Origin of the sequence: Aedoeadaptatus ivorii (assembly GCF_900638585.1) — a bacterium.
Taxonomy (GTDB): Bacteria; Bacillota; Clostridia; order Tissierellales; family Peptoniphilaceae; genus Aedoeadaptatus; species Aedoeadaptatus ivorii.
The window spans coordinates 1,494,755-1,551,535 of the sequence record NZ_LR134523.1; the positions used below are offsets into that span (position 1 = coordinate 1,494,755).

At 52.7% G+C, this 56,781-nt stretch carries 57 protein-coding genes, 1 tRNA gene and 1 CRISPR repeat array (2 of these 59 only partly in view); of the genes, 21 read left to right on the forward strand and 37 right to left on the reverse strand.

Annotated elements, in window-relative coordinates; translation table 11 throughout:
- Positions 1-906 carry the 5' portion of a S1C family serine protease gene (locus tag EL294_RS07390; RefSeq protein WP_126466193.1) on the reverse strand. Its footprint begins 330 nt before the window's first position, so only the first 906 of its 1,236 coding nucleotides appear in the window; its start codon is at positions 904-906; the stop codon falls past the left edge of the window.
- 110 nt (positions 907-1,016) lie between these two features.
- Between EL294_RS07390 and EL294_RS07395 the strand changes: the two genes are divergently transcribed.
- Together EL294_RS07395 and EL294_RS07400 are read left to right on the forward strand one after the other, a co-directional pair.
- The gene (locus EL294_RS07395; RefSeq protein WP_164715264.1) at positions 1,017-1,691 is read left to right on the forward strand and encodes an MBL fold metallo-hydrolase; all 675 of its coding nucleotides are present in this window, start codon (positions 1,017-1,019) and stop codon (positions 1,689-1,691) included.
- A gap of 10 nt (positions 1,692-1,701) precedes the next feature.
- The gene (locus tag EL294_RS07400) at positions 1,702-2,226 is read left to right on the forward strand and encodes a nitroreductase family protein (protein ID WP_126466195.1); all 525 of its coding nucleotides are present in this window, start codon (positions 1,702-1,704) and stop codon (positions 2,224-2,226) included.
- Positions 2,227-2,340: 114 nt separating this feature from the next.
- Here EL294_RS07400 and EL294_RS07405 read toward each other — a convergent pair whose 3' ends face one another.
- From EL294_RS07405 to EL294_RS07420, 4 genes are all read right to left on the reverse strand, one after another.
- Entirely contained in the window at positions 2,341-3,189 is an 849-nt protein-coding gene (locus EL294_RS07405; RefSeq protein ID WP_126466196.1) for a 3-hydroxybutyryl-CoA dehydrogenase, read from the reverse strand.
- Positions 3,190-3,219: 30 nt separating this feature from the next.
- Positions 3,220-3,999, reverse strand: coding sequence for an enoyl-CoA hydratase-related protein (locus EL294_RS07410; protein ID WP_126466197.1), 780 nt, complete (start codon positions 3,997-3,999; stop codon positions 3,220-3,222).
- A gap of 27 nt (positions 4,000-4,026) precedes the next feature.
- Complete coding sequence (locus tag EL294_RS07415; RefSeq protein WP_126466330.1) at positions 4,027-5,208, reverse strand: acetyl-CoA C-acetyltransferase; 1,182 nt, start codon at positions 5,206-5,208, stop codon at positions 4,027-4,029.
- Positions 5,209-5,540: 332 nt separating this feature from the next.
- On the reverse strand, positions 5,541-6,113 hold the full coding sequence (locus tag EL294_RS07420) for an HD domain-containing protein (protein ID WP_232006473.1): 573 nt from the start codon (positions 6,111-6,113) through the stop codon (positions 5,541-5,543).
- A gap of 59 nt (positions 6,114-6,172) precedes the next feature.
- Between EL294_RS07420 and EL294_RS07425 the strand changes: the two genes are divergently transcribed.
- Positions 6,173-6,246: transfer RNA gene (locus tag EL294_RS07425), tRNA-Gly, on the forward strand.
- 24 nt (positions 6,247-6,270) lie between these two features.
- Here the strand turns inward: EL294_RS07425 and EL294_RS07430 are convergent.
- The gene (locus EL294_RS07430) at positions 6,271-6,780 is read right to left on the reverse strand and encodes an adenine phosphoribosyltransferase (RefSeq protein ID WP_126466198.1); all 510 of its coding nucleotides are present in this window, start codon (positions 6,778-6,780) and stop codon (positions 6,271-6,273) included.
- A 79-nt stretch (positions 6,781-6,859) separates the two neighbouring features.
- On the opposite strand from EL294_RS07430, the gene EL294_RS07435 reads away from it, so the two are divergent.
- Complete coding sequence (locus tag EL294_RS07435; protein WP_164715265.1) at positions 6,860-8,809, forward strand: fructose-1,6-bisphosphatase; 1,950 nt, start codon at positions 6,860-6,862, stop codon at positions 8,807-8,809.
- Between the two features lie 53 nt (positions 8,810-8,862).
- On the opposite strand, the gene EL294_RS07440 is transcribed toward EL294_RS07435, so the two are convergent.
- The 9 genes from EL294_RS07440 to EL294_RS07480 are packed head-to-tail and all read right to left on the reverse strand — an operon-like array spanning position 8,863 to position 15,736.
- Entirely contained in the window at positions 8,863-9,345 is a 483-nt protein-coding gene (locus EL294_RS07440; protein WP_126466200.1) for a ferritin, read from the reverse strand.
- Between the two features lie 31 nt (positions 9,346-9,376).
- Entirely contained in the window at positions 9,377-9,640 is a 264-nt protein-coding gene (locus EL294_RS07445; protein ID WP_126466201.1) for a hypothetical protein, read from the reverse strand.
- A gap of 53 nt (positions 9,641-9,693) precedes the next feature.
- On the reverse strand, positions 9,694-11,649 hold the full coding sequence (locus EL294_RS07450; RefSeq protein ID WP_126466202.1) for an alpha/beta hydrolase: 1,956 nt from the start codon (positions 11,647-11,649) through the stop codon (positions 9,694-9,696).
- Positions 11,639-12,493 carry a PSP1 domain-containing protein gene (locus tag EL294_RS07455; RefSeq protein ID WP_126466203.1) on the reverse strand — a complete coding sequence of 285 codons (855 nt, stop codon included), beginning with the start codon at positions 12,491-12,493 and terminating at the stop codon, positions 11,639-11,641. The genes EL294_RS07450 and EL294_RS07455 overlap by 11 nt, the downstream gene beginning before the upstream one ends.
- A gap of 1 nt (position 12,494) precedes the next feature.
- Complete coding sequence (locus EL294_RS07460; RefSeq protein ID WP_126466204.1) at positions 12,495-13,331, reverse strand: DNA polymerase III subunit; 837 nt, start codon at positions 13,329-13,331, stop codon at positions 12,495-12,497.
- The gene (locus EL294_RS07465) at positions 13,331-13,606 is read right to left on the reverse strand and encodes a cyclic-di-AMP receptor (protein WP_164715266.1); all 276 of its coding nucleotides are present in this window, start codon (positions 13,604-13,606) and stop codon (positions 13,331-13,333) included. The genes EL294_RS07460 and EL294_RS07465 overlap by 1 nt, the downstream gene beginning before the upstream one ends.
- A gap of 10 nt (positions 13,607-13,616) precedes the next feature.
- Complete coding sequence (locus EL294_RS07470; protein ID WP_126466206.1) at positions 13,617-13,943, reverse strand: cyclic-di-AMP receptor; 327 nt, start codon at positions 13,941-13,943, stop codon at positions 13,617-13,619.
- Positions 13,940-14,560, reverse strand: a complete 621-nt coding sequence (tmk, locus tag EL294_RS07475; protein WP_126466207.1) for a dTMP kinase — start codon at positions 14,558-14,560, stop codon at positions 13,940-13,942. The genes EL294_RS07470 and tmk overlap by 4 nt, the downstream gene beginning before the upstream one ends.
- Before the next feature lie 51 nt (positions 14,561-14,611).
- Positions 14,612-15,736 (reverse strand): pyridoxal-phosphate-dependent aminotransferase family protein, encoded by a 1,125-nt coding sequence (locus tag EL294_RS07480; protein WP_126466208.1) that lies wholly within the window; start codon positions 15,734-15,736, stop codon positions 14,612-14,614.
- 126 nt (positions 15,737-15,862) lie between these two features.
- Between EL294_RS07480 and rbr the strand changes: the two genes are divergently transcribed.
- The gene (gene rbr / locus EL294_RS07485; protein ID WP_126466209.1) at positions 15,863-16,444 is read left to right on the forward strand and encodes a rubrerythrin; all 582 of its coding nucleotides are present in this window, start codon (positions 15,863-15,865) and stop codon (positions 16,442-16,444) included.
- Positions 16,445-16,512: 68 nt separating this feature from the next.
- Positions 16,513-17,508, forward strand: coding sequence for a YeiH family protein (locus tag EL294_RS07490; protein ID WP_126466210.1), 996 nt, complete (start codon positions 16,513-16,515; stop codon positions 17,506-17,508).
- 52 nt (positions 17,509-17,560) lie between these two features.
- Here EL294_RS07490 and EL294_RS07495 read toward each other — a convergent pair whose 3' ends face one another.
- The 3 genes from EL294_RS07495 to EL294_RS07505 all read right to left on the reverse strand — a co-directional run bounded on the left by EL294_RS07495 (position 17,561) and on the right by EL294_RS07505 (position 19,699).
- Positions 17,561-18,010: a redoxin domain-containing protein gene (locus EL294_RS07495; protein WP_126466211.1), complete on the reverse strand. Its 450-nt coding sequence runs from the start codon at positions 18,008-18,010 to the stop codon at positions 17,561-17,563.
- Positions 18,011-18,029: 19 nt separating this feature from the next.
- Positions 18,030-18,305, reverse strand: a complete 276-nt coding sequence (locus EL294_RS07500; protein WP_126466212.1) for a GNAT family N-acetyltransferase — start codon at positions 18,303-18,305, stop codon at positions 18,030-18,032.
- Between the two features lie 143 nt (positions 18,306-18,448).
- Complete coding sequence (locus EL294_RS07505; protein WP_126466213.1) at positions 18,449-19,699, reverse strand: dicarboxylate/amino acid:cation symporter; 1,251 nt, start codon at positions 19,697-19,699, stop codon at positions 18,449-18,451.
- Between the two features lie 189 nt (positions 19,700-19,888).
- Between EL294_RS07505 and EL294_RS07510 the strand changes: the two genes are divergently transcribed.
- From EL294_RS07510 to EL294_RS07530, 5 genes are all read left to right on the forward strand, one after another.
- Positions 19,889-20,827: a magnesium transporter CorA family protein gene (locus EL294_RS07510; RefSeq protein ID WP_126466214.1), complete on the forward strand. Its 939-nt coding sequence runs from the start codon at positions 19,889-19,891 to the stop codon at positions 20,825-20,827.
- A 124-nt stretch (positions 20,828-20,951) separates the two neighbouring features.
- Complete coding sequence (locus tag EL294_RS07515) at positions 20,952-22,133, forward strand: YkvI family membrane protein (RefSeq protein WP_126466215.1); 1,182 nt, start codon at positions 20,952-20,954, stop codon at positions 22,131-22,133.
- Between the two features lie 166 nt (positions 22,134-22,299).
- Positions 22,300-23,994 (forward strand): acyltransferase family protein, encoded by a 1,695-nt coding sequence (locus tag EL294_RS07520; protein ID WP_126466216.1) that lies wholly within the window; start codon positions 22,300-22,302, stop codon positions 23,992-23,994.
- A 164-nt stretch (positions 23,995-24,158) separates the two neighbouring features.
- A complete protein-coding gene (locus EL294_RS07525) occupies positions 24,159-25,232 on the forward strand; it encodes an iron-containing alcohol dehydrogenase family protein (protein ID WP_126466217.1) in 1,074 nt (357 codons plus the stop codon).
- Positions 25,233-25,352: 120 nt separating this feature from the next.
- Positions 25,353-26,477, forward strand: a complete 1,125-nt coding sequence (locus EL294_RS07530; RefSeq protein ID WP_164715267.1) for a copper amine oxidase N-terminal domain-containing protein — start codon at positions 25,353-25,355, stop codon at positions 26,475-26,477.
- 64 nt (positions 26,478-26,541) lie between these two features.
- On the opposite strand, the gene EL294_RS07535 is transcribed toward EL294_RS07530, so the two are convergent.
- From EL294_RS07535 to EL294_RS07555, 5 genes are all read right to left on the reverse strand, one after another.
- Positions 26,542-27,990: a carbon starvation CstA family protein gene (locus tag EL294_RS07535; protein WP_126466219.1), complete on the reverse strand. Its 1,449-nt coding sequence runs from the start codon at positions 27,988-27,990 to the stop codon at positions 26,542-26,544.
- 201 nt (positions 27,991-28,191) lie between these two features.
- The gene (gene epsC / locus EL294_RS07540; protein WP_126466220.1) at positions 28,192-28,710 is read right to left on the reverse strand and encodes a serine O-acetyltransferase EpsC; all 519 of its coding nucleotides are present in this window, start codon (positions 28,708-28,710) and stop codon (positions 28,192-28,194) included.
- A 2-nt stretch (positions 28,711-28,712) separates the two neighbouring features.
- Entirely contained in the window at positions 28,713-29,591 is an 879-nt protein-coding gene (gene cysK, locus EL294_RS07545) for a cysteine synthase A (protein ID WP_126466221.1), read from the reverse strand.
- Positions 29,592-29,784: 193 nt separating this feature from the next.
- Positions 29,785-30,780: an ornithine cyclodeaminase family protein gene (locus EL294_RS07550; RefSeq protein WP_126466222.1), complete on the reverse strand. Its 996-nt coding sequence runs from the start codon at positions 30,778-30,780 to the stop codon at positions 29,785-29,787.
- A 121-nt stretch (positions 30,781-30,901) separates the two neighbouring features.
- Positions 30,902-31,342, reverse strand: coding sequence for a universal stress protein (locus EL294_RS07555; RefSeq protein ID WP_164715268.1), 441 nt, complete (start codon positions 31,340-31,342; stop codon positions 30,902-30,904).
- A 150-nt stretch (positions 31,343-31,492) separates the two neighbouring features.
- Here EL294_RS07555 and EL294_RS07560 point away from each other — a divergent pair, with 150 nt between their 5' ends.
- The gene (locus EL294_RS07560; RefSeq protein ID WP_126466224.1) at positions 31,493-32,344 is read left to right on the forward strand and encodes a pirin family protein; all 852 of its coding nucleotides are present in this window, start codon (positions 31,493-31,495) and stop codon (positions 32,342-32,344) included.
- A 64-nt stretch (positions 32,345-32,408) separates the two neighbouring features.
- Here the strand turns inward: EL294_RS07560 and EL294_RS07565 are convergent, their stop codons facing one another.
- A complete protein-coding gene (locus EL294_RS07565; protein ID WP_126466225.1) occupies positions 32,409-32,630 on the reverse strand; it encodes a type II toxin-antitoxin system RelB/DinJ family antitoxin in 222 nt (73 codons plus the stop codon).
- Positions 32,631-32,747: 117 nt separating this feature from the next.
- On the opposite strand from EL294_RS07565, the gene EL294_RS07905 reads away from it, so the two are divergent.
- Positions 32,748-32,897 carry a hypothetical protein gene (locus EL294_RS07905; RefSeq protein ID WP_164715269.1) on the forward strand — a complete coding sequence of 50 codons (150 nt, stop codon included), beginning with the start codon at positions 32,748-32,750 and terminating at the stop codon, positions 32,895-32,897.
- Positions 32,898-32,982: 85 nt separating this feature from the next.
- On the opposite strand, the gene EL294_RS07570 is transcribed toward EL294_RS07905, so the two are convergent.
- Positions 32,983-33,234, reverse strand: a complete 252-nt coding sequence (locus EL294_RS07570) for a hypothetical protein (RefSeq protein WP_126466226.1) — start codon at positions 33,232-33,234, stop codon at positions 32,983-32,985.
- 509 nt (positions 33,235-33,743) lie between these two features.
- Between EL294_RS07570 and EL294_RS07910 the strand changes: the two genes are divergently transcribed.
- From EL294_RS07910 to EL294_RS07575, 3 genes are all read left to right on the forward strand, one after another.
- The gene (locus EL294_RS07910) at positions 33,744-33,899 is read left to right on the forward strand and encodes a hypothetical protein (RefSeq protein ID WP_164715270.1); all 156 of its coding nucleotides are present in this window, start codon (positions 33,744-33,746) and stop codon (positions 33,897-33,899) included.
- A 68-nt stretch (positions 33,900-33,967) separates the two neighbouring features.
- A complete protein-coding gene (locus EL294_RS07915; RefSeq protein WP_164715271.1) occupies positions 33,968-34,120 on the forward strand; it encodes a hypothetical protein in 153 nt (50 codons plus the stop codon).
- Positions 34,121-34,968: 848 nt separating this feature from the next.
- Positions 34,969-35,148: a hypothetical protein gene (locus tag EL294_RS07575; protein WP_126466227.1), complete on the forward strand. Its 180-nt coding sequence runs from the start codon at positions 34,969-34,971 to the stop codon at positions 35,146-35,148.
- 25 nt (positions 35,149-35,173) lie between these two features.
- A CRISPR array of direct repeats spans positions 35,174-38,308; the repeat unit is 33 nt; unit sequence ATTTCAATCCACGCACCCCACACGGGGTGCGAC.
- Between the two features lie 156 nt (positions 38,309-38,464).
- Here EL294_RS07575 and cas2 read toward each other — a convergent pair.
- The 8 genes from cas2 to EL294_RS07615 all read right to left on the reverse strand — a co-directional run bounded on the left by cas2 (position 38,465) and on the right by EL294_RS07615 (position 47,639).
- A complete protein-coding gene (cas2, locus tag EL294_RS07580) occupies positions 38,465-38,755 on the reverse strand; it encodes a CRISPR-associated endonuclease Cas2 (protein ID WP_126466228.1) in 291 nt (96 codons plus the stop codon).
- A gap of 8 nt (positions 38,756-38,763) precedes the next feature.
- Complete coding sequence (gene cas1c, locus EL294_RS07585) at positions 38,764-39,795, reverse strand: type I-C CRISPR-associated endonuclease Cas1c (protein ID WP_126466229.1); 1,032 nt, start codon at positions 39,793-39,795, stop codon at positions 38,764-38,766.
- Complete coding sequence (gene cas4, locus EL294_RS07590) at positions 39,792-40,442, reverse strand: CRISPR-associated protein Cas4 (protein WP_126466230.1); 651 nt, start codon at positions 40,440-40,442, stop codon at positions 39,792-39,794. The genes cas1c and cas4 overlap by 4 nt, the downstream gene beginning before the upstream one ends.
- Before the next feature lies 1 nt (position 40,443).
- Positions 40,444-41,307, reverse strand: a complete 864-nt coding sequence (gene cas7c / locus EL294_RS07595) for a type I-C CRISPR-associated protein Cas7/Csd2 (RefSeq protein WP_126466231.1) — start codon at positions 41,305-41,307, stop codon at positions 40,444-40,446.
- On the reverse strand, positions 41,307-43,448 hold the full coding sequence (cas8c, locus tag EL294_RS07600) for a type I-C CRISPR-associated protein Cas8c/Csd1 (protein ID WP_126466232.1): 2,142 nt from the start codon (positions 43,446-43,448) through the stop codon (positions 41,307-41,309). The genes cas7c and cas8c overlap by 1 nt, the downstream gene beginning before the upstream one ends.
- A gap of 3 nt (positions 43,449-43,451) precedes the next feature.
- Entirely contained in the window at positions 43,452-44,204 is a 753-nt protein-coding gene (cas5c, locus tag EL294_RS07605; protein WP_164715272.1) for a type I-C CRISPR-associated protein Cas5c, read from the reverse strand.
- A gap of 8 nt (positions 44,205-44,212) precedes the next feature.
- On the reverse strand, positions 44,213-46,861 hold the full coding sequence (locus EL294_RS07610) for a CRISPR-associated endonuclease Cas3'' (RefSeq protein WP_126466234.1): 2,649 nt from the start codon (positions 46,859-46,861) through the stop codon (positions 44,213-44,215).
- 259 nt (positions 46,862-47,120) lie between these two features.
- A complete protein-coding gene (locus EL294_RS07615) occupies positions 47,121-47,639 on the reverse strand; it encodes a macro domain-containing protein (protein WP_126466235.1) in 519 nt (172 codons plus the stop codon).
- Between the two features lie 216 nt (positions 47,640-47,855).
- Here EL294_RS07615 and EL294_RS07620 point away from each other — a divergent pair, with 216 nt between their 5' ends.
- From EL294_RS07620 to EL294_RS07640, 5 genes are all read left to right on the forward strand, one after another.
- Positions 47,856-48,047, forward strand: a complete 192-nt coding sequence (locus tag EL294_RS07620) for a hypothetical protein (protein ID WP_126466236.1) — start codon at positions 47,856-47,858, stop codon at positions 48,045-48,047.
- Positions 48,048-48,231: 184 nt separating this feature from the next.
- The gene (gene kdpA / locus EL294_RS07625; protein WP_126466237.1) at positions 48,232-50,043 is read left to right on the forward strand and encodes a potassium-transporting ATPase subunit KdpA; all 1,812 of its coding nucleotides are present in this window, start codon (positions 48,232-48,234) and stop codon (positions 50,041-50,043) included.
- 12 nt (positions 50,044-50,055) lie between these two features.
- The gene (locus EL294_RS07630) at positions 50,056-50,883 is read left to right on the forward strand and encodes a P-type ATPase actuator domain-containing protein (protein WP_197721091.1); all 828 of its coding nucleotides are present in this window, start codon (positions 50,056-50,058) and stop codon (positions 50,881-50,883) included.
- A 54-nt stretch (positions 50,884-50,937) separates the two neighbouring features.
- The gene (locus tag EL294_RS07635) at positions 50,938-51,237 is read left to right on the forward strand and encodes a transposase (RefSeq protein WP_126464664.1); all 300 of its coding nucleotides are present in this window, start codon (positions 50,938-50,940) and stop codon (positions 51,235-51,237) included.
- Positions 51,207-52,073: an IS3 family transposase gene (locus EL294_RS07640; RefSeq protein ID WP_232006510.1), complete on the forward strand. Its 867-nt coding sequence runs from the start codon at positions 51,207-51,209 to the stop codon at positions 52,071-52,073. The genes EL294_RS07635 and EL294_RS07640 overlap by 31 nt, the downstream gene beginning before the upstream one ends.
- Positions 52,074-52,631: 558 nt before the next feature.
- Here EL294_RS07640 and EL294_RS07645 read toward each other — a convergent pair.
- The 4 genes in view from EL294_RS07645 to EL294_RS07660 are tightly spaced (at most 12 nt apart) and all read right to left on the reverse strand, a layout consistent with a single transcriptional unit that may run on beyond the window.
- Entirely contained in the window at positions 52,632-53,765 is a 1,134-nt protein-coding gene (locus tag EL294_RS07645; RefSeq protein WP_126466238.1) for a toxic anion resistance protein, read from the reverse strand.
- Positions 53,766-53,775: 10 nt separating this feature from the next.
- On the reverse strand, positions 53,776-54,831 hold the full coding sequence (locus EL294_RS07650; RefSeq protein WP_126466239.1) for a hypothetical protein: 1,056 nt from the start codon (positions 54,829-54,831) through the stop codon (positions 53,776-53,778).
- Positions 54,828-55,436: a 5-bromo-4-chloroindolyl phosphate hydrolysis family protein gene (locus EL294_RS07655; protein ID WP_126466240.1), complete on the reverse strand. Its 609-nt coding sequence runs from the start codon at positions 55,434-55,436 to the stop codon at positions 54,828-54,830. Before EL294_RS07655 ends, EL294_RS07650 begins: the two co-directional genes overlap by 4 nt.
- Positions 55,437-55,448: 12 nt before the next feature.
- Positions 55,449-56,781, reverse strand: partial view of a substrate-binding and vWA domain-containing protein gene (locus EL294_RS07660; RefSeq protein ID WP_232006474.1) — the 3' portion only. The gene runs 278 nt beyond the window's last position; only the last 1,333 of its 1,611 coding nucleotides appear in the window; the start codon falls outside the window, past its right edge; its stop codon occupies positions 55,449-55,451.

Genomic DNA, 56,781 nt, shown 5'->3' on the forward strand with positions numbered 1-56,781 from the left:
ATAGCCGCCGATCCCCACGGAGACGGAGCGGAAGTCGCCGGTCTTGATGACCTGCTCGATAATGGGCTTGGCGGTGTTTACGGGAATGGAAAAGCCCAATCCCTCTGCCGTGGCGATCTTGACCGAGTTGATCCCCACGACCTCCCCTTCGCTGTTTAAGAGGGGGCCGCCCGAATTGCCCTGGTTGATGGAGGCATCGGTTTGAATCAAGCCGTCCATATAATTGCCCTGCACTTCGCCGATGCTCCGGTTCAGACCCGAAATCACCCCTGCCGTTACCGAACGCTGAAAGTCTAGCCCCAGCGGGTTTCCGATGGCGACGGCGATCTCGCCGATATTGATGCTGTCGCTGTCGCCCATTTTCAAGGGGCTCAGACCCGTGCGGTCTACCTTGACGAGCCCCAAATCCATCGTGGTATCGGACCAGACGACCTTGCCCTCGGTTTCGGAGCCGTCGTTAAACAACACTTTTACGGTGTTGTCCGCCGCCCCCACCACGTGGGCGTTGGAGAGGATATAGCCGTCCTCGGCAATCACAAATCCGCTGCCGCTTCCCTCTACGGCCATGGGGCCCATCGGCGTGTTTTGCGTCATCGAGGTGGTGATCCCCACCACCGAAGGCATAGCGGCCTCCGCCACCGATTCTACGATACCCGCCTGATGATCGCGGTCCTGTTTTTTCACATTCTTTTCTTGCTTGCCTTGTGCCGGCGACGCCATAATGCCCTCGGACACACGCGGCGTATCCATCATGCGGTAGGTTACGAATCCTCCCGCCACGCCGCCCAATAGGGCAAAGATCAGCGCCCAAAGAATCCAGACCCCCGCGCCGCGCCGCTTGGGTTTTGTGTTGTATTCGTAAGTATAGCGTCTTGTATCTCTATTTTCGTTTTCGTTCGGTTCCATCGTACGCTCCTTTCTTACACTGTATGCTAACTATACCCCCGTCATTTGATTATTTGGTGAAACCTTTACTAAGATTTGTATTTGGGTATATAGATCTGGAGGAGGGATCTATGAAGGTTCAGTTTATTCATCACAGCTCGTATCGCATCGAAACCGCCGACCGCGTATTGGTCTTCGACTACACCGAAGGGCCGCTCGATCTGCCCACGGACAAGGCGATCTATTTTGTCGCCACCCACGGCCACGGCGACCATTTCAACCCCGAGATCTATCGCCATAGGGACCGGGCGCAGTATATCCTGTCCTTCGACATCGACGATCCCATCGAGGACGCGCATATTTTGCATACGGACGAAACCATCGAGGTCGACGGCATGGTCTTTCACGGCTTCGGCTCCACCGACGAGGGCCTGAGCATTCTCGTAGAAATCGACGGCAAGACAATCTACCATTCCGGCGATTTGAACTTTTGGCTCTGGCCCCGCTACTCGGCCGAAGACATCGAGGCCATGGCACAGGATTTTATGCGCGAAGCGGACAAGGCCGCGGCGTTTGCCCCCATCGACGTGGTGATGGGCATCGTCGATCCCCGTATGAAGGATTTTTATTATCTCAGCAGCGAATACTTTTTGCGTAAGCTCAAACCCCGCCACTTTTTTCCCCTGCATTTGTGGGGCGACTTTCCGTTGTCGCAGGCCTTTCGCGACAAATTCGAAGAGGCCTATGCGACGGAAATTCACAGTCTGAAAGAAGACGGCGAGGTCTTTGACATAAATATTCAATAAGGAGGCAGTTATGGAACTGAAAGAACGAATCTTAAAGCGCCGGGCGGTACGCAAATACGTCCCCGGGGAAACCATGGATCGCGACACTTTGCTCGAGGTGTTGATGTATGCGTCGATGGGCCCCAGCAAGGGCAATGCCCACCCGGTGGAATTCCTATTGGTGGAAGACGAGGAAAAGAAGCGCAAGCTGGCGGCGATCAAGCGCTACGGCACCAAATACCTATCCGATGCGCCCCAAATCCTGATCGTCATGGGCAACACCAGCGTCGACTCCACCTGGGTGGAAGAGGCGAGCATCGCGGCGAGCTACTTGGGCCTGCTCTTAGAAGAAGAGGGCTTCGGCTCCAGTTGGGTGAACATCCGCGACCAAAAGACCCAAGAGGGCGAAGACGCCGAGGCGGCGGTCAAGAAGTTGTTTAACATTCCACCGGAATACGGCGTGCTGGCGCTGATCCCCTTCGGCAAGCAAGACGAACGCCTGCCCAAGAGAAAGCCCTTCGACGCGTCGGAAAAACTCCATACGGATTCTTTCTAATCCGCAAAATCCCCGGGAGACCGGGGATTTTTTCTACCTTTTCTATAGACAGCAAAAAGAGCGACCCCTGCGGTCGCTCTTTTGTCTGTGCATTGCGGGAGAAGGAATTTCTTCTTATTTGCTGTAATCGAAGAAACCTTGACCGGATTTGCGGCCCAGCTTGCCGCCGCGAACCATCTTTCTGAGGAGGATGTGTGCGCGGTATTTGCTGTCGCCGAATTCATTGTAGAGTACGTCCATAATCGCGAGGACGACGTCGAGACCTACCAAGTCGCCCAGTGCCAAGGGTCCCATGGGGTGGTTGGCGCCGAGTTTCATGGCGGTGTCGATGTCTTCGGCAGAGGCGATGCCTTCTGCGTAGATGCCGATGGCTTCGTTGATCATCGGGATCAGGATGCGGTTCACTACGAAGCCGGGGGCTTCGTCGACTTCGACCGGGGTCTTGCCGATGGCTTCGGAGAGCTCGATGATGGCCTTCTTGGTTTCTTCACTGGTGTTGATGCCGCAGATGACTTCGATGAGTTTCATCATGGGAACCGGGTTGAAGAAGTGCATGCCGATGACTTTGTCGGGGCGGTTGGTTACCGCTGCGATGTCGGTGATGCTCAAAGAAGAGGTGTTGGTGGCGAGGATGGTCTTTTCGTCGCAGAGCTCGTCACATTGTTTGAAGTAGTCTTTTTTGATTTCCGGATCTTCGGAAGCGGCTTCGATGATGAGATCGCAGTCGGAAAGGTCTTTGAAGTCTTCGACGATGGAGATGCGCTTCATAGCGGCGTCCATGTCTTCTTGGGTCATTCTTTCCTTGCTTACGTTTTTGGCGTAGGCTTTTTCTACCTTCCCGGTGATCTTGTCGATCTTTTCTTGGGTGAGATTTCTACTCTTGATCACCACTTCGTGTCCCGTAGCCGTAACTTGTACGATGCCCAGTCCCATAGTACCGGAACCGATAACTCCGATTTTCATGAATGTCCTCCTATTCCAATCAATTAACGATTACTTTCCTTGAAATTCAGGGGCTCGTTTGCCCAAGAATGCCGCCATGCCTTCCTTTTGGTCGTCGGTGGCGAAACACAAAGCAAAGGCGGATTTTTCGATGTCCATACCCGTGTGGATGTCCGCTTGTATGCCGTCTACGATGGCGGCCTTTGCGTAGGAAACGGACTTGGATCCCTTAGATGCGATGGTATCGGCCATGCGCTTGGCTTCGTCCATCAGCTCTTCGGGCGCGACGACGGCGTTGACCAGACCGATTTCATAGGCGCGATCGGCCTTGATGTTTTTCGCCGTATAGATCAATTCCTTGGCGATGCCCACGCCGACCGTTCTCGGCAGTCTTTGGGTGCCGCCGAATCCCGGGGTGATGCCCAGGCCCACTTCGGGTTGGCCGAATACGGCCTTTTCGGAGGCAATGCGGATATCACAGGCCAAAGACAGCTCGCAGCCGCCGCCCAGGGCGAATCCGTTGACCGCGGCGATAACGGGTTTGGAGAGATGCTCGATCAACATAAAGGTGTCCATGCCCAGCTTTGCAAAGGCGTGTGCTTCGGCCGCGTTTAAGGGTTGCATTTCCGAAATGTCCGCACCGGCGACGAAGGCCTTGCCTTCGCCGGTGAGGATGATCACTTTGATTTCGTCGTCCCCGTCGAGTTCCTGAAAGCAACGGTTGAGTTCCGTCAATACGTCGGAATTCAGCGCGTTTAAGCTCTTGGGTTTGTTAATGGTGACGGTGGCGACGGCGTCTTCTCGTTCGACGATTAGATATTGAAAGTCCATATAGGCACTCCTTTTCTGTCCGCAGTTTTATCTTTCTACGGTCATTGCGGTACCCATACCTCCACCGATACAGAGGGTAGCAAGACCCTTCTTGGCGTCGCGTCTCTTCATTTCATACAACAAGGTGGTGAGGATTCTCGTACCGGATGCACCGATGGGGTGACCGATTGCGATGGCACCGCCGTTGACATTGGTCTTTTCCGGATCGAGGCCGAGGGTCTTGGAAACGGCGCCTGCTTGTGCGGCAAAGGCTTCGTTGGCTTCGACCAGGTCGAGTTCGGAGAATTCCCAGCCAGCTTTTTCCAATGCCTTGGTGGAAGAGGGGATCGGGCCGGTACCCATAACCTTGGGATCTACCCCGGCGGATGCGTAGCTTATGATCTTTGCCATGGGTTCCAAGCCGAGTTCTTTCGCCTTGTCTTCGCTCATTACGATAACCATCGCTGCACCGTCGTTAATACCCGATGCGTTGGCGGCGGTAACGGTACCGTCTTTAATAAATGCGGGCTTCATGCCGCTGATGCCTTCTTTGGTTACGCCGTCGCGGATGTATTCGTCTTTGTCGACTACGGTGACCTTGCCCTTACGGCCCTTTACTTCTACGGCGACGATTTCTTCGTCGAAAGTACCGTCTTCGCGCGCCTTGCTGGCTCTTTGTTGGCTGACGGCGGCGATTTCGTCTTGTTGGTCTCTAGTGATGTCGTATTCTTTTGCTACGTTTTCTGCGGTAACGCCCATGTGGTAGTCGTTAAAGGCATCCCACAGACCGTCTTTGATCATTTCGTCGACGAGCTTCTTTTCGCCCATGCGAGCGCCCCAACGCGCGTCGTTTAAGATAAACGGAGCACCGGACATGGATTCTGTACCGCCCGCCAATACGATGTCCGCGTCGCCGGCTTTGATGATTTGTGTCGCGAGGGAAACCGCGCGCAGACCAGAACCGCATACCTTGTTTAGGGTCATGGCCGGGGTGGTTTCGGGCAGACCTGCGTGTAAAATGATTTGGCGTGCCACGTTTTGGCCGAGACCGGCTTGCAGAACGTTACCGATAACGGCTTCTTCTACGTCTTCGGGCTTGATGCCTGCGCGTTCGATCGCCGCTTTTGCCGCCACGACGCCGAGGTCCACGGCACTTACGTTTTTGAATGCGCCGCCAAAAGAGCCGACCGGCGTTCTTGCTGCACTTACGATTACAACATTTTTCATTATATAGCCTCCCTTATTTTCTACGAAGATCTCGTGGACCTTCTGAAAGTGTTTTCCAGCTTCTATCTGCATTATAAATTGTAAAAGCAGCTTCGTCAATAGATTTGGGTAAAATTTGTTAATTTTTTTTCAAGAGAAACGGCGTTTCAAACCGCATGGTTTTGGGATAATTATTTTTTACACAAAGTCGAAATCGCTAAAACGGCGTCAATTTTCCCAATTCGCTATATATTTAACACTCCCTTTATCTTATAGGAAAAGGATTTGCAAAATTTTCACCTGGTTTTACAGTCCCATAAAAAAAGAAGACGAGTGCAAATTCGTCTTCGTCTTCATTATATATCTGTCGTATCTTCGGCGCGTGCCGCCTCGCCCTTTTGCATGCCCGCCAAGGTCATCGCCAAGAGCGCATCGATCTCCATGCCCAAAAGGGCCGCCCCGCGCTCGATCAGATCGCGGTCGCAGCCGGCCGCAAATTTGCGGTCCTTAAATTTTTTCTTTACGCTCTTCAAATTCATGTCCAAAGTCGACCGGCTGGGCCGCATCTGTTTGGCGGCAAAAATAATGCCCGTCAATTCGTCGGTCGCATAGAGCACGCGGTCCATCTCGTTTTCGGGCTCGTGAGGCGTACCGGTCATGGCCCAACCGTGGCTCATGGCGGAGCGGATCATCTCTTCTTCCACCCCCTCGGCGCGGAGGATCTCCTCGCCGGCGATACAGTGCCGATCGGGGTGCAGCTCGTAGTCGACATCGTGGAGAATCCCCACCGCCCGCCAATACTCGATGCGATCGGGATCGATCGTCTCGGCAAAATGCGCCAAGACATCGCCCACCGCCCGGGCGTGCTCGATATGGTAGGTGTCCTTATTGTATTTTTTGACCAGCGCCATGGCCTCTGTTGCATTCACGGAAATTCCCTCCAGACTTGACAGCAATTTTCGCGAGGAGTAAAATATTCGTCATACACGCGGGTGTAGCTCAGTGGCAGAGCCTCGGCTTCCCAAGCCGATCGCGAGGGTTCGATTCCCTTCACCCGCTCCAGGACCCTAGGGGTCCTTTTTTTATTTAGTAGTGCAGTACGCTCTCTACCGGACGCGCGATGCGGCTGCGCCCGTTCAATGCGTCGAGTTCGATCAAAAATACGAATGCCTCCACCTCGCCGCCCAAGGATTCTACCAGCTGCTGGGCAGCGAGGCTCGTGCCGCCGGTGGCCAAGAGATCGTCGACGATCAGTACCTTTTCTTTTGGCGCGATCGCATCTTCGTGGATCTCTATGCCGTCGTTTCCGTATTCCAGGTCATAGGTGACGCTGCGTTTTTTATATGGGAGCTTGCCGGGTTTTCGGATGGGGACAAAACCCACGCCCAGTTCCAAAGCGAGGGGCGTGCCCAACAAAAAACCCCGGGCCTCGATGCCCACGACTTTGTCGACCTCGTAGCGGCGCGCCGCCTCGGCCATGCGCCGAATGGCTTCTCGAAAGGCGTCTTTGTCCTTTAAGAGGGTGGTGATGTCCCGAAAGGTGACGCCTTTTTGGGGATAGTCTTCGATGCTTCTGATTGATTCTTTTAAATCCATGTGCCCTTCCTTTCTCCCCTTCAGTATAGCATTTTTTCAGGTTCCGAGAAACGGGTATAAGAAAACGGGAGGGATCTGCATGCAAAACATCGACGCATCCAATATGAAATACTACCGCCTTTTGGCGAAACAATATCCGGACCGCAAGCGGGCGCTGGGGGAAGCCGCCCTGAGCGAAGGGGCGCTCCTTTTGCCCAAGCCTACCGAACACTTCGTCAGCGATCTGCACGGGGAATTTCGCCCCTTTGCCCACGTGATCCGAAACGCATCGGGGGTGCTGCGCCGCTATATCGACGAACTGTTTCCCCAAAAATCCGAAGAAGAAAAACGGCGCCTCGCCACCATTCTCTACTATCCCAAGACGAAACTTCGGGCGCTGGAGGGGGAGATGGAGCGGAGCGCCTATGAAGCGCTGCTCTTAGAGACCCTCGGGGATATGATTCTCGTGGCGAAGCGGGTGGCGGCTAAATACGATCACCGAAAGATCGCCCGCGCCTTTCGCCCGAACCGCGCCGAGGTGCTCGACATTCTGCTCCTGGAGGAGCCGAGCTTTCGCCACAAGGAACAATACGTACATAGGGTGTATGAGTATATCGTGCGAACCGGCGAGGCGGAGGGCTATATCCGCGCGCTGGCAGATCTTTGCGTGCGCTTTGCCATCGAAACGCTCCACGTGATCGGCGACATTTACGACCGGGGCGAGGGAGCGGAAAAGATCGTCGACGCCCTGATGCACCACCCCAATGTCGATATCCAATGGGGCAATCACGACATCGCCTGGATCGGCGCGGCGGCGGGAAACTTTCCCCTCCTCGCCAATGTGGTTCGCATCGCCCTGCGCTACAATGTGCTCTCTACCCTCGAAGACGGCTACGGCATCAATCTGCTGCCGCTCTTCAACTACGCCAAACAATACGTGCCCACCGCGCCCTTTTACCCCCGCAATCCCGCGCCGGAGGCGGAGCGAAACGAGACGATTGCGCGCCTTCACAAGGCGATATCGGTGCTGCAGTTTAAGGCGGAGGGCCGGTTGATCCGAAGGCATCCCGAGTACGAAATGGACGATATGCTCCACCTACACCGCATGGACCTTAAGAAGAAGACCGTGACCGTGGGCGATGTGACCTATCCCCTGCGCGACGATGACTTCCCCACCGTCGATCCCGCCGATCCCTACGCCTTTACCCGAGAAGAAGAGGAAGTGGTAGAACGGCTGCGGGCGAGCTTTATGGGGAGCGAAAAGCTGAAGCGGCATATCCGCTTTATCGTCGATCGGGGCGGCATGTATAAAATCTGTAACGGCAATCTGCTGTTTCATGGCTGCATTCCCCTCGACGAAGCGGGCAATTTTCGAATGACCCGCTTTATGGGTCGGCCCCTGGCGGGAAAGGCGCTGCTCGATGCCCTCGACGATGCGGTGCGGATCGGCGTATTCGGCCACGGCGCGGCGCAGCAAGAAGCGGCGGATCTGATGCTCTATCTATGGTGCGGCACCGACTCGCCGCTTTTCGGCAAGAACCGCATCACCACCTTCGAGCGCTATTTTATCGAAGATCCCGAAACCCATTACGAAAAGAAGAACCCCTACTTCCGCCTGCGGGAAGACGCCGATACGGCAGAAAAGATCCTACACGCCTTCGGCCTCGACGATCCCCGCGCCAAGATCATCAACGGCCACACCCCGGTAAAGCGCGCCAAGGGCGAACATCCGGTCAAGGCAAACGGCAAGGTCATCGTCATCGACGGCGGCTTTGCCCGGGCGTACCAAAAGACGACGGGCACCTCGGGCTATACGCTGATCTCCAATTCCTACGGCATCCTCCTCGCCGCCCACGCGCCCCTGGCGAATGAGGCGGATCTAATCGAAGAAAATGTGGACATCACCTCGTCGATGGAGTTCGTCCTCGAATACGACGAGCGCCGCCTGCTGGAGGATTCCGACGCGGGCGATGCGCTCAAGGAAAAGATCCGCGATCTGTATACCTTGGCGGAACTGTACCGCACGGGCAAGCTCCGCGAAAGGCGATAAAGAAAATATGAGCATAAAAAAATCCGGCAAATGCCGGATTTTTTGTGTGCCGTTTATCTGTGGGCCAATTTTCCGTCGAGGATATAGAGGCCGCCCCAGTTTTCTTTGATACGTTCCAATTCCTGTACGAGATCGCGGAAGGTCTCTTCTTCTTCGCGTTGCTCTTCGATAAATTTGTTCAGAAATTGTTGGGTGTCCAAGCATCCCACTTCGATAGCGAGCTTGTAGATCTCTTTGATTCTACGGGTTACTTCTTTTTCGTGGTCCAAAGCGGCGCGGAAGGTGTCCTCGAAGTTGCCGTATTCTTTTTCGGGCTTCGGAATGCCTTCGTATACCGGCGTTTTGTCCATTTCGGAAATAAAGTCGTAGAACGCGCGGGCGTGTTCCATTTCTTCCTTGGCTTGTTCCACAAAGAAGTGGTTGAAGCCCTTCATGCCCAGGTCGTCTACATAGGCGGCCATGGCCATATAGATATAAGCGGATTCAATTTCGAAGTTAAACTGCTCGTTTAACTTTTGTGTCAATTCGTTAGACATACTTCCTCCTTAGAAAAAAAGTCTATACATTCTATACATACGGTTCATACACGCTATAAACTTTCATGCCGGACTGTACGAGACAGCGAACGACTTCCGGGATCTCTTCTACGGAAAGAAGCATACGGATCCCGTTATAGCGGAACGAACATCTGCCGTAATAGGGACTTTCGGTACGGTTCAGGAGATCCATAAGGGTATCCCGATTCTCATCCATATCCCCGATGTGAAAGAATACGTTCCGTTGACCCGGTTCTTTCACATTAATATTTTTAATTAAAAGCGTATCGTGCATGAACTCAACCCCCGAACTCCTGTTCGTAGATTTTATACCCGCGAAAGCATAGTTTAATCAGACTTTTTTTCTGTCGTGCGGATTCGGTCGATCTGCATTTCTCCCCGGGACTCGATGACGATTTTTGTAAGCGCCCCGAGCGAAAAGGCGGGGTTTTGGGCCCGCATCTCCTCGGCGCCGAAGGCGATCGTCTCGAGCGCCGTTTTGTATTCCCATATATCGGCGAGGTGCTGCCATTTGAGAAAGCCCGCGGAAAGGCTTGCGTGAAGCGTTCTCGCATCGGAAGGAAAGGACACCCGCTCGCCCGCCGCGTCTTCCAGGATGAGGGTAAAATCGGGCGCGCCCCGCTTCGCCGCCACATCCATAACGAGATCTGTGCCGCCGCCGGCGGGAAGGGCGATTTCTACCCTGCCGCTAAAGGTGAGGACGCGGTTTTCGCCGCCCCGTCCGGATGGCGAAAAGGCGCCTTCGCGCCAGATAGCGGCGTCTTTGCCGTCGATGCGCACGCCCTCGGCGGTTCCGGTGGTGAGATCGGCGTCCTCTTCAAAGTCGGCGAGGACCTTCGACGGGCTGTCGCGGCGAAGCGCGTAGCCCCCATCGGGGAGGTAGGCGGCAAGATCCTCGAAGATCGTCTCGTCTGCGACAAAGGCGTAGGCGAGCAATTCGAGATACGCTCGCTGTACGCGCGCTTCCAATATATCGGCCGTGTTCAAATAGAGCGCCGAAAGCCCCTCCCGGTCCAATCGTCCCCAGTTTTCGTTAAACTGCGTATGGTTGGCGTAGTCGATCAAAATCTGCCACCGATCGGCACTCGTCCGCTCGTACTGGTTCATGCCCTCCATCGATGCCACGTCCTGGTCGTGGGTGCCCTGAATCAAAAAATAGGGCACATTCAGTTCCACCGGCGCATCGCCCGGGCGAAACTGGCCGTCGGTGGGCGCCACCGAAAGCACGCCCGCCACGGGGATTTCGGGCGTCTTTTTCCCCGTATCGGGGTCGTAGGGCAGATCGGAAAGCGCCGCCGCAATGGCCGCCGCCTCGCCGCCCCGGCTGTGGCCGCCCAGATAGATCCGCTCGGGATCTATGCGGTCTTTCAGGGCGCTTTCGTGCAGAATCTTGTCCACATGGTCCAACAAGAAGAGCGCGCGGGCGTCGTTTTCTGCCCGGAGCCCCTTGCCCAAATAGGCGTTAAAATGCGACTCTTCCACCGAGACAAAGCCGATGCCCCGCGCCGCCAAATATCGCCCCAAATAGCCGTATCCCTCCATATTGTCCTCGATCATATTGTGGTTGCCGTGTACGAAAAACAGCACCGGCACCTTCTCCTCGGTGCGGGGTATGTAGATTTCGCCTTCAAAGGGGATCGACTGCAGATCGTAGCCGTTTTGCCACAGGCGAAATTTCTCCTGCCGCGCGGGCACCCGGGCGTAGGCGGAGTAGTCCGCCGTGCCGAAGTCGATCGTATGATCGGGGCCGTAGACCACTTTTTCCCAGGGGTAGCGCGCAGGGATCGTGCGATCGGCCGGCGCCTTCGGCGGCTGTTTGCCGCCGCCGGGGAGGCCGTAAAAAAGCACGACGGGCAGGAGCCACAAGGCCCCCGCCGCGATGCGAAAAGGGCACGCTTTTTTACTCGAAAGCCGATCGACGGCAAACCATATACAGAGCACGGTGACGACGGCGATGCCGTAAAAATACAGGTCGTTCGCGGGCCCCAAGCCGCGCACCTGCCGCTCCTCTTCCAGTACGCCGTAAATCGCGGCCGCAAGAAGCACCGCCTCTACCGCCGCGGGCGACATATGCCGCCCGAAGAATCGGCGAAAGGCGCGCAGGCCGAGGTGCAGCAGGCAAAAATATATCCCCCACACGGCCGCCGCCGCGACGATGTGAGGGATGCGGGTCTGAAAGTAAAACCCGGGAAAGGCGTCGACGCCCATAAGGGCGATAAGGGCCATCAGCCCCGACATGCGCGCCGACGGGGTACCGATAAGAAGCTGTAGCCTAAGCTTCATGGCCACATCCTCCCCCGCAGCCTTTTTGGCCGCACGCGGCCTCTCGCTCTAGTTCGTCCGCCGGAAACACATGGTACTCGAAGCCGTCGTCGCCGTGGATTTTGACCTTGACCAACGCGCGCAAAGTCGAGGTCTCTACCACTACGCCCCGGCCTTCGGGGGTGACGACTTTTTTGCCCGGGCGGGGCAGGCGCTTCAGGTTTTCTTCGTAGCCTTCCTGCTCGTAGCGCAGACAGCACAGCAGGCGACCGCAAACGCCGCTGATGGCGTCGGGATTCAACGAAAGTCCCTGGTCCTTCGCCATATGGATCCCCACCGACGAAAATTCCGTCAAGTACGACGAACAGCAGCATTCCCGGCCGCAACCGCCGATGCCGCCGATCATCTTCGCCTCGTCGCGCACCCCGATTTGGCGCAACTCGATCCGCGTGCGAAAAATGGCGGCGAGATCGCGCACCAGGCGCCGAAAGTCCACCCGCTCGTCGGCGGTAAAGTAGAATAGGAGCTTGGAGTTGTCGAAGGTGTACTCGGAGGAGATAAGGTGCATATCGAGCCCGTGTTCCGCGACCTTTTTTTCGCAGATCAAGAGCGCTTCGCGGGCGAGATTGCGATTGGCGATATACCGGTCCCGATCCGCCTCGGTGGCGATTCGGAGCACGGGCTTTAAATCGCCGATCACATCGTCGTCGGCCACTGTCTTATGCGCAATCGCGACATACCCGTATTCGATCCCCCGGGCGGTCTCTACGATAACGGCATCGCCCACCGCAAGCGCCTCGCCGTGCGGCGCAAAGTAGTAGATTTTTCCGCGTTCCTTAAAGCGAACGCCCACTACGTCTTTCATCCTATCCCCCAAATTCTAACAGCATCCATTCGATCGCAAAGTCACGATTCACATTGTGTTCCTTTAAGTCGTAGACCGTATAGAGCGCCTCGATCATGTCGTAGACGCGGGACCCTGCCTTTTCGGCATCCGCCGCGATCTGCGTCCGAAACTCGCCGTTGTAGAGCCGATTTTCATCTTTCGTCTCGAGCCATACCGCCATATCCCGCAGATAGCTTTCGATACAAGCGAACAGCGGATCGATGTCGTCCTTCTTCTCCTCCACCAACTTCCGCGCGAGAAATGCCTCTTCCCGCCGCGCAAATAGGCGGTGGAGCATGGCAAATGTTTCTCGTTTGAGGACGGGGTCGGTCTCCGCTTCTTCTACGCGGAGTTCGTAATAGCCCGAGCGCGACCGAACCGTCGGCAGAATGCGGTCGGGATGGGCGCTCAGCAAGAGAAACGACGTCTTAGCCGGCGGCTCTTCCAACAGTTTTAACAGCGCATTTTGGCCCTCGACGGTGGTCTTTTCGAATTCCGAAAACAAAAACACCTTGCCGCCCCCCAAATACGAGGTCATGGACGCCTCTTCGATGACGTCTTCCACCATCTCTTTTTTGATGGAGGCATTTCGCGTCTTTTTGCTGGGCAGGATCTCGAAATAGTCGGGGTGGTTTTTGCCGTCCCCCGCCCCCGATACAAATTGGCGGCACGAAGCACAATGCCCGCAAGGGGCGTCCCCTTCCGGGCAGAGTAGAGCCATGGCAAATTCCCGCCCCCGACGGAGCGCACCCTCACCCGATCCCTTGAGGATGTAGCTGTGCAGCCCGCCTGCGGGAAAGCTCTGTGTATGTTTCATTATATCTGCATGCCCTTTTCCAAATTGACGGAAAACACATGGGCGCCGGCGTGGGGATCTTCGGGATCGTGGCGATCGCCGATAATGCGCTGAAAGATATCTTTTAAGCGCGCCTCCTGCTCCGCCCGAATGCCGATGACCACGGTGGTGTTTCCCTCTTTTAGAAAGCCGCCGGTGGACGCCATCTCGGTAACGGATATGCCCTCTTCCATCAATTCGTCGATAAAGTCGCCGATAAAGCGGTCGGCGATTATGGCAAAGACCATCTTTTCCATGACGGCCCCCTTAATAGCGGCTGTATTCCGCCACGTCGAGGATAAAGATCGTGGCGCCGCCCACCCGCACATTGAGCGGATAGGGCAGGAAGGATTCTCCCGGCGCGGTCATGGCGACCATAGAGGCGGGCTCGTCGCGTACCGAGCAGTTTTCCTCCAAAATCGTCAAGAGTTCGTCCATATCTTCTTCCTCTACGCCCATCAAGAGGGTGGTGTTTCCGGATTTCAAAAAGCCGCCGGAAGAAGACAGTTTCGTCACGCGGAATCTCTTTTCGGTCAGGACGTCGATCAAGCCGGAGGCGTCTTGGTCCTGCACGATGGCAAATATCAGTTTCATCGTTGATTGCGCTCCTTTTCTATGCTTTCGATACAACGGGCCAGGACCTCCTCCTGCGGCAAAAAGGCGTCGATCCGCACCAGGCGGTCGTCCCATTTGCGGGAGAGGATGCGGTAATTTTCCTCTACGGATCCCAAAATGCCCTCGTCCGATTCCAGCCGATCCGCCTTTCGATCCCCGATGCGGGAAAGCGAGGAGTGCTCGGCGCTGTCTAAATAGATGGTGATGTCGGCCGAAAGGCCCGCGGTGGCGAATTCGTTGATCGCCTCGATCGCCGAAAGCCCCAGTTGCCGGCACAGGCCCTGGTAGACGAGGCTCGAGAAGACGAACCGCTCACAGATCACCAGCTGCCCCGCCTCGAGGGCGGGAATAATGCGCTCTTCCACGTGTTGGGCGCGGCTCGCCGCATACAAGAGCGCCTCGGTGCGGGGGTGCATCTCCTTGTTCTCGGGCGAGAGCAGAATATCGCGGATTTCCTCGGAGATCGCGGTACCCCCCGGCTCCCGGGTGCTGATGACGTCTACCCCTCGAAGGCGATAGTACGATTCGATGCCCCGCGCCACGGTGCTCTTTCCAGATCCGTCGGGCCCTTCGATTACGACAAATATGCCTTTCATGGAAATCCCCCCTTCTTTTTATTATTATACCACACGCACCCTATGTGAAAATCACGCGCGCGCAATCGCCGCCTCGAAGGTCTCGAGGAATCGGGTATCGGCCATGCCCGCCTCGCCAAAGACTTCGTCTAAAACCGTAAAGAGCGCGCGGAAGTTCTCTTCGGAGATGTTCGACCCCATATGTCCGATGCGGATCAGCCCATCGTGGAGTTCCCCCACGCCCTTGGAGATCATGACGCCCTTTTCTCGGCAGCGGTCTAAGATCTCGGTGGCGGTCATGCCATCGGGCACGCAGACGGCGGTTACCGTATCGGAAAAGGCGTCCTTCGGGTACAGGGTAAAACCGCTGTCGACGAAGGCCTTTCTCGTAATCTCGCCGTATTGTCTATGTAGGGCGATCGAATCGCGTTCTTGCCACAGATCCAGCGCCTCGTTTAAGGCATAGGTCAGGTGTTCACTCATGGTGTAGGGAAAGGCGAAGTCTTCGCTCACGTCGAGATAGTTTAAGAGATTCATATAGTAGCTGGGAATCCGCGTCTTGCGATTTCGCATTTTTTGTTCCGCCGCTTCGCTTAGGGTCAAAATCGAAAGACCCGTCGGCGCACTCAGACACTTTTGGGTGCCGCCGAGAAGAATGTCCATGCCGCTTTCGTCGAAGTCGATGTCTTCGCCGCCGAAGGACGAGACACAGTCGACGATCGAGAGGATACTGTATTCCTTTAAGAGTTTGCAGATGGCGGCGGCGTCGTTGGTGATGCCCGAGGGGGTTTCGCAGTGCACCATGGTCGCCAGGGCGAAGTCCGAATCCTTTTCTAAAAACGCCCGCAGCGCGTCGACGTCGAGTCCGTGGCGAAAATCGCCTTCAAACAGCACCGCTTCGCCGCCGAAAAAGTCGACGAATTCCGAAAAACCCGCGCCGAAAAAGCCGTTGGAAAGCACCAATACGCGCTCGCCCGGTTCCATCAAAGAGCACACGCTCCCTTCCAAGGCGAGCATGCCTTCGGCCAACATAATGATCGAAGGGCGGTCGGTATGTACCACGCGGGAAAGCTTTTTCTCCACATTGCGGTGGAACTTTTCATATTCCGGATCCAGGTCGGGATTGGTAACAATCCCTTGCATGGCTTTTTCTACACGCGGATCGATGGTCGTAGGGCCTGCGCACAAAATTTTCATAGTTACCTCCTATTGAAACGATTGCATACGGTATCAGTATATCACGAAGCGGTCGTGTTGAAAACGCCGAAAAAGTGGAGTATGATGGAGGTGTACCGTTATGATTTCGATCACAGGAGGTAGACAATGACATTAAAAGGCAGCAAAACCGCCGTCAACCTGCTCACTTCGTTTGCCGGAGAGAGCCAGGCGAATATGCGCTACACCATGTACGCCAAACAGGCGGAAAAAGACGCATCCATTCAAATTCGCAATATCTTTGAGGAAACCGCTCGCAACGAAAGAGAGCACGCCAAGCGCTTCTATAAATTCCTCACCGCGGAAATGACCCACGAAGAACTGAATGTGGACTGGAACTTCCCCGTTACTTATGCCGATACCGCCGCCAATCTGGAAGCGGCCATCGCCGGCGAAAACGACGAAGCGACGGATATGTATCCGACCTTCGCCAAAATCGCCAAAGAAGAGGGTTTCGACGAAGTCGCCGAGGCATTTACCGAAATCTCTGAAGTAGAAGAAAAGCACCGGGACCGCTACAAAAAGCTCCTGGACAATGTCAAAAACGACCGCCTCTTCGAACGCGACGAAGTCGTCCTCTGGAAGTGCAACAACTGCGGCTACATCCACGAAGGCAAGACCGCGCCGGATGTTTGCCCCGCCTGCGTGCACCCCCAAAAGTGGTTCGAACTCTTTAAAGAAACGTATTAAACAGCGCGGAAGGGGCCGGTTCGCCGGCCCCTTTCTTTGTCCCTTCGGGGACGGAAAGTGAGGCATTTATGCAACAAAAAATTCCGGGCATGCTCCTCGCCGCCGTGATTGCCTTGGCGGCGACCTTCTTGGGCAAGTCCTTTCCCATCGTAGGCGGCGCCGTCTTCGCCATTTTGATCGGCATGATTCTGGCACGGTTCTCGTTTCCCCGCACGGCGTTGGATCCGGGCATTTCCTTTACCGCGAAATACATACTGCAGCTCGCGGTGGTGCTCTTGGGATTCGGCATGAATCTCTTCGAAGTGCTGCGCGTCGGCGCCCAGTCCCTGCCCATCATCATCTCCACCATCGCCACGGCGTTGATTGTGTCGTACCTTTTGCAAAAAAAGCTCGACATCACCCCCGTCTCGGCGACGCTGGTGGGCGTGGGCTCTTCGATCTGCGGCGGCAGTGCCATTGCCGCCACCGCGCCGGTCGTCGAAGCGCGGGAAGAAGAGATCGCCAAGGCGATTTCTGTCATCTTCTTCTACAATGTGCTGGCGGCCCTCCTCTTTCCCACCCTGGGCGGCATATTGGGACTTACCAATGAGGGCTTCGGGATCTTTGCCGGCACCGCCATCAACGACACCTCGTCGGTGACGGCGGCGGCGAGCACTTGGGATGCGATGCACACCTCCAATGCGCTCGACATCGCCACCACGGTAAAGCTCACCCGCACCCTGGCCATCCTCCCCATCACCTTGTTCCTCGCCTACCGAAAAACCAAGGCGGGGGGAGGCGCGGTCTCGATAAAAAACGTGCTCCCTTACTTCGTCTTTTTGTTTTTGGCGGCATCGATCTTAACCACCGTACTTACCGGCAGCGGCATAGACGGCGCGTTTTTTGCCCCCTTAAAGACCCTCTCGAAATTCTGCATCACCATGGCAATGGCGGCCATCGGGCTGAACACCGACATCGTAAAGCTCGTAAAAACCGGCGGAAGCGCCCTCGCCTTGGGCGGCATCTGCTGGGTCTCGATCGCCGTCGTAAGCCTTTTGATGCAACATCTTATGGGCATTTGGTAATCGAAGAAAAAGAGCAGGTTCAAAAGAACCTGCTCTTTTTTTGCGCTGTAATTTATCGGAGCGCCGAAAGAATCTCGTCGACATCGGGCCGCTCGTCTTGTTCGTATTGTTTGCACCAAATCACCGCGTCGTCCTCGTAGACCACGACGGCGCGTCCGCTGATGCCAGCCTTGTCGATATAGACCCCGCACTGCTTGGCGAGGTCGCCCTTGGGCTCGAAGTCGGCGAGGATCTTGAGTTTTCCGAGACCGATGCTCTTTGCCCACACGCCCTTTGACGGATGGGCATCCACGCTGATGCCGAAGGGGGTCACGCCCAGCTTTTCGAAATCCTCATAGGCGTTTTCGAGATCGCGCATTTGGTCGGTACACAGAGAGGTAAAGGCCAGCGGGTGAAAGGCCAAAAGCACCTTTCCCTTTAGATCCTTCGAGTCGACCTTCTCGCCGGTTTGATCCCGAAGTACGAATTTCGGCGCGCTGTCGCCTTTTTTTACAATCGTCATCATTTTCTCCCTTCAGGTATCAGTGTTTGCGTACGTCCGCATAGGAGGCATCGGTATCGAATACGCGCTTGGCGTAGGGACATAGGGGAATAATCTTTACCCCGCGCTTTCTCGCCTCGCCCGCCAGGGCCACCACCAGCTCGCCGCCGATGCCGCGCCCCTTGTTCGGCTCGTCCACGCAGGTACAGTCCAATACCCAAATGTCCTCTGCTTCCCGATAGATCGCCTCCCCGACTTCCTTTGCGTCCTCGTAGGCGGCGACCCGGTGATTGTCGGGTTCGTATCGAATGTCCATGGGACTCCTCCTTACTGTCTTCTTACTGTGTCGGTTCGCATCCGAACCTCATCGATATATGTGTATATACCCAAAACCGCAAAGAAATCGTCAATTTCTGCGACAAAAAAAGGTCCCCGAGGGGACCTCTTCTTATACGGTATTTATACAGCAATTTCGTCCGTGTCTTCTTCTTCGTCTTCGATATTCGGCTTGGGACGCTTGACGATATGGTCGTAGTAGATTTTTTCTACGATCATAGAAATCGCGTTGTCGCCGGCTACGTTGGCCGCCGTACCGAAAGAGTCCTGAGTCAGATAGAGGGAGACGAGGATGGCCGCGATGGGAGAATCCGTCGCGATGCCGACCACCGGCAAGAAGGGCAGGGCACTCATTACCGCGCCGCCCGGTGCGCCGGGAGCCGCCACCATAGCCACGCCCAATACGGCAATAAATTGAATCAACAGGCCGTAGTTGTGGGGCATATTATACATATACAGCAAAGTATATACACAGGCCGTAATGGTGATCATAGAACCGGGCAAGTGTACCGTCGCCGACAAGGGGATGACGAATTCGCGGATCTGTCGGGTAACCCCGATTTGACGGTTACATTCCACATTGACGGGAATGGAAGCCGCCGAAGATTGGGTACCCACAGCGGTGAGGTAGCCCGGAATCATCTTGATAAAAGATTGAACCGGATTTCTCTTGGTGTAGGTGCCCGCCACGAGGAACATCGCAAAGACGTAGAGCACGTGGAGAATCAGGATGCAGACGAAGATGCGGATAAAGATGGAAAGGATTGCAAATACACTGCCGGAGTAGGCCATATTTGCGAAGTTCCCGAAGATAAAGAAAGGAAGTAAGGGAATAATGACATTGGCCAAAACCATCTTAATCATTTCGTTAAATTCGTCTACCAAGGTGTAGAAGCCGTCGCCGGTGCCCCGTTGTCTCAATATGGAAACGCACAGACCCACCATAAAGGCGAGAACCAACGCACCGGTAACGTCGATCGCCGGTTCGAGGGGAATCTCGAAGTACGCTTCGACGGTCTTTTCGGTGGCGCCTTGAATTTCTGCGACCATTTCCTTGGAGATAAAGCTCGGGAAAATATTGCTCGCCATGATATAGGACAAAGAGCCCCCGATCAAGGTGGAGCAATACGCCAGGCCAACCGTAGCCAAGAGCAGCTTACCGGCACCCTCGGAGAGGTCGGCGATACCTTTGCTGACAAATGCGATAATCATCAGGGGGATGATGAAGTTCAAGAACTTACCGAAGTTCGCAGAAAATGTCACTGCGATTTTGGTGACGACTTCGGGTAAGTAACTTCCTACCAGCACCCCTAAGAGGATCGCGATGATCAGTCGGGGAATCAGTCCCAGACTGAATTTTTTCTTTTCACTCATTGTGAACCTCCTAGTTTTTGACTATGTATAATACCATGACTCCATTATAACAAACTTAAGGAATTCCGCATCCGATTTCTAAAAATACTCTAAAAGTATACAATCATTTATCAAAGTCCTTTGATAAAGGAATCCGAGGCCGACGACGCTTTATCGGGTATACGGGTATATAGGAAATAGGAGGAAACGATGAAGCGATTATACACATGCAAAGACCGCGGCTACCGCGAAGCCCAGGAGGGCCAAGAGGCCTTTTGGATCGAACTCAGAAGTCCCGACGAACGCGAGATCAAAGAAATCACGCGGGCCTACGAACTCCCTAGAGACTATCTGACTGGGGTGGCCGATCCCTACGAAGTCCCCCGCAACGAAGGCGAGGACGATCCCAAGCCGGATCTGTTTATCCTACGCTATCCCATCAAAAACACCGACGGCTCTTACGATACCCGCCCTGTGGCGCTGATCCTTACAAAAAAGGCGGTAATTACCGTCCACTACGACGGCAGTGATTTTTTTCGCGCCTTCAAAGAAGGCAAGGGCCCCAAGCTCTCCAAGGAAAACACCTCGCCGGTGGAGGATATGATTATCAACTTCGCCTACTATATTTCGAAGAGCTATGTCGCCGCCATTCGGGAGATCAACGAAGAGATTATGGGCTTGGAGCAGGACATCAAGCGCTCTACCAAGAGCGGCTATATCGAAAAAAACATCATTCTTTCCCGCAGTCTGATCCAGTTTAAGAGCGCCACAAGAGAAAACGAGCCGGTTCTCGAGGCGATCTTTCGCCTGCGTCGATTGGACGAAGACCCCGACCACGACGAACTCCTTCACGACGTGCAGGTAGAAAGCAAGCAGGCGCGCCTAATGGCAGAAGACGCCTCCCAGGTGATGGAAAAACTGGGCGATCTGTATTCCAATGTCATCAACAACAATCTAAACGAGGTCATGAAAACCCTCACCTCCATCACCATTCTTATGACCGTACCCACCATCGTCGGCGGCTACTGGGGCATGAACACGGAGCTGCCCATACAAAAGGCGCCCTTCGCCTTTTGGTGGCTGATCCTCTTGAGCGTCGTGGTGATTCTGCTTTTGACCTGGTATCTGAAGAAGAAGGACTATCTGTAAGATCTCGCTTTTCGAGGGCGGCTCGGAAAGCGTGCTATTTTTTTGTATGGGCTCTTTTCAGTATTTTCCTTTTGTGATACACTTTTCACATGCAAACGTATCTCTCTATTGACTGGAGGAAATGATGAAAAAGAACAATTACATAACGCCGATCAGTTTTGGCGTTGCGACGGTGTGGTTTTCCACCCACTGCGGGGCGGGCTTCGCCTCGGGTACACAGGAACTGCAGTTTTTCGCCAACCACGGCTGGTTCGGCGTACTCATGCCCATTCTGACCTTTGTCCTGATCGCCCTGACCTACTATGTGGGCCTGGAGACCGCACGCCAAACCGATCGTTGGAGCTATGACGCCTGGTCCAAAGAGGCCTACGGCAAGTACAGCAAGGTCCTCACCCCCGCCATGGACGTGAGCATTGTCATTACCACCGTGGCCGCATCAGCCGCCACCATCGCCACCGGCGGGCTGTTGGTGAACGAATATCTGGGTCTGCCGGTGATCGTCGGCTCCCTTTTGATGGTCGTCATCGTCACCCTGCTCGTCATCTTCGGAGAAGAAGTCGTCCGCAAAAACGCCACCATTATGACTATCGCAATTTTGGCCATTATCTCTATCGTTATCGTGGCGGGCCTGATCAAATTCGGGCCGGATATCGCGCGCTTGTTCTCCGAAGGCTATGTGAATCCCCAAGCCACCAAATGGGGCATTAGCGCATCCGATGAGACCGTGCCGGGCAATCTCTTGAACTCGCTGTTGTGGGCGCTTACCTATGCGGGATTCCAAATTAGCGCCATCGGCGGCATCACCTCCTCTTTTAAGGGCGGTGAAACCAAAGAAGAATCCAAGGGCGCGATGATCGCCGGCGCGGTGATGAACATCCTGATGCTCGTCGGCATCTGCCTGTTGATCTTCTCGCAAATGCCCGACATCTACCTGAACGAAACCACCCGGGCGCTTCCCACCATCGCCGTGGTCAACCAGCTTCACATCCCGATCCTGGAGGTGCTCTACCCAATTCTCCTATTTTTGGCGCTGATCACCACCGCCGTCGGCTTTATCTTCGGCATGGTACAACGGATCGAGCCCCATATCATGAAGCAAGAGACGAATATCGTCAAGAAAAAGGCGATCATCGCCGTGGCATCGCTGGTGGTCTGCTATCTGGTGTCCCGCTTGGGCCTGATGTGGATCGTACAAAACGCCTACAAGTACCTGGGAATCTTCAACTGGATCTTTATCATCCTGCCCCTGTGGTTCTTGGGCTATAAGGCGATCGCCCGCAGGGATCGCTTCCTGAAAGAAAAATAAACCATCGATCGCAAAACGTCGCCGCATTCGGCGGCGTTTTTTATTTTCCCGAAAGAAATGCGAAAATCCGCCCTTTTTTTGGCACAGGAAGTGCATTTATTCTCATTTGTGCTATACTGAAAAAGAGTCGTTTTTACGACCGTTTTTTACATAAGGAGATGTTTACGTGCACAAGCATATACGCGCCTTTACGGGGATACGCGCCGTCGCCCTGTGGGGCGTGATCCTGTATCACCTATACCCCCACGTCGTACGCGGGGGCTATTTGGGCGTGGTGGTTTTCTTCGTCTTGTCCGGCTATTTGCTCATGCGCCAATTTCTCGACAAGCCGACCGAGCCCATACACAAATTCATCGACCGCTACAAGCGGCTCACCCCGCCCCTGTTGTTTGTCGTCGCGGTGACGACGTTTTTTGCCGCGGTATTTTTCCGCGACGATTTTTCGGCGGTATTCGCCTCCGGCCTCGCCGCGCTCTTTGGCGTAAACAACTGGCAGCAGATCCTCCACGGCTTTTCGTACTTCGATCTGCACGGGCGCTTCTTGCCCTTTACCCATATGTGGGCGCTCTCCGCACAGATGCAGTTTTATCTGGTCTGGGCGATTCTTCAAAAGCGATTCGGCAAGAAAAAGCCCGCCTTTGTCCTCTCCCTCGCCGTGATGCTCATCGTCTCGTTTCTTCTGATGATGGGCATGACGCCCTTTCACGAGGACCATACCCGCATCTATTACGGCACCGATACGCGCTTTTTCTCCTTTGCCATGGGCGCGCTCTTCGCCGTACTGGGCAAGCAGGGGATCTTCCGAAAACCCCAGCGCGACAAGAGCCTCCACGTGCTCGCCCTTACGGCCGTCACGCTGCTCTTATTCTTCTTCTTTGTCGAAGGGAAATTTCTCTATTACGGGGGCATGTTTCTCTTTACCCTGTTGATCTGCTTTCTCTTGGTATTTGTCGCCAAAGACGACAACGCCGCGGCGCGCGCCTTCGATACGCCCCTACTGCGCTATTTCGGCAGCCGCAGCTATGAGCTCTACCTGTGGCAATACCCCTTGATGCTGCTCTTTCAACAGTTTTTTGCCCACCACGCCATCTCGTATACGATGGTGGTGCTCTTGCAGCTGCCGGTGCTACTCCTCGCGGCAGAAGGCACCTATCGCCTATTCCGCGCCCCTAAGCGCAAAAAACTCGTACCCGCCCTGCTCCTCGTCTTCCTCCTCTCTTCGGGGGCGGGATTCCTCTTGCCCGAGTCCCCGGCGGCCGAGGCCGACCCCGTCCAAACCGAAGAAGCGCATGCCGAAGGCGATGTGCCCCAAGGGGTGAGCGCCGTCAATGCAGAGTGGCCCGCCCTCGCCCTCACCGAAGCCGATCTCGAGACGCTTTCGGAAATGCGGGGGTTGATGATCGGCGACAGCATTACCGAGATGGTCGCTCCCTATGTGGAAGACCTTATGCCCCGTATGACCGTAAACGGCAAAGTCAACCGCCAACTCGTCCACGCCAAAGACGTCCTCTCCGAGTACGATTTGGAAAACCTGGACACGGACGTCCCCGTGGTATACCAGCTGGGCACCAATTCCGACTTTCATTCCGACACCTTAAAGGACCTCCTCGACCGCACGGGGGATCGGCCTATTTATCTGATCAACACCGCCATGCCCGACCCCTGGGAGGCGAGCGTCAACGAAAAATTTGCCGAAGCTGCAAAGCGGCCGAATGTGCACCTGATCGACTGGTATTCCATCGCCAAAGAACGGGAAGACATCTTTATCGAGGACCACACCCACCCCAAGGGAATCGGACGCAATCTGTTCGCCCAAATGGTCGCCAAGGCACTCCTCGCCGGCGAAACCGACGCAGAATAGCCGCACGCACAACCGGAGAGATCTCCGGTTGTTTTTGTATCTTTTTTCGTACGCAATATTCTTCTTTTTACACCCTTGTCCGCCAAAGGCTTTCATAGTATAGTACCAACAAATACAGTGCCCGGAAGACGCGAAAGCGCCCGGGCAGGGAGGTTGATTCGTATATGTTTTTGCCCGCATACAGCGTATCCCGCGGAGGCTATGACGACCTTGCCGCGGTTATAGATCGCGCACACTATACGCGCGTCGCCCTCATCGGCGGAGAGCGCGCCTTGACCGCGGCCGCCCCGAAGATTCGAGAAGCCGTCCGTGCCTCCGGTGCCGAAGTGGTGGCCGAGGTCGTCTACGGCACCGAATGTAGCCAAGAAAATATAGACCGCCTGGCGAACGACGACGCCGTGCGCGCGGCCGATGTCCTCTTTGCGGTGGGCGGCGGCAAGGCCATCGACACCGTAAAGGTGCTGTCCCTCGCGCTCGATCTGCCCGTATTCGCCTTTCCCACCATCTGCTCCAACTGCGCGGCCATGACCGCCATCGCCGTGGTCTACCATCCCGACGGCAGCCTGTCGCACTACGCCTTTCCGCATGCGCCCCGCCACGTCTTTATCGACCTCGAGACCATCGCCAATGCCCCCGACATCTACTTTTGGGCGGGAATCGGCGACGGCATCAGCAAACAGGCGGAGGTCACCTTTGCCGCTCGCGGCGAAGCTCTCGACCACACCGCCCGGCTGGGCCTCGGCATCGCACAGACCTGCGAAGCGCCGCTGATCGAATACGCAGAGGCGGGACTCCAAGACGTAAAGGCGCATCGCGTAAGCCGCGCGGTCGAAGAAGTCGCACTCGATATTTTGGTCTCTACCGGCTATGTATCCAATCTCACCAATCAGGACGCATACTACTACAACTCGTCTTTGGCACACGTCTTCTTCGATACCTCCTGCTCGGTCGTCCGCGAAGGCAGCTACCTACACGGCGAAGTGGTCGCCTTTGGCGTCATGGTGCTTCACGCCTACGACGACAACGCGACGGGACTCGAAAAAATCGCCCGCTTTAACCGCTCCCTGGGCCTTCCCGTCACCCTGGCGGAAATCGGCCTTTCCGAATCCGATCTCGACGGCATGATGGCACTCGCCCCCGAAACCATCGAGTTTCAGCGCGCCCGCACGCCCTTATCGGCGGATCGGCTCAAAGAAGCCGCCATTCGGGCAGACGCCTTCGGACGGACTTTGTTATAATAGAATCACGATCGATCGAGGGTCCTTCGGGGCCCTCTTTCTTTCGCCGCACGCTTTATCCCTTTATAGCGAAGTCTTACATATATACCGACTTCGCCGAGAATTCGATAGGAGATGAGGATGAAACGAAAAATTTTGGCCGCCGCACTGCTGCTCCTGCTACTCTTTTCGGGCACGAGCCTTGCACAAGGCGACATTCGCCTGTGGATTTACGGCGACTACATCGAAAGCGATGTGGCCCCCTATATCAAAAACGACCGCACCATGGTCCCCCTTCGAGTCATCTCGGAGGAGCTGGACAAAGATGTGATATGGGTGCCCGAGTACCGGTCGGTCGTGATCGGAAATACCTATAACGACTTCGAAGACGCCGTCATCTTTCGGATCGGCGACCGAAATTTGTACCACGCCGACGGCTATATCATGGCCAAACTCGACGCCCCGCCCGAAATTCGCGGCGACCGCACCTTCGTGCCCCTGCGCGCCGTGGCGGAAGCTTTGCAGATGGAGATCGGTTGGGACGGCGCCCACCGCACGGTGTATATCGGTTCCGACTATCGGCCGCCGAAATACGACCGCCGGCAGATGCATCTGCGGATAGAGGGCAAGGACTACCCCATTCTCGTGCAGTATCAGGGAGAGGAACTCTATGGGGAGCTCACTGCGGTCGCCGACGCATTTGGGTACCGACTTACTTATGAAACGGCACCCTATGGCGGGGAAGGCACGGCCGGCTATTTGACACAGCCAAACGGTAGGAAGATTCTTGCCTGGTATTCAGTTAGGGTAGATGGAATTGACTTCTCAAATAATCCTGAAACTAGATCGCTCATTAAACTCCATGGCCGCGACTTTATATCCATGTCTATACTGGCTGATGCACTACACATGTACTATGCAGAAGATTCAGAAGCCGGAATTATCACATTAACGCCGGATACACGAAATGAAGAATGCCCCATTATTTTCCACGATCCAGCTGACACATCCTCCGATTACGTAAAAACACCCGCTTCTTCTATCAAAATCCGTTATCAAAATGGTCGTTATGAACTCATCGGGATGGAAGAATATGGGGTTCATACAATAAAAGAGTTTCAAAATTCTTTTTATTTTGATGAATCTGGGAATTTCACACTCGATAAAATGAACAAATTCAAGGGAGAAGCGAGGCTCTTATTTGATCACAACTACTATCTTTTATCTCGGAACGAGGGGTACGTCTTCTCTAATGCTTCCGGTTGATTTATGCAAAAGAAAAACGGACTACATGATTTGCTGTAGTCCGTTTTTCTTATAGGGATCGCGTTTATTGTTCGTGTTTCATTACTTCTTCTTTGCGACCGCCGGCAATTTTGTTGACGATGAAGAAGTAGAGCACAGCTCCTACGGCGCCGATGATATAGGCGACGGTCATCGGCAAGCGCAGGCCGATATCGGCACTGGCGATATAGCTTACGACGACGAAAGCGTAGAACAGCCCGGGGATCAAGGTGAGCCAGTAGGGCTTGTTGTGCATCTTCAGGTAGATGGAGATCAGCGCCAAAGCGAATACGGCCACCAGTTGGTTGGTAAAGCCGAAGTATCTCCAGAGGATTTGGAATCCTTCGCCGTTGGATTTTGCAAAGAACAGAATCAGCACCGCGGGAATAAAGAGCACCAAGGAAAGGAGCACGCGGTTTTTCGGCGTGGATTGGTCCATATTGATTTGCTCTGCCACCATCAGTCGCAGGGAACGGAATGCCGTATCGCCCGAGGTGATGGGAAGCACGATGACGCCCGCAATGGCAAAGAGACCGCCGACGGTACCCATAAATTCGCGGGAAATGTTCCCGACCATCAGGGTCGCGTTGGTGTCAATGGCGGCGCCGCGGTTAAATACGATCATGGCACCGGCCGCCCAGACCATGGCGATAAAGCCTTCGATGATCATGGAGTTGTAGAAGATGCCGCGACCTTCGTGTTCGGATTTAACCGTACGGGAAATCAGGGTTGCCTGGGATCCGTGGAAACCGGACATAATACCGCAGGCGACGGTGATAAAGAACACGGGGATAAACATTTGACCCGTGGGGTGCTTGGAGAGCAATGCCCCTTCGGTGATATTGTGCATATCGGGCGCGCCGTTTAGCAGGATGCCGATAAAGATAAATACCGCCGACAGCACCAATACGGCGCCGAAAATCGGGTAGATTCTTCCGATAATCTTATCGATGGGGAAAAGGGTCGCCACGATGTAGTACAAGAGAATGCCCGCATAGGCGATCCAAATCGCGGTGCCGTTTACGTCCATGCCCAAGAGGTCGTTTACGATCAAGTCCCCGGGGGTGTAGATAAATACGACGCCGGTGAGGAGCATCAGAATACAGATGATGACGATGTAGATTTTGTTGGCCTTAGACCCCATGTATTTGGTGATCAGACGGGGCACTTGCCAGCCGTTGTTGCGCATGGAGATCATGCCGACGAAATAGTCGTGTACCGCGCCGGCCAGTACACAGCCGATGGGAATCGTCAAAAATGCGATGGGCCCGAACAAAATCCCTTGAATGGGTCCCAAAATGGGGCCGGTGCCCGCGATATTTAACAATTCGATAAGCGCGTTTCTGCCTTTGCTCATCTCTACATAGTCGACGCCGTCTGCCAGGCGAACGGCGGGGGTGTCTCGGTCGTCCGGACCGAAGATCTTTTCTACGAATTTGCCGTAGAAGAAGCCGCCGACGATGAGGATGACCAAACCCAAGATAAATAAAGCCATAGTTCCTCCTAAATACTGTAAAATATTGCTTTCATATCTATTCTACTGTTTTTACACTTACCCTTCAACACCGATCTTTCACCAAATTGTTGCAAAGTTTTTGCTTTTTCTGTGAAATGGGTTCGAATTTAGGGATTGTTCTCGTTTGCACGTCGATATCAAAATTTTCGCAAAACGAAAAACATCCGCTCAAAGCGGATGTCATCGCCTGCGTACGACTTCGGCGGGAACGCCGACGACGGTTACATTTTCCTCTACATTGTCTAAGACGACGGCGCCGGCGCCGACCTTTACATCGTCGCCGATTTCAACCGGTCCCAAGATGGTGCTGCGCGCCCCGAGCATCACCCGATCGCCGATGGTGGGGTGGCGCTTGGTCTTGCTTAGCCCCCGCCCGCCCAAGGTGACGCCGTGGTAGATGGTCACGTCGTCGCCGATTTCTGCGGTCTCGCCGATCACCACGCCCATGCCGTGGTCGATAAACAGGCGCTTGCCGATCTTTGCGCCGGGATGGATTTCGATGCCCGTCTTTCTGCGAGCGCGGTGGGATAAGAACCGCGCCAGGGTAAAGTGGCCCCGTATGTAGAGGCGGTGGGCGCGCCTATGGCTCAAGAGCGCCTCCACCACCGGATAGAGAAACATGGCTTCGAACATATTCTTGCACGCCGGGTCCTTCTCGAGGATGACCCGGGCGATTTCTCTGCGTTCCTTAAAAAACATAGCTACCCGAAGAGCTCCGTGGACATATAGCGCTCCGCCGCATCGGGAAGGACGGTGACCACATTGCCCTTCACTTCTTCGGCGAGGCGTAGCGCGCCCACGACATTGGCGCCGGCGGAGATCCCCACGCTCAGGCCTTCTTCCGCCGCGAGTTTCTTCGCCATGGCGATGGCCGCATCGCCTTCGACAGTGAGGATGCGATCCACCACCTCGGGGTCGTAGTTGCCCGGTACGAAGTTTGCGCCGATGCCCTGAATCTTGTGTCCGCCCGCCTTTCCGGCAGAGAGCAAGGGACTTTCCGCGGGCTCGAGCCCCACGATCAGCGTGTTTTTTTTGTGCGCCTTCAGCGCGCGGCCGACGCCCGTGACCGTGCCGCCGGTTCCGATGCCTGCGACAAAGGCGTCGATCGCATCGAGTGCTTTGAGGATTTCGGGACCCGTGATCTCCTCGTGGGTGCGGGGGTTGGCGGGATTGTTGAATTGATCGGCCATAAAGTACGCGCCGCTCTCTGCGAGTTCCTTCGCTTTATCGACCGCCGCCTGCATGCCACCCTCTTTGACCAAGAGGAGTTCGGCGCCGAAGGAGCGGATCAGCTTCTTGCGCTCTTCGCTCATCGAAGCGGGCATGACGATGGTCACCGGATAACCCAGTTGCTTGCCGATCATCGCCAAAGCGATGCCGGTATTGCCCGATGTGGGCTCGACGATCTTCATGCCGGGCTTCAGGGCGCCGCGTTCTATGGCGTCTTCGATCATGGCGCGGGCGACGCGGTCTTTTATGCTCATGGCGGGGTTATTTTTCTCGAGCTTGGCATAAATTCTGCCGCCGCCCATTGAGAGTTGGACCAGAGGGGTGTTCCCTACGGTTTCGATAATTTTCATTTCAAATCCTACCTTTCCGCTTCGAATTACATACGCTCATAGTATACCGAAATATATCATTTGTAAACGGAAAACGAGAATTCCCAAGATCTTTGCACCGATCCCCGTTATAGATCGAAGATCGCCGATGTATTCGCCGGCCGCCGAAAAATTTTTCACCCGAAACGGGAAAAAGCGTCCCCCTCGGACGCTTTTATAGGGCGATCGTACTGCCGATGCCCTTGCTTTTTGCGGTCTGATACAGCGCTTCGGCGGTGACAATGTCGAATACCGCCGAGCCCGTGCTCTTAAATACGGTGATCTCCTCGTCGGATTCGCGGCCCGTCGCCGCTTCGAGCACCAGCTCGCCCAGTTCGTGCTGCAACTTTTCTTTTCCGACGCGGCCGTCTTTTACGGGTTGCATCATGTCCCCCGCCTCGTTCATAACGCCGTCGACGGTGTCCAAAAATACCTTGTCCGCCCGCACCACGATCTCGGGATCCAGTTCGATCATCTCGGGCGTATAGGCGCCCATGCCGTTAATATGGCAGCCCGCCTTTACCTTCGATCCTTCGAATACCGGCTCTTTTGCGGTGGTGACGGCGGTGATGACATCGGCATTCTCGATCACGCCGTCGAGATCCGACACGGCGATCAGCTCTGCACCGTAGGGGGCCATATGCTCTTTTACGCCCTCGACGAAGGCCTCGGCCTTTTCTTGCTTGCGGTTAAACACATAGGCCGTCTGAATATCGCGCACGGCGAGCACCGCCTCGAGCTGGCTTTCGGCCTGACCGCCGGTGCCGATCAGAAGAAAAGTCTTGGCGTCTTTTCGCGCCAAAAGATCCGTCGCCGCCCCGGCGAGGGCGCCGGTACGCATTTTTGTGAGTTCCGTTCCGTCGAGAATCCCCTTTACCGCGCCGGTCTCTTTTTCCATCACCAGCACCGTGGCGGAAAGCGACGGCAGATTGCGCGCTGCATTGTTGGGATAGACCGAGACGATCTTAATCCCCAGCGCGTTTTCCCCTTCGACCACGCCCGGCATAAAAAGCGCCTGCCCTTCGGCATCTTTTACGTCGATATTCGTCCGCAAGGGAATATCGCATTGCTTCTTCGAATACATCGCCGCCGCGGATTTGTCCGCCTCGATCCATTCGCGCATCGACATGGCGCCCCTTACTTCGGAACCGTTTAATACCAAAATTTCCATACGACCTCCTCAATATCCGCATACAATCGTTACTCTTCTTTCATCATACTACGCCCGAGAAAAAAATTCACGGCGGATTTTTGCACGAAAAAGCGCCCCGAGACGAGGCGCTTTTACGAAATTAGAGCGTACACTGCAGCTTGTTCACCAGAACCGGTACCTTGGCGAGGTTCAGCGCCCGATCGGAAACCGAACCCAAGAGGGTCCGCGAGAATCCGCCGAGTCCCCGGCTTCCGATGACGATCAGATCTACCTCGTTTTCGTCGGCATGGGCGATAATCTCTTCCGCCGCCTTGCCGATGCGATAGCAGGTGTCGATCTCACCGTCGTATTCCAGATATTCGAGGGCTTTGTCCAGCACGTGTTCGCCGCGTACGCTCTGGGCTTTTTTGAAGTCCGTCGTCAAAAAATTGCCCGGATACTGTTCGATCACATTGATATCCGTGAGCACGGTTAAAATGTACAGCTTCGAGGAAAATGCCTTGGCGAGCTTTTCCGCTTCCTTCAGGGCACAATACGAGTCCTGAGAACCGTCGACGGGCACTAAGATTTTTTCATACATAGCTATCCCTCCTTGTACTATACCTATACCCGCACGCGCCAAAAGAAAACCCTTCCACGCCCCAGAAACCGCGATCTTTCTGTTTGAAGTGCACATTTTAGAGTATACTCAAAGAGAGAATCTTATGCGAACAAAAGGATGGAGAGAACCATGAAACGAAAAATTTTACGCATCGCTTCCGGCCAAGCCGGCATCGACGGCGCCGGCGTGGCGCTCAAAAACGTCATGGGAAGAAGCACCATGTACGACGCCGACCCGCTACTGCTCTTAGACGCCTTCGATTCTTCCGATCCCGCGGAATACGAAAAGGGATTCCCCATGCACCCGCACCGGGGCATCGAAACCATATCCTATGTGGTAGAGGGCACCATGGTCCACAAAGACTCCCTCGGAAACGAAGACGCCGTATCCGACGGCGGCGTGCAATGGATGACCGCCGGCAGCGGCATCTTTCACGAAGAAATGATGCCCGCCGTCAAGCGCCTCTACGGCGTGCAGCTCTGGCTAAACCTCGCCAAGAAAGACAAATTTGCGCCCCCCGCCTATAAGGCCATCGATTCTGCAGAAATCGAAGACATTCCCTTCGACGGCGGCCATCTGCGCCTATTGGCGGGCGAATACGACGGGCATACGGGCTTTCAATCGCCCTATCAGCCCGTCAACTACTACGACGTGCACATCGAGCCGGGCCGCAAATTCACGACCAAAGTCGATTCCGACGCCGCCATCACCGTCTTTGCCCTGCGCGGCGCGGTACAAATCGGCGGGGAAACCCTCCCCCATTTCGAAGCGGCCATCCTCACCGAAGGCGACAAACTCGTCCTCGAAAACCCCGGCGGCGAAGAGATCTCCGTACTCGTCTTCCAGTCACAAAAAATCGGAGAACCCATCGCCTGGCGGCCCGGTCCCATCGTCATGAACACCGAAGAAGAACTCGATACCGCCTATGACGAAGTCCGAAACGGCGGGTTTATTAAAGAAAAAATTCATATGGAAAAATAAAAAAGACGCCTCCGGGCGTCTTTCTTGTGCGCGACATTTCCTCATGCCTGCCGGTGGCCGTCAATTACAGAGAATCGACAAACGCTCTGAACTCTTCCATAGAATGGCACACCGCGACGACATCGTCGCTCGCCTTGACCAAAAACGGAATCCCCCGCTCCGCCACAACCGCATGCACAAAAATGCGAAAAGCGGTAGATTCGCTCATGTCCATCGATTCGCAAATTTCTGCGAATGCCTCCATGCGATCTTCGTCCAATTCGATCGTAACCGTACGTTTTGCCATACGCCTTCACCTTCGGCACCATCTTATCAGAGCGGAGCGCACTTTTCTTCCCAAATCTTCCATCTGCGCCATTGCTTTTATCCCCAAACATGCGATAATGGGGCCAGAGGTGATGATATGGCAGACAAAAAGAACGACGGAGCGCGTCTCGAAGAAATTCCCAACGAGACCACGATGGCCGCCCTGCGAGAAGCCGAGGACGACGAGAATCTGTTCGGCCCCTACGACACCATAGAAGAATTGATGGCGGCACTCCAAGCGGATTGAGGCCACTGCAAAAAGAACGGGCAAAAATCTCCCGTCCTTTTGTGTTTTTGGCCTACTGCCGATAAAAAGATATTGGGTTGTCGTTTCACCGAATCCAGTCTTCTAATCGGTACGCTTCAGGAATTCTGCCTTCTTTTTGGTACTCAATAAATTCTTCTTTCGTCAGCGTATTTATTTTTACATATTTTGTAATCACGTCGTTTTTATTCAATGGATTCGGTATATTTACCAAAAGTTCGTCGTAGGGCACATCGTCCGGTCGAATTAAATGACTTATATCAGAGGGGACAATGGGTGCATATCCGTCCGCTTCGTGTTGAAAATCTTTGTTTTTCATAGTATCACCTCTTACGATCCTTCTACCCTTTTTCTTCTCACAATCGCACCCTTCGTCCGAAGTGGCATTTCTACGGACACAAACTTTTCTACTCAAGGCCTTCCGCCCCGGAAATGTGGGAATAACAGACGACAGGATTTGAACCTGCGACCTTACCTTGAATCACCCCCGCGTGTGCGGGAATAACGGCGCTTCTTCCCTACGGTTCAAATACTCCCTAGGATCACCCCCGCGTAGGCGGGAATACAAATCGATCCAAGTACAAGAAAGAACACCTCCGTTTGTCTATGCAAAGCCTATATGATCATTATACCGCATATCCCACCGCAAGTGACGAGACTGCCCCCGTCTGCGGCGATAGAGATTTTCGAATCCCACGAGAAAGCAGCACATCGAAGAAACGGCGTTGATACCGCCCCTACTTTCGCCTATACTGGCCATAAGACAAAGATCGTGGAACAAACACCGGAAAACTCCATAAAAAATTTATGATCCGTGAGGAGGGCGACATGGAAAAGAAAATCAAAGACACAATGACACTGGAAGAATACAAGAAAGCCATCGAACAGCGGTTGTTGGAGTTCAACAGGAAGGAAAAGACAGAGGGCTTTATGTTGGGGTACGAGGAAGACTTTCAGGATTACTACAACGACGACTGCCTGTGAACGCAGTGGCGACGGCAATGGAAATGGGACTATAAAAGTAGATTTGAAAAAATATATGGGGGAATTCTATGAAAAAGGATTATGTGGAATTTCTGGCAGATGATAGAGATCAACTCGAAACCTTGAGGATGATTCGGAATATGTCAGACGAGGAGTTCGAAGCGCATATTGCAGAGCTTAAGAAACAGGAAGAAAAAGAGTTTGCAGAAGACAAGAAATAAAAGCGCCAGTAACAGAAAAATGTTGCGGGTGCTTTTTTGATGCAATATAACAAAACTTGCAACTTATAGGCATGCACTAAAAAAGTAGAAATTGGAAAGAATCACCCCCGCGTGTGCGGGAATAACCCGACTACCGCGTAATGCAGATGGCGAAAGCACCCGACGTATCGAAAACCAATGCATCAAGACTGTTCATTACCGAGACAACCGCCGCAAACGCACGCACCACACAGTCGATGTACGAAGAAATGGGCATAGAGTGCCACCGTATTTCTGCGTCATAAGATACCAAGACGTCGAGCCTTTCTCTTGGTATGGACGGGAGGGCATCTCGCATCCGTGAATTTATGCCTTGGGTAACGGTTAACCCATCCCACCCAAATTGTCGGGCTACTATGGCATCTAGCGAGAGATCGATCAATCTGCCGAAAGATTGATACGTGATCCGAATGTCGGGAAAAGCACATGTGCTCCTTATATGAACTATAAGGAATGGCATGTTAAGTATGTAGAAAGTGGCTCTAAACAAGACCATGCAATAGATAATATGGGAAAAAACAGTTTTCTTAATGTATTAGAAAAGGAGCGATGCCAAAGGCATTCTAAGAGGTATAATGATGTAACAGAACTGTGGTGGATTTTGAAAAACCTTTGAGAAAGTAGTTGAAAGAACTATCAGCTCGTAATGGCTTCTATGTCTTCTCTGTGAAGAACGAAATAAGATTATATGCCTACATGCATTTCAAAAATGAGAATTATTGCGCAGCGTTTTCGGAAGTTTTTGTAAAAATAAGAAACGAAACCTTGCGAGGCGAATTACGTAAGAGGATATTCGAGGAGATGATTTTATGATAAATCTTATGAGCGATAGGTTTTTAGAGCTAAGCAAAAAAATAGACCCTTACATGGTGTTTAATCTTGAAAAAGATCAGTGGGAATTTGAAGAAAATACGCCTAAAGATATAAAAGCTTTATATCCGGAATATAAAAAATTAGCTGAAGAAGAATTATGGGATATAAACGATTGAGCATATTCCTGTATAACTATCTTTTATTTCAATCCACGCACCCCACACGGGGTGCGACAAACAAAGGGATCCCAAGAAAGAGACAAAGATATGATTTTAATCCACGCACCCCACACGGGGTGCGACGGCGACGACATCGAGCGGGCGGTATTGCTGATGATTTCAATCCACGCACCCCACACGGGGTGCGACTGGGACAGCCGCCTACATATCAAGTAAGAAGGGGATTTCAATCCACGCACCCCACACGGGGTGCGACTCACCACCAGCGAGATCGAGGGGCCGAGCTTTCGATTTCAATCCACGCACCCCACACGGGGTGCGACAAGCCTACAAGGCGGGCTACGCATGGGGTCAACAATTTCAATCCACGCACCCCACACGGGGTGCGACTTGCGTTGCTTGTATTTTCGATTTTTTCTCCCTTAATTTCAATCCACGCACCCCACACGGGGTGCGACCGGTTGGCTCGGCGTAAGATCTGCACGCCTTCCGGATTTCAATCCACGCACCCCACACGGGGTGCGACCGGTTGGCTCGGCGTAAGATCTGCACGCCTTCCGGATTTCAATCCACGCACCCCACACGGGGTGCGACCCCCGTATACGCGAGGGTGAGATCGGCGGCAATTTATTTCAATCCACGCACCCCACACGGGGTGCGACTAGCCACCGCGGTTTTGTTGCTTGGGGGCGCAGATTTCAATCCACGCATCCCACACGGGGTGCGACTAGCCACCGCGGTTTTGTTGCTTGGGGGCGCAGATTTCAATCCACGCACCCCACACGGGGTGCGACGTGCCTGAGACGACCGACAGTTTGCGGCTTTTTGACATTTCAATCCACGCACCCCACACGGGGTGCGACACCTCCACCACATCGATTCCAAGCGGCTCGAGTGATTTCAATCCACGCACCCCACACGGGGTGCGACTTGTTTTTCCTCCACAAGATAGACTGCCTCTTGTCATTTCAATCCACGCACCCCACACGGGGTGCGACTTTATGCAATATCATCTATGGCACGTATCGGCAGATTTCAATCCACGCACCCCACACGGGGTGCGACACAACAAACACGATTATCACTTACGACATAGCGCAATTTCAATCCACGCACCCCACACGGGGTGCGACCTGCAACGCGTAGGCCGCAATACCGCATTAAACATTTCAATCCACGCACCCCACACGGGGTGCGACGGGCACACTGGGGTGTTTTACAAAAAAAAGTCGAATTTCAATCCACGCACCCCACACGGGGTGCGACAGCGATCAAAAAACCCGTAGCGCCTAGACCTGGAATTTCAATCCACGCACCCCACACGGGGTGCGACAGCGATCAAAAAACCCGTAGCGCCTAGACCTGGAATTTCAATCCACGCACCCCACACGGGGTGCGACCCCAGCGACCCGTCCGGGCCGCCCCGTAAAATTGATTTCAATCCACGCACCCCACACGGGGTGCGACGGTTGTGGAAGTGCGACGTAAGGTTTAAGAAAGGAATTTCAATCCACGCACCCCACACGGGGTGCGACATAAAGCGATATATAATCACAAATATATAATCATAATTTCAATCCACGCACCCCACACGGGGTGCGACGCTATAATGCGCACTCGAGGCGCGCAGCCGTTGTATTTCAATCCACGCACCCCACACGGGGTGCGACTTACGCTTGTATACAAGCTAGGAAAGTGGCGTATTATTTCAATCCACGCACCCCACACGGGGTGCGACTATATAACAACCGTAGCATCACACAGATATACCCATTTCAATCCACGCACCCCACACGGGGTGCGACCAGGGTTCTCGATGTCGATCTTCGACCAAGAGGTCATTTCAATCCACGCACCCCACACGGGGTGCGACCATGGTAGCCAAGCCGACACACAGGGCAGCTACAATTTCAATCCACGCACCCCACACGGGGTGCGACCTTGAGACGTTAACAAACCTAGAGCGTTTGGTAGGATTTCAATCCACGCACCCCACACGGGGTGCGACAAGGTGAACCGGTATATTGCGCTTCTACGTGAGGCATTTCAATCCACGCACCCCACACGGGGTGCGACGCCTTTTACGATCAGCTATAGTGTCACAGATGTCATTTCAATCCACGCACCCCACACGGGGTGCGACCCATTTTTTTTAATCAAGATCTTGCGTAAAAGCAAATTTCAATCCACGCACCCCACACGGGGTGCGACCGATTACACGATTCCGCTAGAGCCTTTGGGAATTATTTCAATCCACGCACCCCACACGGGGTGCGACCTTCCTTCTCGGCGTTCGGCGCCGCATAGTAATGATTTCAATCCACGCACCCCACACGGGGTGCGACCGTCGAGCGTACTCAGAGGCTTAAAAGGGGGATACATTTCAATCCACGCACCCCACACGGGGTGCGACTAGAAGTTATTGTACTATCCATGTCCATAATGATGGATTTCAATCCACGCACCCCACACGGGGTGCGACAATCATCTCCCCCGGTAATTACCACGCGACCGCCATTTCAATCCACGCACCCCACACGGGGTGCGACGTGGCGCCTTTTTCGGCGGTAATGACGAGGACAAATTTCAATCCACGCACCCCACACGGGGTGCGACTCTAATCTTGTCTTTACCATCTCCCGGCTTACGCCATTTCAATCCACGCACCCCACACGGGGTGCGACGCGGATCGGCGGTAAAAATATCTCAAAAAAAATATTTCAATCCACGCACCCCACACGGGGTGCGACGAGACGAATGGGACACCGCGGGCATGCTCCCGAGTGATTTCAATCCACGCACCCCACACGGGGTGCGACTAGGTGGGGGTATTTAACTACGGTAACGTTTTTCCATTTCAATCCACGCACCCCACACGGGGTGCGACGCGGGAGGTATAAAATGACTATTTATAAAGATATAATTTCAATCCACGCACCCCACACGGGGTGCGACGGGCTCAATAATGTGCAAAAGGTAGCCGACGGCATTTCAATCCACGCACCCCACACGGGGTGCGACTCGTCATCAAAAATTATGACGGGCAAGACCTCGGGATTTCAATCCACGCACCCCACACGGGGTGCGACCTTTATCGGGGTTTTTATCACAGCCGCAGGATCGGATTTCAATCCACGCACCCCACACGGGGTGCGACAGCTATATGTAGGGGCACGAATGCCACTTGCTCTGCATATAGCGCATTCTCTAGAAACTTTTTTCGTTTCTAATTGCAACTCTTACAATTTTACATACTTTCATCGACACTTCCGGGGCGAACCTCCGCGCTTTTTTCTGTTCGCTTAGGGTTCGTCTAAAATATGATCGGATCTCCGGGCGCCAAAACTTCTTTGATTCCATAGTGCAAAACGGATTGTTTGTAGTTCTTACCCAATTTATAAATCCTTACAGAATCTTCTTTTGCATTATACGTTTCCTGAACTTCTTGTTTTAATTGGAAGAGTTGTCCCGAATCCAAATCACATTCATAGACGGAGTTTTGCACCCGCTGTCCATAGTTAAGGCAAATTTTTGCCATGCGATTCAATCGTCGTCTGCCTTCTTTGCTTTGCACGTTAATATCATAAGTGATCAGAATATTCATTGATCCTCCTATTTCCAGAAAAATGGCGGATAGGCATCCAGGTCTTCACGAAGATATCTCGCCAATAGCTGCGCCTGAATATACGGGACCAATCCCCACGGCATTTTCTCCTGCAAATACGGATGGGTTAAACTTTCATATTTTTGTTTTTGCCACTGACTCAGATATTTCTTTCTGGCTTCGTCCGTCAATAATATAGCGCCGGATTCTTGTTCCAAAAAGTCTGGTTCTGTAAATTGTCCTCGATTGATCATGCGTAGCACAAATCGATCGCAAATCATTACCCGAAATTCTTCTAGCAAGTCCAATGCAAGCGAAATTCGACCGGGCCGATCTGTATGGTTGAAACCCATATATGCGTCCAGTCCATTTGCTTCTAGTGCGGCGGCACAGTCGTATGACAGAAGGGAGTAGGCATAGGAAAGTAAAGCGTTGGGAGGATCTAATGGTGGTCTCTTGCTTCTGCCTCTGAAGTTAAAATACTCCGAATTCGTCAGAATCATATGCGGAAATACGCCGTAATACGTCGCTTGTGCGTCTCCTTCAATGCCGCGGAGTTCTTCTTTATTACTCGCAACTTTCGTCCGCTCTTTAGATTGTTTCAAATGTGTTATCGCATGGATAAAGACTTCCTCGCGAATGCGTAAAGCATATTGTTTGCGAAACCGAATCAAAAAGTTTCGCGCATTTATAATCTTTGCAAGAATAATCCATCGGCTGATCTTGAGAGAATCCTCCTGATTCAAGGCAATTTGAGCTTGTTTTTTCCTTAAAAGAATATTACCGCGACTCATGGAAACAAACCTTCCACAGAGTCTTCCATAATGATTTAGGATGACCACAGATACTTCTCTTTCACTGCATTTTTCGAGAAGGGCAGCGCTGATTCCAGAGTAGGAAAAAGCTATGATGGATTCTAAGGCATGCAACGGAATCCGGTGTAAGATTTTTCCGTCTTGTAGCAATACGACATTTTCTCCTCGCAACCCCAAAAAGTAATCGGGACTGGTCACATACAGCGTGTTTAGTAATTTTTTCATGACGATTCTTCCTCTAAATGCGACCGAATATAGGTAGATGCCGCTTGCCGGTTTCCCAGTTCTGGCAAGCAGATTTCTTTTAGAGAACAAGATCTGCATTTGGCGGTCCGCTTTACTTTTGGCGTATACGCTTTTCGAAACAGTGTATGCATCTCTCGTACCATTGCTTTAAGATCCGTACGCATCGCTTCGGTAAATACGACATTCTGTCGTCTTTTGATTTGGTCGTAAAAGATCGCTCCCTCTTCAATATTGGATGCGGTCATCTCTTCCAGACATATCGCCTGCGCCAATAATTGATAAACATCGCTATTGTCTGATTTCTCTGTGCCCCTCTTGTATTCAACGGGCATAATCTTATAATGACCGTCCCATCGCGGCAGATACACGCCTTTTGAATCCACCGTAAGTTCCACCAAATCGCACACACCCTCGATCTCTAGTTCTAAAGAGTGCACACGAAGAGACCGCACTTGAATCTGTTCTTTTCTTTTTTCATGAAAATAGGGATCGTCTACCCGACTATGCACTTTCTCGCCATGAAGGGTTAAAAAGTTTTCTTTCCATGCCTGCTCGATATGGATCAATGCCCATTGTCTGCGGCAAAACACAAAATGCTGAATCCCAGAGATCAGGAGCGCATCCATATCAACGTCCGGAAAGGATTTCGACTCTCATCCCCTTCTCTTCGTATTCTTTTAATTTTTCCGCATTCAGATGCACTTGAAATTGCTCATAATCGGAAATTTCTTCGGTAAGATCCATATTCGGATCGGTTTCAAGCAATCGGTGAATCTTACCGGAAGAGGCGACTCCCAGTTTGTTGGGATGGGTAAACCAAAAGACTTCCTGCACCTCCATACTGCCCTCCGGGCGTGCCGAAGAGGCATCGTTTGCGAAAAGGTCTATCAAGGATTCTTTAATACACTCCGCATCCTCTTCCGTAAATCCCGTCTTTTCTGCAAAATACGGGTTAATGGAACCGCAGAATTTGTAAACGCCGTAATCGACGAAACTCTTGGTCCCCATCGTATCGGAAGATCTTTCTCCCTTTTTTGATTCCATGCCATTGGTCGATCGCGTAATTTGCATCGTCGAAATGGAAATGGGAAGAATCGATTTTGCCAAGCTCACCGAAACGGGGCCCCGTATTCCGATCGACTTTTTGTCGAAGGTGATGACTTGACCAAAAGCCCGCGTATCGCTCCAGGTGTTACAGAAGTAGTCGAAAATCTCTTTATCCTCTTTTCCCATTTCCTTTTTATGCGCTTTGTACCGAGCTTCCAAAGAATAATTCCCGTCGTCCACTCGCTCATTCGCTTGCACAAAAATGGGTTCGCCCAAGTCCTGCATACGGTTTCGGATTTTCCTCTTAATCGATACGTCGCTCATCTCTCCATGCGATGTAATATCCGTACGCGGCAGATTTCCATTTAGCGGATCTCCATTGGGATTGGCATTCTCTACGGAAAAAGTTACGATAAAATCAATTTTCTTATCCAAAGCGTTCATTATTTGTCCTCCTTCACATTTTCTGCGGCAATCTTTTGTTCTACTTCTTTGCTATTTTTCTCGGATTCATTTTTCGGTTTCTTTTTATAGAATTCCTGCATTTGGCCATAATAACCAAAGAGGAAATTCTCGTCCAACGATTCTCTTTGTCCTTTCTGTTGCACCTCCTGTATTGCATTCATAAGCTTTGTGAGCTCTATTTCATAGTACTGGGCAGATCCCGGTCGCGTGTTCCGCAAGCTTTGCATATAGGGTTGGATCTTTTTCGACAAATTAAGATGTATAAGACTGGGCCGATCGATAAACGCCGCCCAAAGTTTCATGGCATTTGTAGGCCGTGTCGCTTCATTACTGGTCTTTGACGCTTCTGTTCCCTCTGCACTTTTCTTGCTGTAAAGTACATCCCTTTCGATCTTGTCGTACACCGCCAGTAGTCTTCCATACAAATAAGATCGATCCTTACTTTTCAAATCGAGCATGGCGAAATTTTCCTCCTTTTTCATGTATTTTTTGTGATGCGCCGGCAAATCCTTACGGAATTTTTGCAACACTATACAGTCCGTATATAACTGGCTCTGCCAATGATATTTGTAGGCTATTCGGTTCTTTCCATTGGCCCAAGCACGCATGGCGAGTTCTTTGGGTAGCGGTTGCCGATCCATCATGCATCGCACCGCGTCTTCCATCAAATTTCCCGTAATCTTCTTGTTTCTCTGCCCCTCAACGACATAGCCTTTTTTTGTATCCTCTCCATATAGTGTATTGATAATCGCAAATATCGGAAGAACGCGTTCTCGATACTTTTCATTATTATAGGAATAGTAAGGAAAATTCATCGTATCGTTCCAGTATTGCAGAATATCAATAAATTCAGATTCTGAGAATTTTCGGAAATATTTGATGGCGATCCGACCATTTGAGGTTTTTTCCAGTAGCAAAATAAAATAGTTGTACCATTTTTCTACATCCGGTTTTCGATTGCCTGTCAAACTTTGCCCCAAATTTTGGGATCCGAGTTGCGCAAATATTCTTTCCAGTGTGCTACTTTCTTTCCCATCACCGGACACATCTGAGTCTTCTTCCTCATCACCGAATACATCCGAGTCTTCTTCCTCATCTGGACCCGATTTTGGGGAGAGCTGGTATGCCGTCGGATCGAATTTCGTCAGGTTTTCAATATCGTTTGAAAACCAATTGACCACGTAAGCACCGGACCGAAGCCTGCGCCCCGTATCCTTGTTTTCCAATAGATACTTCAGCATTAAATGGATTTTTTGAGAAGTCTTAAACCCCACTCGAATCAGATCGTCTGTGGATTGATATAGGCCGCGATATACTTCGTAGCGATTGCTCCCCCCGATGACCTTAGCATTTCCCATTAATCCTCGGTGTTTCGATACACAATATGTGTATTCTCCAGATATATCGCAGTAATCCTTTTGCTTATCTTTGAGTTTCTCATCCATATAAGCGATGAAATTGTCATGTAGCGCAGTATTTTCTGTGACGGTGCATGTCGTATTGAATTCCAGATCATTCTCCGCTTGTTCAACGATAACAGCAAATGTTACGAATACTTCCTGCGCCTTCCACTCTTTCTTCTTTTCATCTTCCAGATAATGGACGGCCCCCTGCTTGTCTACAGAGTATATTTGCTTATTATACAAACTTTTCATGATATCCTTTAACACATCCGTATCCGGATGTAAGATATACGCGCCGATTTTCTCTAGAAATGCATTGGGATTCGTTGCGGTATAACTCAGCCAATCCTGCAATTGCTCTCGATAGGCCTCGTGATGGGTATCTGACACCCTTTTTGCAGTAGCTTCCGACATCTCTCGGGAGACATATTTTAGTTTGTCTACCAACGGGTGCGGCAGTACACCGTTTGCTCGTCCTATGGATTCTTCCGAAACCGGAAACTGAATATAGACGTCCTCAGGAACCCACGAAGCTTCTAAAAACTTTCCTTCTTTGTCCAATAAGATTTGGATAATATCTTTCCCATTCGAGCGCTTATTATCGTGGTAGACCGGAAGAAGAACCGAGGCACCTTCTGCTGTTTCTTTATGATTATCGACCATGTTGGCTTTTTCCGCCAATTCATAGGTTCTATATAAGCTATAAAGTGGATTCATCGCTTACTCCTCCCTATACTCCGGCTGATGGAGGGTCTCATCCGCGGTCTCTATGGAATCACCCGCCAAGTCGGGAATCTGATAATCCGTAACGGCATGATGAATTTCAGTGTCCTCCGGCCGCCTGAAAGAAAGAATACCGTTGATCAATTGGACGCGATCGAAATTGGCAGTAAGGCTTTCGCCCTTTTCTTCCGATTTGGGATAGTTAAAGGAATGAAACGCGGTGCCGAAATCCAGCTGTTGCCCTTCGTAAGGGCTCGCGAGCGCCTCATATTCTTCCCGCCGCAATCGTTCAATATATCCCAGACATTCCCTCGTGCCCAGAAAAATATCTCGGCGACCTCCTCGCTCCAGCGATCGCAAGAGAATTTGTGTGTGTTTAATCTCGTCGCGGTCTTTGTCCAGATCTTTCCGCGCCATGTTCCATTCGAAATGGAATTTCACCCCATACGCCACATCGCTTAAATAGGTGTAGTAGTACCGATCCTGCCCGCCTTTATTTAACGGGACTAAAATTCCCTTTGTCTGGCTGCGTATTGGGTTTAGTACTTTTACTTCATCTATGATGTATTCCAAGGTAGGTTTCCAGTACGCGGCGCTAATGATTCCCCTCAGCGCTTCAAATGTCGGTAACGAATAGGTGTATTTTTCTCCGCCGCCCTTTGTCGCAGGATCCGTAAAAAGCGCATAGTCTCCATAGATCCGGCAAAAGAATGGCTTCGATTGAAATTGTTGTTCTCGCGTGTTTACCATTGTACCTCCTAAAAAATCCATTCTTGCTTTTCTGCATCCAATTGCAGGCCTTCTATGCAGTCGTAAAAGTCCTCTTGCAAAATAAAAACTTCACCGTCAAACAGTTTATAAAAGGCATGGGAATATTCTTCTATCATCGAGCTAGACACCTGCACGGTATAGGGAGTGATATTTCTGAGCATCTTCTTTGCGGCATAGTAGTCTCTATGATCCGAAGCCTCTTGGAGCGCTCGTATAATCTCGTCGTTATCGTAAAGAACGATCACGCCGACGGTATCTTGTTCGTCGATAAGCCGAAATGCTTTGGCTGCAGTACGAAAGTTTTGGTGGAAGCCCGATTCGCTTAAAGCGCTCTGAAATGCGAACTTTTCTTCATCATTCAAACTCTTTTTGATCTCGGTTTTCACATACCCATTCGTCGTCAAGGCTTCGATCAAACTGTTCTCGCCTGTTTTTTTGCCCTGTTCTTGGAAGATGTAGCACATCTGAAAGTCTGCATTGTGATAATATCTGCCATAATACTCTCTTTTCAGCTCTTCCGGATAAAACAGGCCATCCTCCGCCGCATCTAACATGATGTCTAAGAACGCCTCTTGAGCCTCTTTGATCTCGGGAAGCCTCGATAAATCTTCTTCAAAGAGACGATATGCGAAACACTTCCCTTTTACTTTTTTTCCGTCGCGCATTCGCTTGCCTTCGCGATTGCAGCGGCCGGCGGATTGGATAAGAGAATCCAGCCCCGCCGCACCGCGGTAGACCAAATCAAAGTCCAAGTCCACGCCCGCTTCCACGAGCTGCGTGGCGATACAGAGAATGCGATGATGGTCGCCCTCTCGATTCTCTTCCAATTGCTTCTTCACTCTTTGTATGATGTCCAATCTATGACGAGCACAGAGATTGGTCGTCAAATAGACAAGCTCTATGTCGTCATCGCCTTCAAATTCCTCCATCAGCGCCTTGACCGTCGATTTTTTATTGCAGATCAACAGCGCGGAATCCGCTTTCTCCATTTCTTTTCGCACATGTGCCGCCAAATCTCCGGTGCTTATTTTTTTGCGTCCCGTCTTTCCCAAGAGAGAGATGAAATCTACCCGGTCTAAGACGTGGGATTCCGCCGGCATTGTAGCCAAGGATGTACTATCGCCTCTAATCTTTGAATACTGTAGAGGATGGCGTAAACCTTGGTACTCATATACCGGCGCGGTTGCCGTGCAGTGGATGACAGTGGTGTGCATCACTTCCTGCATAAAATTGGTGATCAAATTCATGGGATAGATCACCTTTCTAGGAAGACTCTGTACCTCATCCATAATCAAGACGGCATCGATAAGTTTGGAAAAACGACGGATCTGTGCCGACTTTTCCTTAAAAAGGCTGTTAGTAAGCTGTACCAATGTCGTTAAAATCACAGGACTCTCCCAGGATTCAGTCAAATAGGTACGCATACCCGCTTGCGCTAAATCTCGCTGACTTTCATCTCCTGTTTCCTCTTCTCGAATTACATTGGAGTGGTGCTCCAAAATGTACGACGGTTCCTCTAGGATATTTTCAATTTGCCGTGCATTCTGTTCAAGTACGCTTAAAAATGCTGTCGAATAAAAAATTTTGTTTTTTTTCTTTGCTCGTGCATGATTTACGGCATACCGCAATACCGATATCGTTTTCCCCGATCCGGTGGGAAGCTCTAAAGTAAAAGTTCCCTTTTCTGCCAAATCCGCAGCCTCTTTGCATTGTCGGGAAAGAGAACTGCGCAAGAGATCCACTTCGGACGGATTTTTTCGGTTTTCAAAATCTGCCGCCAACGTTTCTACGCGATTTTGGCAACGAGCCCATAGCTGATCTCTCTCTGACTCAGAAATTCGAGGCTCTTTTTCTTCCCGAAAATAATTTGCAGAATCGTAGATGTCGCCGTCTTTTAAAATAGAAAGAAGTAAGCGGATAGTGGCGCCTTGATAGAATTTCAATTTTTCCTTAAGGTGTACCTTCGCCTCCTTCCCTTTTGTTTGGTGCTTCGAAAGAGCCATTGATTCCAGCTTTTGTGCCAAAACAATCCACTCTTTATACGCTTCGACTATCAGCGCATCCATCGACTTCGGCAAACTCGCTTCTATCGAGGCCATAAATTCCTCAACTTGTTTTCGCTCTAGCTCTAAATCTACTTTACTGCCCGGTGTCGCCGCTTGCTGCAGCCGATACGCCGAATACAGATAGTGGTAGACATTCTCTTCTCCCAATTCCTGCCGCACGGGAATCCCCTCTTCTGGCAAGATATCCATCAATCCATGATGCATTAAAATGGGGAGAGAGATAACTCCCAAAAACTCTTTGAAATGTCGTTTCCTTACTTTCTCATTGGCCGAATCGAGCATTAACAATTGATTCTTTAAGGACCGAGCTTTCTCATAAAGGTAATACGCACCGGCCGAAGAATGGTTAACATGCCGTTTTTCGCCCCGTAAATGGGACTGGAAAGCGCGAAAAACCTTACCTCCGTCATGTGCTAAGCCTAATAGATAGGCTATATCCCCCAATCCAATGGGATCCGCACGTGCATGGCATAGGCTCGCCACTTCAAACAAATGTTCTTTCAGGGGCTGCTCATAAAATTTTCCATCTATTTCTTCAGATGGATAGCGGTGCGCTAGCATTTCTTGCATATTACCTCCTGTTTTATTTTCTATATATAGTACTCCCCCAATTCCTATTATACATAGATTCCTTTATTATGCAATGGATATAGACAACTTTTTTGTTTTTAGCTATGGAACATCTGTGATATACTATCTTCGCCGCCCAGTGGGCGTGGATTGAAATTATATTTAGTATGGCAGCGTATTTATCGCTGCTATTTTTATGCCCTAATTCCGAAATACCTACATATTCCTCTTTCCCTAACGTCGATGGAGCGCTCTCGTTTCACTTCCCCACCTCCGCAAGTGCCTTCTCATATACCGCCTTGGTCTTCTCATCGAACAGCACCCAAATTATTTCCATCTCGTGCCCTTCCGCCAAAAAATCTCGTGCCGTCTCGACGGCGATAGCCGCGGCTTCTTCGACGGGATAACCGAAAATACCGGTGGAGATCGACGGAAAGGCGATGCTTTTCACCCCGTTTTGGGCGGCGAGTTCGAGGCTATTCCGGTAAGACGCGCGCAAAAGCTTCGCTTCATTCGCATCGCCTCCGCGCCAAACGGGACCCGGCGTGTGGATGATATATTTGGCGGGCAGGCGAAAGCCGTCGGTGATAACGGCCTCTCCCGTGTCGCAATGGCCGATGGCATCGCAGGCGGCGGCGAGTTCTTTTGCCCCCGCGGCCGCAAAGATGGCGCCGCAGACGCCGCCCCCGCGCTTCAATCCCTCGTTGGCGGCATTGACGATGGCGTCGACTTCTATTTTTGTGATGTCTCCCAAGCGCATTTCGATTTTGGATTGCATATGCGTTCCTTTCCCGGCATTTGACCGATTCTTTAACAGTTTTTCTATCTAAAGCAAATATATCGCATTTTCCGATAAAAGCAAGATCTCGTATCGAATTCTCTTCCCGTAAGGAATTTTCCCTTACGGGATCTTTATTTTTCCCATTTTTTCCTTGCACGCTTTTTATGTCTGCGGCGGTATGATGCCTACACGAAAGGAAAAGAGGTGACTGTTATGCGTTTCGGCTCTTATTTCATGGCCCTGCATCGCATACTGCAAATGCGTGCGGGACGGTTTGTGCACCGCCACCCGTTCTTGGGCTTTATCTCGTTATTTTTGGGCGTTCCTCTGTGTCTGATGGGCGGACTGTTTGCAGGCACCGCGGCGGTGATTTTGCCCATCGCCCTCTTGCTGGGATGGTCTTAATACATCTTTATGCGGTCTTTATACGAACTGCTTTTGCCTTATACCGCCTTTAGAAGCCGGGCGATATAGTATCGAATCACAGGAGGAAATATGTTTTGAAAATTTTGATCGGGTGCATCGCTCTGTGTGCAGTCGCTATGTTGCTTTGGTATGTGTATATTTTGATGAAAGGAGAGGACGAGGCGTGAATTCGATTCTTCAGTACATCCTTTATACGGCGATTCTGATCGCCCTGGCCGTGCCATTGGGCGGCTATATAAAACGCGTTATGGAAGGAGAGAGAACCTTTCTTTCTCCGCTTCTTTCCCCTTTAGAACGGGGGATTTACCGCTTGACGGGTCTGTCCTTCGAAGAAGAGATGACCCGCAAACAGTATGCGGCGAGCGTTGTCGCCTTTTCCGCGGCGGGCTTTCTCTTTCTCTATTTGCTACAGCGCCTACAAGGGGTACTTCCCGGAAACCCCCGCGGGCTCGGAGCGGTACCGTGGGATCTCGCATTGAACACGACCGCCAGTTTCGTCACCAATACGAATTGGCAGGCCTATGCGGGCGAAGCGACGCTGAGCTATTTGTCCCAGGCGCTGGGGCTTACGGTACAAAACTTCGTCTCTGCGGCCACGGGGATCGCGGTGTTGTTTGCGCTGATTCGCGGTTTTAACCGGGTACACGCCGATACGCTGGGGAACTTTTGGACGGATATGACCCGCATTATGGTGCATATCCTCCTCCCCGTAAATCTCGTAATCGCCGTCATGCTTCTGGCGGGAGGCGTGGTACAAAATCTGAACCCTCCGGTTTCTGTGCCGCTGCTCGAACCCATCGCCGTTCGCGAAAACGGCGAGATCATCGAAAATGCGAAGATCGACCTGAAAACCGAAACGGTGACGCAAAACCGCAATATCGTTGAAAATGCAAACATCGTAACGAAACAGTTCGTCCCCGGTGGCCCCGCCGCGGGACAAATCGCCATTAAACAGTCGGGAACCAACGGCGGCGGTTTTATGGGCACCAATTCCGCCCATCCGCTGGAAAATCCCAATGCCTTTACGAATATGACAGAGATGCTCTCGATTTTGTGGATCCCCGTCGCGCTCTGTTTTACCTTCGGGGCCGCCGTTAAGGACAAAAAACAGGGAATCGCAATATTTATGGCGATGTTTCTTTTTCTCGTCGTCTCCATCGGCGCAATCGGCATCAGCGAGCAAGCCGCTACGCCGCAGCTCGCACAAAACGGCGCGGTAGATCTTACGAGCGCGCAGCAGGCCGGCGGCAATATGGAAGGCAAGGAAGCGCGCTTCGGCATCGCTTCTTCCGCCACCTGGGCGGCCTTTACCACCGCCGCTTCCAGCGGTTCGGTCAACTCCATGCACGACAGCTACACCCCCATCGGCGGCATGGTCCCCATGATTCTCATGCAGCTCGGGGAAGTGGTCTTCGGCGGCGTGGGTTGCGGTTTATACGGTATGTTGGGATTTGCGATTCTCACTGTATTTATCGCGGGGCTCATGGTGGGACGTACGCCGGAATTTTTGGGAAAGAAGATCGAACCCTATGAAATGAAGTGGGCGGTGCTCGCCTGCCTCGCCACGCCGATCGCCATTTTGCTGGCCGGCGGGATCGCAGCCGGTGTGCCCGCTGTGATGAACAGTATTCAGGACGACGGCGCCCACGGATTTTCCGAACTCCTATACGCCTATACCTCCGCCGGCGGCAACAACGGTTCGGCCTTTGCGGGCTTTGACGCAAATACGGTCTTTGTCAATGTTTCCATTGCCTTGTCGATGTTGTTTGCGCGTTTTTTGCCCATACTCTCTATCCTCGCCATTGCCGGCAGCCTCGCGCGGAAGAAAAAGATTCCCGCTTCGGCCGGTACGCTGTCTACCTCCAATGCCATGTTCGTATTTTTGCTGATCGTGATCGTACTCTTGATCGGCGCGCTCAGCTTTTTCCCCGCGTTGGCCCTCGGTCCATTGGCCGAGTACTTCAGCGCAATGTAAGGAGATGTAAATATGTCTCAAAATAATACCCGTTCCCTAAAAGATACCGCGCTCGTAAGCCGCGCTATCGGGGATTCGTTCAAAAAGCTGGATCCCCGCCTGCAGGCGGAAAATCCCGTTATGTTTCTGGTCTTCGTATCGGCCGTGTTGACGACGCTTTTATGGATCGCCTCTCTATTCGGCATTCAAGATGCGCCGAGCGGCTACACCTTTGCCATTGCCGTGATCTTGTGGTTTACGGTTCTCTTTGCGAATTTCGCGGAGGCCATTGCCGAAGGCCGGGGAAAGGCGCAGGCGGATGCTTTGCGCTCGTCGAGAAAGGATGTCGAGGCGCGCACGATTCCCTCTCTCGCACAGAGGGATCGGGTCACCGTCGTTCCCTCCGCCACATTAAAGAAGGGCCAGTTCATGCTGGTCACGGCGGGCGAACAGATTCCCGCCGACGGCGAAGTCGTCGTGGGAGCGGCGACTGTGGACGAAAGTGCCATTACCGGCGAGTCGGCCCCGGTGATCCGAGAAGCGGGGGGCGACCGCAGTGCCGTCACCGGCGATACCACGGTGCTTTCCGATGAAATCGTCATTCGCGTCACCAGCGAAGCGGGGGAAAGCTTTCTCGATAAAATGATCTCCATGGTCGAAGGGGCGGCGCGCAAAAAGACCCCCAACGAAATCGCCTTGGAGATCTTTCTGATCGCGCTTTCCATCATCTTTATTTTGGTGACCCTCTCCCTCTACACCTTTTCTTCCTTTTCCGCCGCAGCAAGCGGCATCGAAAACCCCACTTCCGTCACCACCCTGGTGGCCCTATTGGTCTGCCTTGCGCCCACCACCATCGGGTAGCTGGTATAATGATTTTAGACACGGCCTTAGTTACCTCAGCAAAGGAGGAGACATATGTCGAAAGGAAGCAGAAGAGTTTTCACAAAAGAATTCAAACTCGATATCGTGGAAAAGAAGCTGTCAAATATCTACTCCACGAAAGAAATCTGTGAGATTTATGATCTGAACCGACAGACTGTATGGCGTTGGGTAAAGGAATTTAAGAAAAACGGTCCGCTTGCTTTTGATTCCAAAGCAGTTGTTCCCGGAAATGAGCTCAAAGCATTGAAAAAAGAAATCGAAGAACTCAAAATGGAGAACGAAATCTTAAAAAAAGCCGAAGCATACTTTGCGCGCCGACAACAGACAAAATAAACTTTGCCATTGTCCATTTATGCCAATATCCGTTGCGTAAAGTATGCGAAATCATAAAAATCCCCCGATCTTCTTACTATTATCGTTTGAAACATCCCCTGAAGCCCCTATGTTCCAAAGAAGAGATGCGTCCGGTGATAGAGGCATTTCATCGGCATCACGGGTCTTTTGGTCGTAGACATTTAAAAAAGATCTTGGAAAAGGAAGATTGCCACTATTCGGAATGGAAAATTTCCCGTATTCTGAAAATGAATGGCTTGCAAGCAAAATACGGCAGGAAGAAAATCCACAATGTCCACACAAGTCCCCATACAAAGCGCTATATTCAGGAAAATCTGTACGCCAAACTTTCTTCGCAGGAAAAGAAGCAAGAAATTTGGTCCACCGATTTTACGGAAATAAAAGTGGAAAACAAAACGTATTACGTTTGTGGCATTCTTTCGATACAATCGAAAGTCTTGGTGGGATATGCGAAATCCTCGAAGAACAATACAGCGGTGGCACTGGAAGCATTAAACGATGCCCTCGAACGCTATGAAAAACCGTATATGATCCTTACGGATCGAGGAAGTCCGTTTGTTAGCAAGAACTTTCATCGGACATTAGAAGAAAATGGAATCCTCCATTCCATGTCCCGGCCGCATCGGCCCGCTGATAACATCTTTATTGAGACCTTTTGGCAGACGATGAAAGTGGAGATGGGAAAGATATCCGCCTTCACCAAAAACCAAGTGGATATGATGTTCGATTATTACTTTTATTACTACAATCATCTGCGTCCCCACTCCTCGATTGGATACAAGACGCCGATGGAAGAATGGAATGAACGTCACTAAAAGTTGGAAAAGTTTGTCCAAAACATTGTACCAATTAAGAGCGTAGCGAAGTCGAAGGATCTCCGTATCCTATTGCGGGTCGACAGTTTGCACGGTACCTATTGCGGAACTTTATGCCGATAACAAAATAAGGCACACCGCGCGTTCCGACTTCGACCTCGTTGCACACCCATTCTCGCGAAAGAGATTCTTCGACTCGGAATAAATTCCTCGCTCAGAATGACAAGGGTGGGGAGGACCGTGCGCTCCGACAGACGCTATTGCGAATTTTTTCTTGTCATCCTGAGCGGAGCGAAGCGGAGTCGAAGGATCTCGAGTACGCTATTGCGGGTCGACAGTTTGCACGGTACCTATTGCGGAACTTTATGCCGATAACAAAATAAGGCACACCGCGCGTTCCGACTTCGACCTCGTTGCACACCCATTCTCGCGAAAGAGATTCTTCGACTCGGAACGAAGTTCCTCACTCAGAATGACAGGGGGGATTGTGCAGACCGTCAAGGAATACAAAAACCCCACAGGAAATCCTGCGGGGCGCGGTATTTGCTTCAATACGGCCTATTGTTCGCCGGTCTCTAAGGCGCGGATCAGCGCGCTCTTTAGGTCGCCTTGGATCTGCACCATCTTTTCTTCTGCGGCGCGGCGGGTTTCTTTCGCCTTTTTATTGATAGCGATAGAGCCTTCGATCGTCTCGATGAGGTCGCGATTGGCGGCCTCCAAGGTCTCGATGTCGACGATGGAACGCTGCGCCTCTTCCTGCACGCCCAGGGTGGTCTGCTTCAAGTTCTCCGCATTGCGACGAATGAGTTCGTTGGTCGTCTCGCTCACATCGCGCTGCAGTTTTAGTGCCTGTTCCTGTTCGGCCAGGCCCAAAGCCATCACGGTTTGAGACTTCCACAGCGGGATGGTGTTGTGAATGGCGTCGCTGATCTTGGTGGCGAGGAGCTGGTCGTTGTTTTGGATCAGCTTGATCTGCGGCGCGGTCTGAAGCGCCAGGGTCTGAGAGATCTTGAGGTCGTGCACCTTTTTCTCGAAGCGATCCACATTGGCGGCGAGGTCTTTGACGACCTGTGCCGCCATGGCGTGGTCGCTCGCTTTGGCCTGCGCCTCCAAAGAAGGCAGCACCTCTTCGCGCATCTCGCGCACTTTTTCTTCCCCGGCGACGATATAGACTTCGAGATCGTGGAAATAGTCCAAATTTTCCTGATATAGACGGTCGAAGACCTCGATATTTTGAAGCAACGTCTTCTCCTGCATCTGAAGCCGCGCCGCAATGGCGTCGATCTGTTGGGAAAGATCGTCGTACGACGCGAGGTAGCGCTGAATTTCGCCCTTTACGCCGCCGAAGATCTTTTCGAAGAAATTGGGCTTGTCGGGTTCGTTTACGTTTTTGACCCGCACCAGAAGATCGGTCATCAACGCGCCCACTTCGCCGGCGTCGCGGCTGCGGACCTGACTCAGAATGGAATCCGAGAACTGGGCGATGCTCTTTTGGGTGCCGACGCCGTAGAGGTTGGTGGCGGCGGAATCCCTGAGGTCGATGTCTTTCATGACCTTTTGCACTTCCTCCTCGCGCACGGCGGGAAGGCTTTCAAATTGTGCATTGACCGCTTCGGCGACGGCGGCTTCTTCTACGGGTGGGGCGGCCTGGGGGGCGTCTTTTAATAGATATTCGAGCGAGTATTCGTTCATATGCTTCTCCTTATTGTATCCCTTTCATCAAAATATCCATGGCCTTTTTGTCGGGCATGGGCATTACGCGGTCGATCTGCGTGGCAATACCGGGCACGTCAAACTGCTTTTTGTCGGCGCTGCCCGCCGCCATAGTCCGAAAACCGTGGCGCTTCCAGGCGATGTCTTGTACTTCTTCGGTTTTTAGCGCATCGAGACCCCGCTTTCCCTCTTCGGTGAGCGCAATATATACATGGCTCGACCAAACGGTGGGCGAAGGATAGAGGATGATAATATCGTCTTTGATCCGCTCGTAAATGTCGGGATCGGTGCGAGAAAACTCCAAAATCTGGTTCTCATACCCCGCGATCATGGGGTAGGCCCCCATCCCCTGCTTCATAAACTGGCTGAACATATCGGAGGAGGAGCTCTGCATATAGCCGATCTCGTTGTAGATCTTTCGCACCGGCTCCACGACCGACTGCGCCGCCTCGCCCCGCAGCGGCCCGCCGTATAGGCTCGACGCCAAAAGCCCCAAAAACATATTGCCCGAATTCGACTGGTTGGGGTCGGTGGTATCGACGAATACATTGCCGTAAAGCGTCGGCATGCCCAGATCCGCCCAGGAGGTCCCCGCGGCGATCTTTTCGGCGAGGGCCTTCATATCCACATAATAAACCCCGTCCGATTCGGAGGCGAGATTTTGCGCCATCAGCGCGTCCACCACCGCCCGGCGCGAGTACAGAACGATGGGCGTATTGAACACGATGTCCTGGTCCTCGTAGCTTCCGCCCCGCTCCTTATAAATCTCGAGCGCCAGCTGACTCGACGGAAAGAGATAATCCCGATCGCCGGAATCGCCCTGCACCATCGCGAGCGAGCCCGCCTTGCGATAGTCCATCCGCAGGCCGTGCTCCTTCTCCAAAAGCTCGCGAAAGGCTTCGTCTTCGAACAGGCCGATCTTCTCGCCGCCCAAGAGGCCGCTGAGCGTCGCGCGAGCGGGCTTCGTGCCGATAAACGCGGAATACCCCACCGCCACCAGCACCACCAGGGCGAGAAGCCCCAGGCCGATCCATCTCTTTTTCATAAATCTCCCCCCAGCTTTACGGTTTTATCCAATAAATCCGACTCGACCTCGAGTTCCACAATGGCATCGCGATAATAGCCGTCCAATTGGCGGCCGAAAATCGTCTGTAAGTGGTCCAGCGAAGCCAAGGTATCGGTGCGGAGCGTCGCCATCTTTTCGGCCGAAACGCCGGCGCCTTCGAGCTTGGCATAATTTCCCAAAATGCGGTTTGCCGAGCCCAAATAGTACTCCAAAAAGTGCTCCGACGGCGAGATCGCCTTGGGGTTCTTCTCGAGATACCGAAGGATCGCGGTCGCCGATTCCAAAAGGTGTTCTGCCTTGGGCACAAGCGCCGCATCCTCCGTCGCCTTCGTCGCCGTATCGAGCGCCTTCACATCCTCCACCGCCCTGGCATAGATCGACTCCAACCGCGCCGCTTGGTCGAACCCCTCTAGGGAGGTCTTCCCGATCTTAGGCGCAGACGTCATCGACAACCGCACGCCGGCATAGGTCAGCCCCGCCAGCAAAAGCGCTACGACAAGATGCCATTTCAGGAGCAAATAGGTGATGAGAAAGAGCACCGCCCCGGCCGCCCCCGCCGCCAGATCGGATCGCTTGGTGTCCATAGTGTTTCCTTTCTAGTTATAGCCCTTGGCCGTCTTAAAGGCGCGGATCAAATCGTCCCTGCCGTCGAATACACGCGCGTTGGACAGATCCGCCAAATATTCCAGTTCGCCCGGATCCGCGCCGCCGAATTGGATCGAAAAAATCGGCACATCCATGCCCCGCGCCTGATACCGTTTGGCAAATTCTTTCGGCTGCATCGACCCGTTCGCCTGCCCGTCGGTAAGCACCACCACCGATACCACATAATTCGACAGATCCTCCCGCGCCGCCAACAGATCGAGCGCCGCATCTACCGCTTCGTACATCGCGGTACCGCCGCCGATTTCCGTGCGCTTCGCCACCGCATACAGCTCGCTCGTATCGGCGCCGTCCGCCTCGGCAGGCGCGTGCACCTCACTGTGAAAGGGAAGCAATACCGTATGATCGCGCTCCGTGCCCATCAACATATGCGCGCGGGCATTGTCCGGTAAGAGCACCTGTTCCAAGGCCGATACCATCGCATCCATCCGCTCGCCGTACATCGAGCCGGAATAGTCGAGCACATACACCGTAAACGCGGGTTTCTTAAACGACGTCTGGTACAAATCCAGCGCCTGGCGAATCACCTCCGCCTTGGGCAGGCGAATGGGCGAAAGCAGCTTATCGGCGCGAATCCCCCACTCGGTGCGAAACACGCCCCGATTGGCTTCGCTCACATTGCCGTAGGCCGATCTCTTGCCGGTTTTTTCGATCGCCGACTGCCCCTCCTCCGATAAGAGATAGGCCTGCAGCTTCAAAAAAGCTTCCTCCTTCTTATCGTCGCCCGCGTCCACATAGGCGAGGGGCGAATCGGAAATCGAGATGCCGTCTTTGGGATACACCGCATACAGCGGCTCCTTCCCCTCGGCCTCGAGCTTTTTATTTGCCTGAATAATCAGCGTCTCGTAATTTACCATCGCATCGTAATCGCCCTTTAAGAACAGATCCACCAGCCAATTCGACGAGCCCGACGAGCGGTCCACCCCCGAAAGCAGGCGCACAATCTTTTCTCGAAGCGCTGCATCCGCCAAATTCTCCGACGTCAAACCCCCTTCGGGATTTCCCGAAAGCGCCGTCAAAAATCCCAAATATGCCGACGCGCCCGAATTGGATTGCGTCGCCGAAGTCATACAAAACGAGAGCTTCCCCGATTCGATCGCCGCCATAATCTCATCCAGAGAGACATCGTCCCTGCCGACAAAACCCAGTTCCTCGGCGAGCGTCTGCCGAATGCCGAAAATCACCGGCGTAATCGACGTCGTCTCCGCGTGCTTCAACAGGCGGTGCGTATCGCCCAGATCGAGCCAAATCGACGACGCCGGCCAT

Excerpts from the sequence above, each read along its gene's own strand:
- EL294_RS07445 (WP_126466201.1), bottom strand. The coding sequence starts at position 9,640 with ATGCACGATACGCTTTTAATTAAAAATATTAATGTGAAAGAACCGGGT.
- cysK (WP_126466221.1), bottom strand. The coding sequence starts at position 29,591 with ATGAAAATTATCGAAACCGTAGGGAACACCCCTCTGGTCCAACTCTCA.
- rbr (WP_126466209.1), top strand. The coding sequence starts at position 15,863 with ATGACATTAAAAGGCAGCAAAACCGCCGTCAACCTGCTCACTTCGTTT.
- cas7c (WP_126466231.1), bottom strand. The coding sequence starts at position 41,307 with ATGAACGCTTTGGATAAGAAAATTGATTTTATCGTAACTTTTTCCGTA.
- EL294_RS07615 (WP_126466235.1), bottom strand. The coding sequence starts at position 47,639 with ATGCAATCCAAAATCGAAATGCGCTTGGGAGACATCACAAAAATAGAA.
- EL294_RS07645 (WP_126466238.1), bottom strand. The coding sequence starts at position 53,765 with ATGAACGAATACTCGCTCGAATATCTATTAAAAGACGCCCCCCAGGCC.
- EL294_RS07650 (WP_126466239.1), bottom strand. The coding sequence starts at position 54,831 with ATGAAAAAGAGATGGATCGGCCTGGGGCTTCTCGCCCTGGTGGTGCTG.
- EL294_RS07510 (WP_126466214.1), top strand. The coding sequence starts at position 19,889 with ATGAAGCGATTATACACATGCAAAGACCGCGGCTACCGCGAAGCCCAG.
- tmk (WP_126466207.1), bottom strand. The coding sequence starts at position 14,560 with ATGAAAGGCATATTTGTCGTAATCGAAGGGCCCGACGGATCTGGAAAG.
- EL294_RS07430 (WP_126466198.1), bottom strand. The coding sequence starts at position 6,780 with ATGGATTTAAAAGAATCAATCAGAAGCATCGAAGACTATCCCCAAAAA.
- EL294_RS07555 (WP_164715268.1), bottom strand. The coding sequence starts at position 31,342 with ATGTATGAAAAAATCTTAGTGCCCGTCGACGGTTCTCAGGACTCGTAT.
- EL294_RS07400 (WP_126466195.1), top strand. The coding sequence starts at position 1,702 with ATGGAACTGAAAGAACGAATCTTAAAGCGCCGGGCGGTACGCAAATAC.
- cas1c (WP_126466229.1), bottom strand. The coding sequence starts at position 39,795 with ATGAAAAAATTACTAAACACGCTGTATGTGACCAGTCCCGATTACTTT.
- EL294_RS07450 (WP_126466202.1), bottom strand. The coding sequence starts at position 11,649 with ATGAAGCTTAGGCTACAGCTTCTTATCGGTACCCCGTCGGCGCGCATG.
- EL294_RS07470 (WP_126466206.1), bottom strand. The coding sequence starts at position 13,943 with ATGAAACTGATATTTGCCATCGTGCAGGACCAAGACGCCTCCGGCTTG.
- EL294_RS07405 (WP_126466196.1), bottom strand. The coding sequence starts at position 3,189 with ATGAAAATCGGAGTTATCGGTTCCGGTACTATGGGACTGGGCATCGTA.
- EL294_RS07635 (WP_126464664.1), top strand. The coding sequence starts at position 50,938 with ATGTCGAAAGGAAGCAGAAGAGTTTTCACAAAAGAATTCAAACTCGAT.
- cas2 (WP_126466228.1), bottom strand. The coding sequence starts at position 38,755 with ATGAATATTCTGATCACTTATGATATTAACGTGCAAAGCAAAGAAGGC.
- EL294_RS07495 (WP_126466211.1), bottom strand. The coding sequence starts at position 18,010 with ATGACGATTGTAAAAAAAGGCGACAGCGCGCCGAAATTCGTACTTCGG.
- EL294_RS07570 (WP_126466226.1), bottom strand. The coding sequence starts at position 33,234 with ATGAAAAACAAAGATTTTCAACACGAAGCGGACGGATATGCACCCATT.
- EL294_RS07490 (WP_126466210.1), top strand. The coding sequence starts at position 16,513 with ATGCAACAAAAAATTCCGGGCATGCTCCTCGCCGCCGTGATTGCCTTG.
- EL294_RS07500 (WP_126466212.1), bottom strand. The coding sequence starts at position 18,305 with ATGGACATTCGATACGAACCCGACAATCACCGGGTCGCCGCCTACGAG.
- EL294_RS07535 (WP_126466219.1), bottom strand. The coding sequence starts at position 27,990 with ATGGCTTTATTTATCTTGGGTTTGGTCATCCTCATCGTCGGCGGCTTC.
- EL294_RS07515 (WP_126466215.1), top strand. The coding sequence starts at position 20,952 with ATGAAAAAGAACAATTACATAACGCCGATCAGTTTTGGCGTTGCGACG.
- EL294_RS07440 (WP_126466200.1), bottom strand. The coding sequence starts at position 9,345 with ATGTCTAACGAATTGACACAAAAGTTAAACGAGCAGTTTAACTTCGAA.
- EL294_RS07910 (WP_164715270.1), top strand. The coding sequence starts at position 33,744 with ATGGAAAAGAAAATCAAAGACACAATGACACTGGAAGAATACAAGAAA.
- cas5c (WP_164715272.1), bottom strand. The coding sequence starts at position 44,204 with ATGGTAAACACGCGAGAACAACAATTTCAATCGAAGCCATTCTTTTGC.
- EL294_RS07455 (WP_126466203.1), bottom strand. The coding sequence starts at position 12,493 with ATGAAAGACGTAGTGGGCGTTCGCTTTAAGGAACGCGGAAAAATCTAC.
- EL294_RS07655 (WP_126466240.1), bottom strand. The coding sequence starts at position 55,436 with ATGGACACCAAGCGATCCGATCTGGCGGCGGGGGCGGCCGGGGCGGTG.
- EL294_RS07620 (WP_126466236.1), top strand. The coding sequence starts at position 47,856 with ATGCGTTTCGGCTCTTATTTCATGGCCCTGCATCGCATACTGCAAATG.
- EL294_RS07465 (WP_164715266.1), bottom strand. The coding sequence starts at position 13,606 with ATGGAAAAGATGGTCTTTGCCATAATCGCCGACCGCTTTATCGGCGAC.
- EL294_RS07610 (WP_126466234.1), bottom strand. The coding sequence starts at position 46,861 with ATGCAAGAAATGCTAGCGCACCGCTATCCATCTGAAGAAATAGATGGA.
- EL294_RS07395 (WP_164715264.1), top strand. The coding sequence starts at position 1,017 with ATGAAGGTTCAGTTTATTCATCACAGCTCGTATCGCATCGAAACCGCC.
- EL294_RS07480 (WP_126466208.1), bottom strand. The coding sequence starts at position 15,736 with ATGAAAATTTTGTGCGCAGGCCCTACGACCATCGATCCGCGTGTAGAA.
- EL294_RS07575 (WP_126466227.1), top strand. The coding sequence starts at position 34,969 with ATGATAAATCTTATGAGCGATAGGTTTTTAGAGCTAAGCAAAAAAATA.
- EL294_RS07410 (WP_126466197.1), bottom strand. The coding sequence starts at position 3,999 with ATGGACTTTCAATATCTAATCGTCGAACGAGAAGACGCCGTCGCCACC.
- EL294_RS07630 (WP_197721091.1), top strand. The coding sequence starts at position 50,056 with ATGTCTCAAAATAATACCCGTTCCCTAAAAGATACCGCGCTCGTAAGC.
- EL294_RS07435 (WP_164715265.1), top strand. The coding sequence starts at position 6,860 with ATGCAAAACATCGACGCATCCAATATGAAATACTACCGCCTTTTGGCG.
- EL294_RS07560 (WP_126466224.1), top strand. The coding sequence starts at position 31,493 with ATGAAACGAAAAATTTTACGCATCGCTTCCGGCCAAGCCGGCATCGAC.
- EL294_RS07505 (WP_126466213.1), bottom strand. The coding sequence starts at position 19,699 with ATGAGTGAAAAGAAAAAATTCAGTCTGGGACTGATTCCCCGACTGATC.
- EL294_RS07550 (WP_126466222.1), bottom strand. The coding sequence starts at position 30,780 with ATGGAAATTTTGGTATTAAACGGTTCCGAAGTAAGGGGCGCCATGTCG.
- cas4 (WP_126466230.1), bottom strand. The coding sequence starts at position 40,442 with ATGGATGCGCTCCTGATCTCTGGGATTCAGCATTTTGTGTTTTGCCGC.
- EL294_RS07525 (WP_126466217.1), top strand. The coding sequence starts at position 24,159 with ATGTTTTTGCCCGCATACAGCGTATCCCGCGGAGGCTATGACGACCTT.
- EL294_RS07915 (WP_164715271.1), top strand. The coding sequence starts at position 33,968 with ATGAAAAAGGATTATGTGGAATTTCTGGCAGATGATAGAGATCAACTC.
- EL294_RS07530 (WP_164715267.1), top strand. The coding sequence starts at position 25,353 with ATGAAACGAAAAATTTTGGCCGCCGCACTGCTGCTCCTGCTACTCTTT.
- EL294_RS07905 (WP_164715269.1), top strand. The coding sequence starts at position 32,748 with ATGGCAGACAAAAAGAACGACGGAGCGCGTCTCGAAGAAATTCCCAAC.
- cas8c (WP_126466232.1), bottom strand. The coding sequence starts at position 43,448 with ATGAATCCACTTTATAGCTTATATAGAACCTATGAATTGGCGGAAAAA.
- epsC (WP_126466220.1), bottom strand. The coding sequence starts at position 28,710 with ATGTTTTTTAAGGAACGCAGAGAAATCGCCCGGGTCATCCTCGAGAAG.
- EL294_RS07565 (WP_126466225.1), bottom strand. The coding sequence starts at position 32,630 with ATGGCAAAACGTACGGTTACGATCGAATTGGACGAAGATCGCATGGAG.
- EL294_RS07460 (WP_126466204.1), bottom strand. The coding sequence starts at position 13,331 with ATGAAACATACACAGAGCTTTCCCGCAGGCGGGCTGCACAGCTACATC.